The sequence below is a fragment of the Pseudomonas sp. 102515 genome, assembly GCF_031085165.1.
GTDB lineage: Bacteria > Pseudomonadota > Gammaproteobacteria > Pseudomonadales > Pseudomonadaceae > Chryseomonas.
The window spans coordinates 838,886-895,783 of record NZ_JAVHTY010000003.1; the positions used below are offsets into that span (position 1 = coordinate 838,886).

Annotated in this window: 49 protein-coding genes, 1 tRNA gene and 1 pseudogene (2 of these 51 only partly in view); 20 read left to right on the plus strand and 31 right to left on the minus strand. The window is 65.6% G+C overall.

The window, feature by feature from the left end:
• Nucleotides 1-186: the 3' end of an acyltransferase gene (locus RCF34_RS15285; RefSeq protein ID WP_308708908.1), read on the plus strand. 1,074 nt of this gene lie to the left of the window's left edge; 186 of the gene's 1,260 nt are visible here — the last part of the coding sequence; its start codon lies beyond the left edge, outside the window; it ends in the stop codon at nt 184-186.
• Between the two features lie 58 nt (nt 187-244).
• The gene (locus tag RCF34_RS15290; RefSeq protein ID WP_308708909.1) at nt 245-826 is read left to right on the plus strand and encodes a DUF4337 domain-containing protein; all 582 of its coding nucleotides are present in this window, start codon (nt 245-247) and stop codon (nt 824-826) included.
• Nucleotides 827-892: 66 nt separating this feature from the next.
• Here RCF34_RS15290 and RCF34_RS15295 read toward each other — a convergent pair.
• The 4 genes from RCF34_RS15295 to rpsU form a co-directional block, all read right to left on the minus strand.
• Nucleotides 893-969, minus strand: a tRNA-Ile gene (locus RCF34_RS15295).
• A gap of 104 nt (nt 970-1,073) precedes the next feature.
• Entirely contained in the window at nt 1,074-2,927 is a 1,854-nt protein-coding gene (gene rpoD / locus RCF34_RS15300; protein WP_187980515.1) for an RNA polymerase sigma factor RpoD, read from the minus strand.
• A 76-nt stretch (nt 2,928-3,003) separates the two neighbouring features.
• Nucleotides 3,004-4,938 (minus strand): DNA primase, encoded by a 1,935-nt coding sequence (gene dnaG, locus RCF34_RS15305; protein WP_308708910.1) that lies wholly within the window; start codon nt 4,936-4,938, stop codon nt 3,004-3,006.
• A 156-nt stretch (nt 4,939-5,094) separates the two neighbouring features.
• A complete protein-coding gene (gene rpsU, locus RCF34_RS15310) occupies nt 5,095-5,316 on the minus strand; it encodes a 30S ribosomal protein S21 (RefSeq protein WP_308708911.1) in 222 nt (73 codons plus the stop codon).
• Nucleotides 5,317-5,521: 205 nt separating this feature from the next.
• Here rpsU and tsaD point away from each other — a divergent pair, with 205 nt between their 5' ends.
• On the plus strand, nt 5,522-6,547 hold the full coding sequence (gene tsaD, locus RCF34_RS15315) for a tRNA (adenosine(37)-N6)-threonylcarbamoyltransferase complex transferase subunit TsaD (protein WP_308708912.1): 1,026 nt from the start codon (nt 5,522-5,524) through the stop codon (nt 6,545-6,547).
• A gap of 45 nt (nt 6,548-6,592) precedes the next feature.
• Here tsaD and plsY read toward each other — a convergent pair whose 3' ends face one another.
• Nucleotides 6,593-7,162 carry a glycerol-3-phosphate 1-O-acyltransferase PlsY gene (gene plsY / locus RCF34_RS15320; RefSeq protein WP_308708913.1) on the minus strand — a complete coding sequence of 190 codons (570 nt, stop codon included), beginning with the start codon at nt 7,160-7,162 and terminating at the stop codon, nt 6,593-6,595.
• A gap of 110 nt (nt 7,163-7,272) precedes the next feature.
• Between plsY and folB the strand changes: the two genes are divergently transcribed.
• Both folB and folK (RCF34_RS15330) read left to right on the plus strand, forming a co-directional pair.
• Nucleotides 7,273-7,626, plus strand: coding sequence for a dihydroneopterin aldolase (gene folB / locus RCF34_RS15325; protein ID WP_308708914.1), 354 nt, complete (start codon nt 7,273-7,275; stop codon nt 7,624-7,626).
• A complete protein-coding gene (gene folK, locus RCF34_RS15330) occupies nt 7,623-8,156 on the plus strand; it encodes a 2-amino-4-hydroxy-6-hydroxymethyldihydropteridine diphosphokinase (RefSeq protein ID WP_308708915.1) in 534 nt (177 codons plus the stop codon). Before folB ends, folK (RCF34_RS15330) begins: the two co-directional genes overlap by 4 nt.
• A gap of 157 nt (nt 8,157-8,313) precedes the next feature.
• Here folK (RCF34_RS15330) and RCF34_RS15335 read toward each other — a convergent pair whose 3' ends face one another.
• The 11 genes from RCF34_RS15335 to RCF34_RS15385 form a co-directional block, all read right to left on the minus strand.
• Nucleotides 8,314-9,441, minus strand: coding sequence for a multifunctional CCA addition/repair protein (locus RCF34_RS15335; RefSeq protein ID WP_308708916.1), 1,128 nt, complete (start codon nt 9,439-9,441; stop codon nt 8,314-8,316).
• Between the two features lie 52 nt (nt 9,442-9,493).
• Nucleotides 9,494-11,035 (minus strand): SpoVR family protein, encoded by a 1,542-nt coding sequence (locus RCF34_RS15340; RefSeq protein WP_308708917.1) that lies wholly within the window; start codon nt 11,033-11,035, stop codon nt 9,494-9,496.
• Nucleotides 11,032-12,303 carry a YeaH/YhbH family protein gene (locus tag RCF34_RS15345; protein WP_308708919.1) on the minus strand — a complete coding sequence of 424 codons (1,272 nt, stop codon included), beginning with the start codon at nt 12,301-12,303 and terminating at the stop codon, nt 11,032-11,034. The genes RCF34_RS15340 and RCF34_RS15345 overlap by 4 nt, the downstream gene beginning before the upstream one ends.
• A 76-nt stretch (nt 12,304-12,379) precedes the next feature.
• Nucleotides 12,380-14,302 (minus strand): PrkA family serine protein kinase, encoded by a 1,923-nt coding sequence (locus RCF34_RS15350; protein ID WP_158891495.1) that lies wholly within the window; start codon nt 14,300-14,302, stop codon nt 12,380-12,382.
• Between the two features lie 360 nt (nt 14,303-14,662).
• On the minus strand, nt 14,663-14,992 hold the full coding sequence (gene glpE, locus RCF34_RS15355) for a thiosulfate sulfurtransferase GlpE (RefSeq protein ID WP_308708920.1): 330 nt from the start codon (nt 14,990-14,992) through the stop codon (nt 14,663-14,665).
• Entirely contained in the window at nt 14,989-15,810 is an 822-nt protein-coding gene (locus tag RCF34_RS15360; protein WP_308708921.1) for a symmetrical bis(5'-nucleosyl)-tetraphosphatase, read from the minus strand. Before RCF34_RS15360 ends, glpE begins: the two co-directional genes overlap by 4 nt.
• A gap of 171 nt (nt 15,811-15,981) precedes the next feature.
• Nucleotides 15,982-16,368 (minus strand): Co2+/Mg2+ efflux protein ApaG, encoded by a 387-nt coding sequence (gene apaG, locus RCF34_RS15365; RefSeq protein ID WP_308708922.1) that lies wholly within the window; start codon nt 16,366-16,368, stop codon nt 15,982-15,984.
• A gap of 34 nt (nt 16,369-16,402) precedes the next feature.
• Nucleotides 16,403-17,194, minus strand: coding sequence for a 16S rRNA (adenine(1518)-N(6)/adenine(1519)-N(6))-dimethyltransferase RsmA (gene rsmA / locus RCF34_RS15370; RefSeq protein ID WP_017640354.1), 792 nt, complete (start codon nt 17,192-17,194; stop codon nt 16,403-16,405).
• Nucleotides 17,195-17,425: 231 nt separating this feature from the next.
• Nucleotides 17,426-18,421, minus strand: coding sequence for a 4-hydroxythreonine-4-phosphate dehydrogenase PdxA (gene pdxA / locus RCF34_RS15375; RefSeq protein ID WP_308708923.1), 996 nt, complete (start codon nt 18,419-18,421; stop codon nt 17,426-17,428).
• Between the two features lie 50 nt (nt 18,422-18,471).
• Nucleotides 18,472-19,767 (minus strand): peptidylprolyl isomerase, encoded by a 1,296-nt coding sequence (locus RCF34_RS15380; protein ID WP_308708989.1) that lies wholly within the window; start codon nt 19,765-19,767, stop codon nt 18,472-18,474.
• Nucleotides 19,748-22,552, minus strand: coding sequence for an LPS-assembly protein LptD (locus tag RCF34_RS15385; RefSeq protein WP_308708924.1), 2,805 nt, complete (start codon nt 22,550-22,552; stop codon nt 19,748-19,750). Before RCF34_RS15385 ends, RCF34_RS15380 begins: the two co-directional genes overlap by 20 nt.
• Before the next feature lie 119 nt (nt 22,553-22,671).
• Here RCF34_RS15385 and RCF34_RS15390 point away from each other — a divergent pair, with 119 nt between their 5' ends.
• The 3 genes from RCF34_RS15390 to RCF34_RS15400 are packed head-to-tail and all read left to right on the plus strand — an operon-like array spanning nt 22,672 to nt 25,117.
• Nucleotides 22,672-23,694 (plus strand): phosphotransferase, encoded by a 1,023-nt coding sequence (locus RCF34_RS15390; protein WP_308708925.1) that lies wholly within the window; start codon nt 22,672-22,674, stop codon nt 23,692-23,694.
• Entirely contained in the window at nt 23,691-24,356 is a 666-nt protein-coding gene (gene murU, locus RCF34_RS15395) for an N-acetylmuramate alpha-1-phosphate uridylyltransferase MurU (protein ID WP_308708926.1), read from the plus strand. Before RCF34_RS15390 ends, murU begins: the two co-directional genes overlap by 4 nt.
• Entirely contained in the window at nt 24,353-25,117 is a 765-nt protein-coding gene (locus tag RCF34_RS15400) for a DnaJ domain-containing protein (RefSeq protein ID WP_308708927.1), read from the plus strand. Before murU ends, RCF34_RS15400 begins: the two co-directional genes overlap by 4 nt.
• Here RCF34_RS15400 and RCF34_RS15405 read toward each other — a convergent pair.
• Nucleotides 25,092-26,102 carry a DUF3530 family protein gene (locus RCF34_RS15405; protein ID WP_308708928.1) on the minus strand — a complete coding sequence of 337 codons (1,011 nt, stop codon included), beginning with the start codon at nt 26,100-26,102 and terminating at the stop codon, nt 25,092-25,094. The genes RCF34_RS15400 and RCF34_RS15405 overlap by 26 nt on opposite strands.
• A 138-nt stretch (nt 26,103-26,240) precedes the next feature.
• On the opposite strand from RCF34_RS15405, the gene rpe reads away from it, so the two are divergent.
• From rpe to RCF34_RS15440, 7 genes and pseudogenes are all read left to right on the plus strand, one after another.
• Nucleotides 26,241-26,918: a ribulose-phosphate 3-epimerase gene (gene rpe, locus RCF34_RS15410; RefSeq protein WP_308708929.1), complete on the plus strand. Its 678-nt coding sequence runs from the start codon at nt 26,241-26,243 to the stop codon at nt 26,916-26,918.
• Nucleotides 26,915-27,765: pseudogene (locus RCF34_RS15415) on the plus strand (phosphoglycolate phosphatase). The gene rpe and the pseudogene RCF34_RS15415 overlap by 4 nt, the downstream one beginning before the upstream one ends.
• A 72-nt stretch (nt 27,766-27,837) precedes the next feature.
• On the plus strand, nt 27,838-29,316 hold the full coding sequence (gene trpE / locus RCF34_RS15420; RefSeq protein WP_308708931.1) for an anthranilate synthase component I: 1,479 nt from the start codon (nt 27,838-27,840) through the stop codon (nt 29,314-29,316).
• A 10-nt stretch (nt 29,317-29,326) separates the two neighbouring features.
• Nucleotides 29,327-29,920: an aminodeoxychorismate/anthranilate synthase component II gene (locus tag RCF34_RS15425; protein WP_308708932.1), complete on the plus strand. Its 594-nt coding sequence runs from the start codon at nt 29,327-29,329 to the stop codon at nt 29,918-29,920.
• Complete coding sequence (gene trpD, locus RCF34_RS15430) at nt 29,921-30,970, plus strand: anthranilate phosphoribosyltransferase (protein ID WP_145154087.1); 1,050 nt, start codon at nt 29,921-29,923, stop codon at nt 30,968-30,970.
• Nucleotides 30,967-31,794 (plus strand): indole-3-glycerol phosphate synthase TrpC, encoded by an 828-nt coding sequence (gene trpC / locus RCF34_RS15435; RefSeq protein ID WP_308708933.1) that lies wholly within the window; start codon nt 30,967-30,969, stop codon nt 31,792-31,794. Before trpD ends, trpC begins: the two co-directional genes overlap by 4 nt.
• A gap of 269 nt (nt 31,795-32,063) precedes the next feature.
• A complete protein-coding gene (locus tag RCF34_RS15440) occupies nt 32,064-33,845 on the plus strand; it encodes a BCCT family transporter (RefSeq protein ID WP_308708934.1) in 1,782 nt (593 codons plus the stop codon).
• Nucleotides 33,846-33,902: 57 nt separating this feature from the next.
• Here the strand turns inward: RCF34_RS15440 and crp are convergent, their stop codons facing one another.
• Nucleotides 33,903-34,547, minus strand: coding sequence for a cAMP-activated global transcriptional regulator CRP (crp, locus tag RCF34_RS15445; protein ID WP_308708935.1), 645 nt, complete (start codon nt 34,545-34,547; stop codon nt 33,903-33,905).
• A gap of 209 nt (nt 34,548-34,756) precedes the next feature.
• Here crp and RCF34_RS15450 point away from each other — a divergent pair, with 209 nt between their 5' ends.
• The gene (locus RCF34_RS15450; RefSeq protein ID WP_308708936.1) at nt 34,757-35,179 is read left to right on the plus strand and encodes an OsmC family protein; all 423 of its coding nucleotides are present in this window, start codon (nt 34,757-34,759) and stop codon (nt 35,177-35,179) included.
• Nucleotides 35,180-35,444: 265 nt separating this feature from the next.
• Nucleotides 35,445-36,239 (plus strand): adenosylmethionine decarboxylase, encoded by a 795-nt coding sequence (gene speD, locus RCF34_RS15455; RefSeq protein WP_007159721.1) that lies wholly within the window; start codon nt 35,445-35,447, stop codon nt 36,237-36,239.
• Between the two features lie 56 nt (nt 36,240-36,295).
• Here speD and RCF34_RS15460 read toward each other — a convergent pair whose 3' ends face one another.
• From RCF34_RS15460 to RCF34_RS15470, 3 genes are all read right to left on the minus strand, one after another.
• Entirely contained in the window at nt 36,296-37,555 is a 1,260-nt protein-coding gene (locus RCF34_RS15460; protein WP_308708937.1) for a sodium:proton antiporter, read from the minus strand.
• A gap of 201 nt (nt 37,556-37,756) precedes the next feature.
• Nucleotides 37,757-37,948, minus strand: coding sequence for a hypothetical protein (locus tag RCF34_RS15465; protein ID WP_308708938.1), 192 nt, complete (start codon nt 37,946-37,948; stop codon nt 37,757-37,759).
• An 87-nt stretch (nt 37,949-38,035) separates the two neighbouring features.
• Nucleotides 38,036-41,542, minus strand: a complete 3,507-nt coding sequence (locus tag RCF34_RS15470) for an EAL domain-containing protein (protein WP_308708939.1) — start codon at nt 41,540-41,542, stop codon at nt 38,036-38,038.
• Nucleotides 41,543-41,910: 368 nt separating this feature from the next.
• On the opposite strand from RCF34_RS15470, the gene RCF34_RS15475 reads away from it, so the two are divergent.
• Both RCF34_RS15475 and RCF34_RS15480 read left to right on the plus strand, forming a co-directional pair.
• On the plus strand, nt 41,911-42,270 hold the full coding sequence (locus tag RCF34_RS15475) for a BON domain-containing protein (protein ID WP_308708940.1): 360 nt from the start codon (nt 41,911-41,913) through the stop codon (nt 42,268-42,270).
• Nucleotides 42,271-42,349: 79 nt separating this feature from the next.
• Complete coding sequence (locus RCF34_RS15480; RefSeq protein ID WP_308708941.1) at nt 42,350-42,802, plus strand: PA2169 family four-helix-bundle protein; 453 nt, start codon at nt 42,350-42,352, stop codon at nt 42,800-42,802.
• A 53-nt stretch (nt 42,803-42,855) separates the two neighbouring features.
• Here RCF34_RS15480 and acs read toward each other — a convergent pair whose 3' ends face one another.
• The 9 genes from acs to RCF34_RS15525 all read right to left on the minus strand — a co-directional run bounded on the left by acs (nt 42,856) and on the right by RCF34_RS15525 (nt 55,783).
• Nucleotides 42,856-44,799 (minus strand): acetate--CoA ligase, encoded by a 1,944-nt coding sequence (gene acs, locus RCF34_RS15485; RefSeq protein WP_308708942.1) that lies wholly within the window; start codon nt 44,797-44,799, stop codon nt 42,856-42,858.
• A gap of 125 nt (nt 44,800-44,924) precedes the next feature.
• Nucleotides 44,925-46,589, minus strand: coding sequence for a glucose-6-phosphate isomerase (gene pgi / locus RCF34_RS15490; protein WP_007159714.1), 1,665 nt, complete (start codon nt 46,587-46,589; stop codon nt 44,925-44,927).
• A 181-nt stretch (nt 46,590-46,770) separates the two neighbouring features.
• Entirely contained in the window at nt 46,771-47,628 is an 858-nt protein-coding gene (gene panC / locus RCF34_RS15495; RefSeq protein ID WP_308708943.1) for a pantoate--beta-alanine ligase, read from the minus strand.
• A complete protein-coding gene (panB, locus tag RCF34_RS15500; protein WP_308708944.1) occupies nt 47,625-48,425 on the minus strand; it encodes a 3-methyl-2-oxobutanoate hydroxymethyltransferase in 801 nt (266 codons plus the stop codon). The genes panC and panB overlap by 4 nt, the downstream gene beginning before the upstream one ends.
• Before the next feature lie 129 nt (nt 48,426-48,554).
• The gene (folK, locus tag RCF34_RS15505; protein ID WP_308708945.1) at nt 48,555-49,058 is read right to left on the minus strand and encodes a 2-amino-4-hydroxy-6-hydroxymethyldihydropteridine diphosphokinase; all 504 of its coding nucleotides are present in this window, start codon (nt 49,056-49,058) and stop codon (nt 48,555-48,557) included.
• Nucleotides 49,055-50,446, minus strand: coding sequence for a polynucleotide adenylyltransferase PcnB (locus RCF34_RS15510; protein ID WP_308708946.1), 1,392 nt, complete (start codon nt 50,444-50,446; stop codon nt 49,055-49,057). The genes folK (RCF34_RS15505) and RCF34_RS15510 overlap by 4 nt, the downstream gene beginning before the upstream one ends.
• 697 nt (nt 50,447-51,143) lie before the next feature.
• The gene (locus RCF34_RS15515) at nt 51,144-52,559 is read right to left on the minus strand and encodes a sigma-54 dependent transcriptional regulator (protein ID WP_308708947.1); all 1,416 of its coding nucleotides are present in this window, start codon (nt 52,557-52,559) and stop codon (nt 51,144-51,146) included.
• A gap of 115 nt (nt 52,560-52,674) precedes the next feature.
• Nucleotides 52,675-55,623 carry an ATP-binding protein gene (locus RCF34_RS15520; RefSeq protein WP_308708948.1) on the minus strand — a complete coding sequence of 983 codons (2,949 nt, stop codon included), beginning with the start codon at nt 55,621-55,623 and terminating at the stop codon, nt 52,675-52,677.
• On the minus strand, nt 55,607-55,783 hold the full coding sequence (locus RCF34_RS15525) for a hypothetical protein (RefSeq protein WP_007159707.1): 177 nt from the start codon (nt 55,781-55,783) through the stop codon (nt 55,607-55,609). Before RCF34_RS15525 ends, RCF34_RS15520 begins: the two co-directional genes overlap by 17 nt.
• Nucleotides 55,784-55,887: 104 nt before the next feature.
• Here RCF34_RS15525 and RCF34_RS15530 point away from each other — a divergent pair, with 104 nt between their 5' ends.
• A complete protein-coding gene (locus RCF34_RS15530) occupies nt 55,888-56,304 on the plus strand; it encodes a VOC family protein (protein WP_308708949.1) in 417 nt (138 codons plus the stop codon).
• Here the strand turns inward: RCF34_RS15530 and gluQRS are convergent.
• Nucleotides 56,301-56,898 carry the 3' portion of a tRNA glutamyl-Q(34) synthetase GluQRS gene (gluQRS, locus tag RCF34_RS15535; protein WP_308708950.1) on the minus strand. 293 nt of this gene lie beyond the right edge of the window, so 598 of the gene's 891 nt are visible here — the last part of the coding sequence; the start codon falls outside the window, past its right edge — the gene reads right to left on this strand; it ends in the stop codon at nt 56,301-56,303. The genes RCF34_RS15530 and gluQRS overlap by 4 nt on opposite strands.

Here is a 56,898-nt window from a genome sequence, read left to right on the forward strand (position 1 = left end):
CTGGCCGGCGATAGCCTCGAAGACCTGGCCGAGGACGTCAGCGAGGCACTGGCGCTGCCCATCCCCATCCCCGGCTGGATGCTGCCGCTGCACCTGGCGCTCATCGTCCTGCTCGGCCTGGCCATGCAGCGCTGGGTGGCCGGTCCGTTGCGCCGCTGGCTGCAGGCGCGCTTGCCCAACTCTTAAGAAGGCCTTAAGCCAGCCCGGCTAGCCTCGCCGCAGGAATCCGCAGCGGAGCTGAGCCTTGTCCAGCGAATACGAAGTCCACGGCCCCCACGACCACGAAGTGGAGCACGCCGCCCACGGCGCCCATCGCCGCGATAGCCTTACCGGCCGCATCGCCGTCACCACCGCCATTCTCGCGACGCTAGGCGCCCTCTGCGCCTACCAGGGCGGCAACGCCGAGAGCCTGGCGCTCTACTACAAGAACGAAGAAGCCATCGCCAAGACCGAAGCCGCCAACCAGTGGGGCTACTACCAGGCCAAGGGCGAAAAGCAGAACCTTGCCGACTTGGGCGCCGCGCTCGCGACCAACCCCGACACCGCCCAGCGCTTCACCCAGGACAGCCAGCGCTACGCCCAGCAAAAGGCCGAGATCCGCATCAAGGCGGAAGCGCTGGAAGCCAAGGTCGATGCCAACGAAGCCCTGAGCGAAACCCAGCTCCACCGCCACCACCGCTGGGCCCAGGCCACCATGCTCATGCAGGTCGCCATCTCCCTGGCCGCCATCACTCTGCTGACCCGGCGGCGTTGGTTGCAGGCGGCGGTGTATGGGGTGGCGGGGGGAGGGGTGGTTGTTGGGGTATTGGCGCTTTTGCATGTATGAGCGCCAGAGGCATGAACGGCGAGGTGCAGGCACAAAAAAGCCGCGCAACGCGCGGCTCCTGAAAGCTGGTGGGCCCACACGGACTCGAACCGTGGACCAAAGGATTATGAGTCCTCTGCTCTAACCAACTGAGCTATAGGCCCTATAGCGCGGTGGAGTATACCGGGGGTGGCGGGGATCGCCAAACCCTTGTCGGGCATAAAAAAACCGGAGCCTGGGCTCCGGTTTCTGGTGCAGCGTGGGCGCCTTACTCGTCGAGGAAGGAGCGCAGGTGTTCGCTGCGGGACGGGTGGCGCAGCTTGCGCAGGGCCTTGGCTTCGATCTGGCGGATACGCTCGCGGGTGACGTCGAACTGCTTGCCCACTTCCTCGAGGGTGTGGTCGGTGTTCATGTCGATGCCGAAACGCATGCGCAGGACCTTGGCTTCACGGGCGGTGAGGCCGGAGAGCACGTCGCGGGTGGCTTCCTTGAGGCTTTCGCTAGTGGCCACTTCGATCGGGGACTGCATGGAGCTGTCCTCGATGAAATCGCCCAGGTGCGAATCCTCGTCGTCGCCGATGGGCGTCTCCATGGAGATCGGCTCCTTGGCGATCTTGAGCACCTTGCGGATCTTGTCCTCGGGCATCTCCATGCGCTCGCCCAGCTCTTCCGGGGTCGGCTCGCGACCCATCTCCTGCAGCATCTGGCGGGAGATCCGGTTCAGCTTGTTGATCGTCTCGATCATGTGCACCGGAATCCGGATGGTGCGCGCCTGGTCGGCGATGGAGCGGGTGATGGCCTGGCGAATCCACCAGGTGGCATAGGTGGAGAACTTGTAGCCACGGCGGTATTCGAACTTGTCCACCGCCTTCATCAGGCCGATGTTGCCTTCCTGGATCAGGTCGAGGAATTGCAGACCGCGGTTGGTGTACTTCTTGGCGATGGAGATCACCAGGCGCAGGTTCGCCTCGACCATTTCCTTCTTGGCGCGGCGGGCCTTGGCCTCGCCGATGGACATGGCGCGGTTGATGTCCTTGATCTGCGAGACTTTCAGCTCGTAGTCACGCTCCAGCTCGGCCAGCTGGGCCTGCTTGGCCTTGATGTCGGCCTGGAAGCGCTCGAGACCTTCGGCGTACTTGGGCTTGCCCTTGAGCAGGCCGGCGGTCCATTCGGTGTTGGTCTCGTTGCCGGGGAAGTGGCGCAGGAAATCGGCACGCGGCATGCGCGCATCGCGCACGGCGAGCTGCATGATGGCGCGCTCGAGGCCACGCACCCGCTCCAGGGATTCGCGCACGCGGATCACCAGGGCTTCGTACTGCTTGGGCACCAGCTTGATCGGCGAGAACAGCAGGGCCAGGGCGACGAATTCTTCCACGGCGTGGTCGTTGTCGCGGCCGTGCTTCTTCAGCACCTTCTTGGTCTTTTCCAGCTGCTCGGCGACTGCGCCGAAACGCAGGCGAGCCTCTTCCGGATCCGGACCGCCGTCGCCTTCTTCCTCGTCGGCGTCGTCGCTCTCTTCCTCGTCGTCCTTCTCGTCGTCCACGGCCTTGGCATCGGTGGCCTTGTTCGGGACGGGCAGGACCTCGCTCTCGTTCGGCAGGCTGCCGTCGTCGGGATCGATGTAACCGGCGAGGACGTCGGACAGGCGACCGCCTTCGGTGGTGACGCGGGTGTATTCGCTGAGGATGTAGTCGACGGTGCCCGGGAACTGGGCGATGGCGCCCATGACTTCGCGGATGCCTTCCTCGATGCGCTTGGCGATCTCGATCTCGCCTTCGCGGGTCAGCAGTTCCACGGTACCCATTTCACGCATGTACATGCGCACCGGGTCGGTGGTGCGGCCGACATCGCTTTCCACTGCGGCCAGGGCGGCGGCGGCTTCTTCGGCAGCGGCTTCGTCGGTATCGGTTTCCGCCAGCAGCAGGGCATCAGCGTCCGGCGCGGTCTCGAATACGTTGATCCCCATGTCATTGATCATGCGGATGATGTCTTCCACCTGTTCCGGATCTGAAATATCCTCCGGTAGGTGGTCATTGACCTCCGCGTAAGTCAGGTAACCCTGCTCACGACCGCGGGCGATCAATTCTTTCAGACGGGATTGCTGTTGCGCTTTTCCGGACATAGGTACCCTTCCACTGAAGGCTTAGGCGGGCAAAAATAGCTGAACATTATAGCCGGTTAGACGGTGGTCGTGCCAGTTAGGTCACGGACCCCGCCGGACGGCTGAGGAGTTCGCGTAGGCGGTCCTTGTCTTCGGAGCTCAGTTCGCTCTGTCGCGCCTTGCGTAGGAGTTGCTCCAGCGAGCGATCACGCTGGCTGGCGGCTAACCTCGTTATGGTGTCGAAAAACTGTTGTTCAAGGTTGTCGCCGGCAATCAGCCACTCTTTTTCCGCCAGGGCGCGCAGCAGTCGGCCCTGTTCGGTGCCGTGCCAGCGGGCGATGAGCGCCAGGGTGCTCTGTCCCGGTTTCTTCTGCAGCGCCTCGACCAGGGCGACCAGCAGCTGGGCGTACTGATCGCTTTCCTCGGCCAGGTTGCGGGCGTCCTGCACCGCCTGGGCCAGGTTCGGGTGATGCAGCAGGCTGCGTAGCGCGGCCAGCACCGGGGTCTCCACCTTGACCGGTGGCTGGCGCGGGATGCGCTCGCCGCCCCCCTTGCCGTTGAAATCCTTTTTCCAGCCCTTGCCGTCGCGCCCGCCCTTGCTCTCGCGGCGTGGCGTCCACTGCGGCTGCGCCGGCGCCTCTTCGGCGTGGGCGTAGGCGTAGTCGCCATAGTCCATGGGTGGCACATCCTGCGCCGGTGCGGCCGGTGCGGCCGGTGCGGCCGGTGCGGCCGGTGCCAGCTGGCTCAGGGCGTCGTTGCCGAGACCGGTGAGTTCGCTCAGGCGCTGGCGCATCAGCAGGCGCAGGTTGTTGCCGGGAATCTTCTCGATCAGCGGCGCTGCCAGGGTGGCCAGGTGCGCCTTGCCTTCCAGGGTGGCCGGATCCGCTTCGATCATCAGTTGCTGGAAGAAGTACTCGGCCAGGGGCTGGGCCTGCTGGACGAAGCGCGCCTGGAAGGCATCCGCGCCCTCGGCGCGGACCAGGGTGTCGGGGTCCTCGCCTTCGGGCAGGAACAGGAAGCGCACCCGGAAGCCGTCCTTGAGCACCGGCAGGGCCGATTCCAGGGCGCGCCAGGCGGCGCTGCGGCCGGCCTGGTCGCCGTCGAAGCAGAACAGGATGCTCGGCACGATGCGGAACAGCCGCTTGATGTGTTCTTCGCTGGTGGCGGTGCCCAGGGTGGCCACGGCATTGCGGATGCCTTGCTGGGCCAGGGCGATGACGTCCATGTAGCCTTCCACGACGAGGATCTCGTCCAGGTCGCGGTTGTGCTTGCGTGCCTCGAACAGGCCGTAGAGTTCCTGGCCCTTGTGGAACACCGGGGTTTCCGGCGAGTTGAGGTACTTGGGCTTGTCGTCGCCCAGCACCCGGCCACCAAAGGCGATCACCCGGCCACGGCTGTCGCGGATCGGGAAGATCACCCGGTCGCGAAAGCGATCGTAGCGCTTGCCGCTCTCGGCGTTCTCCACCAGCAGGCCGGCGTCGAGCATGGCCTTCTGCTGCAGGTCATCGCCGCCCAGGTGCTTGCCCAGGTTGTCCCAGCCGGGCGGGGCGAAGCCCAGGCCGAAGTCCCGGGCGATCTCGCCGGTGAGGCCGCGCTTCTTCAGGTAGTCCACCGCCGCCTGGCGCTTGGGATGGTTGCGCAGCGCCAGGCGATAGAATTCGGCGGCCGCGGCCAGCAGCGGATAGAGCGGCGAGTCGGTGGGTTGCCGTGGCTTGCGCCGGCCACCGCTCTCTTCGCGCGGCACGTCCACGCCGGCCTTCTTGGCCAGTTCCTCGACCGCCTCGGGGAATTCGAGGTTGTCGTGGTCCATGATGAAGCCCAGGGCGTTGCCGCCGGCGCCGCAGCCGAAGCAGTAGTAGAACTGCTTGTCGGGGCTGACGCTGAAGGAGGGCGTCTTCTCGTTATGGAAGGGGCAGCAGGCCATCCAGTTCTTGCCGGCCTTCTTGAGCTTCACCCGTGCGCCCACCACCTCGACGATGTCGGTGCGATTGAGCAGGTCGTCGATGAAGCCTTGCGGGATGAGTCCGGCCATGGTCAGCGTCTGGATGGAAGGGCGAAGAGCGGGGCAGGCCAAATGGCCAGGAGGAGAGTCTAGCGCCAGCGGGCGCCTGGGCGAAGCGGGAAGGCCAGAAACAGACAACCCGACCAGAGGTCGGGTTGTTTGATGACGCCAGAGAAGCGCTGTAACTCAGTACAGACGCTCGCGACGGCGCTGCTCGCGCTGTACTTTCTTGGCGTGGCGCTTGACCGCGGCGGCAGCTTTACGCTTGCGCTCGGCGGTGGGCTTTTCGTAGAACTCGCGGCTACGAACTTCGGCCAGTACACCGGCCTTCTCGCAGGAACGCTTGAAACGACGCAGCGCTACGTCGAAGGGTTCGTTTTCTTTGACTTTGACTTTGACGTTGGGCATCCAGGTCGTACCTTCAAATTTACCGAGGTTTAATCCAACGCTAGCGGCAAAAGGGCACGGGAAGCGTCGGTTTTTAAGGGTTGCGGATAGTAACGCTTCAACTGCCCCGCTGCCAAGCCCCGGCGGACGAAAAGCGCTGGCCGGTGCCAGAAGCGGCGCTTATCATGCGCAGCCTGACATTCTATACCCTCGAAGGCTTATCTCCATGCGTGTTCTGGGACTGGAAACGTCCTGCGATGAAACCGGCGTCGCCCTCTACGACAGCGAGCGCGGCCTGCTGGCCGATGCGCTGTTCAGCCAGATCGATCTGCATCGCGTCTACGGTGGCGTGGTGCCGGAGCTGGCCTCGCGCGATCACGTCAAGCGCATGCTGCCGCTGATCCGCGAAGTGCTGGACGAGGCGGGCAGCCGCCCTGAAGAGGTGGACGCCATCGCCTACACCGCCGGCCCCGGCCTGGTCGGGGCGCTGCTGGTGGGCGCGGCCTGTGCCCAGGCGCTGGCGCTGGCCTGGGGCGTGCCCGCCCTGGGCGTTCACCATATGGAAGGTCATCTGCTGGCGCCCATGCTCGAAGAGCAGCCGCCGCAATTCCCCTTCGTCGCCCTGCTGGTGTCCGGCGGCCATACCCAGCTGGTGCAGGTCGATGGCATCGGCCGCTACACCGTGCTGGGCGAGTCCCTGGACGATGCCGCCGGCGAGGCCTTCGACAAGACCGCCAAGCTGCTGGGCCTGAGCTATCCCGGTGGACCGGAGATCGCCCGCCTGGCCGAACGTGGTGCCGTGGGGCGGTTCGTCTTTCCGCGACCCATGACCGATCGGCCCGGTCTGGAATTCAGCTTCAGTGGCCTCAAGACCTTCACCCTCACCACCTGGCAGCGTTGCAAGGCCGCTGGTGACGATGGCGAGCAGACCCGGTGCGACATCGCCCTGGCCTTCCAGACCGCGGTGGTCGAGACCCTGGCGATCAAGTGCAAGCGCGCGCTGAAGCAAGCCGGGCTCAAGTCGCTGGTGATCGCCGGTGGCGTCAGTGCCAACCGGGCGCTGCGGCAGAACCTGGAGCAGATGCTCGGCGAGCTGGGCGGCCAGGTCTTCTATGCGCGGCCGCGCTTCTGTACCGACAACGGCGCCATGATCGCCTACGCCGGTTGCCAGCGCCTGCTGGCCGGCCAGCAGGAAGGTCCGGCCATCGCCGTCAAGGCACGCTGGCCCATGGAGCAGCTGGCGGCGCTCTGAGACGGGCGGAGGGCGTCGCCGGGTAATCCCCGGGCGGCGCCAGGGTCAAAAATGACGCTCGGTCCCCTGGCGCAGGGCGCGCAGGTTGTGTCTATGGCGAATCAGGATGAGCAGGGCGAGCAGCAGCATCGGCGGCAGCAAATCCGGACGTTGCCAGGCGAACAGCGGCAGGATGCCCAGCACGGCGACCAGCGATGCCAGGGAGGCGATCCTCAGGCTGGCGAACACCACAGCCCAGAGCACCAGCCCCAGCAGGGCCGCCGGCGGATAGAGGCCGAGCAGCAGCCCGGCCGCGGTGGCGACGCCCTTGCCACCGCGGAAATGGAAGTACAGCGGATAGAGATGGCCGACCACGGCGGCCAGCCCGATCCAGGCCTGCTGCAGGGGCGAAAGTCCCAGGTGCTGGGCGATGAGCACGGGGATCAGGCTCTTGCTCAGGTCGCCGGCCAGGGTCAGCAGCGCCAGCTTGCGCCCGGCCAGGCGCAGCATGTTGCTGGCGCCGGGGTTGCCGGAGCCGTCGTGCCGCGGGTCGCGGGTGCCGAACAGGCGACTGAGCAGCACGGCGAAGGACAGCGAGCCCAGCAGATAGGCCAGCAGGAGCAGCAGCCAGAACATGGTAGGGTTCCGCGCCAGGAGAAGGCTCGATTCTACCGACAGCCCGCCGTCCGACGATAGGCCGGTGGTGACGATCAAACAGAGCACGGCAAAGGTGCGAGGCAAAGGCAGTGGACAAGGTTTTCATCGAGGGACTCGAGGTCGACACCGTGATAGGGGTGTATGACTGGGAGCGTGACATCCGCCAGTGCCTGCGTATCGATCTCACCATGGGCTGGGACATCCGCGCGGCGGCCGCGAACGACGCACTCGACCACACCCTGAACTATGCGGCGGTGGCCGAGCGCATCACCGCCTTCGCCCACGAGACCGCCTTCGAACTGGTGGAGACCTTTGCCGAGCGCCTGGCTGCCCAGTTGCAGGCAGAATTCAAGCTGCCCTGGCTGCGCCTGCGCATCACCAAGCCCGGCGCGGTGCCGACCGCCCGAGGCGTGGGCGTGGAGATCGAGCGGGGGCAGGCGTGACCCGGGTCTATCTGGGGCTAGGCAGCAATATCCAGCGCGAGCAGCACCTGGGCATGGCCCTAGACGAGCTCGCAACGCTGCTGACCGACATGCAGTGCTCGCCGGTCTTCGAAAGCGAGGCGGTGGGTATCCGCAGTGCGCCCTTCTTCAATCTGGTGGTGGCAGGTGACACCGACCTCGATCCGGCGGCCCTGAGTCAGAGACTCAAGGCCATCGAAACCCGCAGCGGTCGCTATGCACCGGATCGCCAGGGCCTGCCGCTGGACATCGACATCCTGCTGCATGGCGACCTGGCCGGCGCGTTCGCCGGCCTGACCCTGCCGCGCACCGAGATCCTGCGCAACGCCTTCGTGCTCTGGCCGCTGGCCCTGCTGGCCGGCGAGCGGCGGCATCCGGACAACGGTCGCCGGCTCGATGAGCTGTGGCAAGAGATGCGCGGCCAGACCACCCAGGTGTTGCGGCCGGTGGCTTTTCGCTGGAAGGGTGTCGAGCTGACGCCAGACGCGTTGCTCAACGCCGATCTGGTGTAACGCGGCGGTCGTTGGGCTTCGCTGCGCTCGACCCAGCTTACGGAAATTCCGCTTGCGCTTGCCCCCCTGCCGTAGGTTGGGTCTAGACGGCTCCATCGTCGAAACCCAACGGTGCTCCGTGGTTGGGTTGTTGGGCTTCGCTGCGCTCAGCGCCAACCTACGACAGCTGCGCCAGGGCGTCGATGCGGGCCTGTTTGAGTGCCTCGCCGAGGGCTGCACCCTTGAAGCCCTGGGCGACCAGGGGCTGGACCTCGACCTCGCGCAATACCTCGGCCGCCTGGCGCAGCAGGGCCAGCGGTAGTTCGCCCTCGTCGGTCCTGACCGCCGCCGCACAGGCGCAGGCCTGGAGGAATTCCTCGAAGCGCGCCGGACGGCGTAGCACATCGAAACCCTGCAGCAGCTCGAACCAGGCTGCTGGCGTCAGCTGCCGCGCTTGCAGGGCCGTGGGCCAATGACGTGCCAGCAGCAATGCCAGCTCGGCCGGGTCACGCGGGACCTTGAGGCGGGCGCTGATAGCCGCGTGTTGCTCTTCCGGTACGTCCAGCAACAGGCAGGCCCAGCGCACGTTCAGCGAGGCCTGGGCCTCGGCGCTCTGGCGCAGGATGGCATGGACCCGGGCGCCCGGCTCGGGCTGCTCGCCGGCGAATCCGGCAGCCACCTCCGGCAGGAGCGCGGTCAGGGCGCCGCAGTCGTGCAGCACCCGAATGAAGACATCGGGCCGCTCTTCGAGCAGGGCGCGCGAGATTTCCTTCCACAACCGCTCGGCGGTCAGCGCATCCAGCTCGCCGCTGGCGACCATCTCCTGCATCAGCAGCAGCGTCTCGGGCGCCACTTGGAAACCCAGGGTGCAATAGCGGGCGGCGAAGCGGGCCACGCGCAGCACACGCAGGGGGTCTTCGGCGAAGGCGGGGGAGACGTGGCGCAACAGACGTGCCTGGAGATCGGCGCGCCCGCCATAGGGGTCTATGACCTGTCCCTCGTCGTCTTCGGCCATGGCATTGACGGTCAGGTCGCGGCGGATCAGATCCTGTTCGAGGGTGACGTCGGGCGCGGCATGAAAGGTAAAGCCGCCATAGCCGCGCCCGCTCTTGCGTTCGGTACGGGCCAGGGCGTACTCCTCACCCGTCTCGGGGTGCAGGAAGACCGGAAAGTCGGCTCCTACCGGGCGAAAGCCCTGGGCGGCGAGGGCTTCGGCGGTGGCGCCCACCACGACCCAGTCGACTTCGGTCACCGGTCGACCGAGCAGGCGATCGCGTACGGCGCCACCCACCTTGTAGATTTGCATAGAAAAAGACCTCCTTGCGGAGGTCTAGGATAGCCCGAAAGACCGGCTCCGCTCAGATCGGCGAAGCCAGATCCAGCCGCCGGTCATGGTCGCGACTCTCGTGGCGGGGCGGAACCTGGAAACTCTGCGCAACGTCTTCGCCCCTCATGCTTTCCAGGCGAATGTCGAACCCCCAGAGCCGGTGCAGGTGCTTGAGCACCTCGTCCGTGGAGTTGCCCAGCGGCTTGCGATCGTGCTGGAAATGGCGAAGGGTGAGCGAACGATCGCCGCGCCGGTCCACGTTCCAGATCTGCACATTGGGCTCGCGATTGCCCAGGTTGTACTGGGCGGCGAGTTGCTCCCGGATCAGGCGATAGCCGCCGTCGTCGTGGATGGCCGCCACTTCCAGTTCGTCGCGCTGGTCATCATCGAGGATGCTGAACAGCTTGAGGTCGCGGATCACCTTGGGCGAGAGGTATTGCAGGATGAAGCTTTCGTCCTTGAAGCTCTTCATGGCGAAGGTGACGGTGGCCAGCCAGTCGCTGCCGGCGATGTCGGGGAACCAGCGGCGGTCTTCTTCCGTAGGGTCTTCGCAGATGCGGCGGATGTCGCGGAACATGGCGAAGCCCAGGGTGTAGGGGTTGATGCCGCTGTAGTAGGGACTGTCGAAGCCCGGCTGGTAGATCACCCCGGCGTGGGATTGCAGGAATTCGAACATGAAGCCTTCGGTGACCAGGCCCTCGTCGTAGAGATCGTTGAGCAAAGTGTAGTGCCAGAAGGTGGCCCAGCCTTCGTTCATCACCTGGGTCTGGCGCTGGGGATAGAAGTACTGGGCGATCTTGCGCACGATGCGGATCACCTCGCGCTGCCAGGGCTCCAGCAGCGGCGCGTGCTTTTCCACGAAATAGAGGATGTTTTCCTGGGGTTCGCTGGGAAAGCGCGCGCCTTCGTCATGCAGCTCCTTGCCGGCCATCTTGGGAATGGTCCGCCAGAGGTCGTTGACCTGGCGCTGCAACTGCTCCTCGCGCTCCTTCTGCCGCTGGCGTTCCTCGGCAGCGGAGATGGGGTAGGGCCGCTTGTAGCGATCCACCCCGTAGTTCATCAGCGCATGGCAGGAATCCAGCAGTTCTTCCACGGCATCGATGCCATGGCGTTCCTCGCACTGGGTGATGTACTGCTTGGCGAACACCAGGTAGTCGATGATGGAGCTGGCATCGGTCCAGGTGCGGAACAGGTAGTTGCCCTTGAAGAAGCTGTTGTGGCCATAACAGGCGTGGGCGATCACCAGCGCCTGCATGGTCATGGTGTTCTCTTCCATGAGGTAGGCGATGCAGGGATCGGAATTGATCACGATCTCGTAGGCCAGGCCCATCTGACCCCGGCTGTAGTGCTTCTCGGTGTGCAGGAAGTGCTTGCCGTAGGACCAGTGGTTGTAGCCGATGGGCATGCCGACGGAGGCATAGGCATCCATCATCTGCTCGGCGGTGATCACCTCGATCTGGTTGGGGTAAGTGTCCAGCGCATAGCGCTTGGCAATCCGGGCGATCTCCCGGTCGTAGGTCTGGATCAGCTCGAAGGTCCATTCCGAGCCGGTGGAGATGGGCTCACGTTTCATGACACGAGTCTCCGCTGGAACAGTTCGCGGAACACGGGATAGATATCACCCGCTGAGACGATCTGCTGCTGCGAGAAGGAATCCGGGAAGCTGCCACGCACGTTCTCGTATTCGTACCACAGCGCCTGGTGCTCGCGCGGGGTGATCTCCACATAGGTGTAGTACTGCATGAACGGCAGGATCTGCTTGGTCAGGATCTCCCGGCAGAGGGGCGAGTCGTCGTTCCAGTTGTCGCCGTCGGAGGCCTGGGCGGCATAGAGATTCCACTCGTTGACCGGATAACGCGCGGCCATGACCTCCTGCATCAGCTTTAGGGCGCTGGAGACGATGGTGCCGCCGGTTTCCCGGGAGTAGAAGAACTCTTCCTCGTCCACTTCCTTGGCGCTGGTGTGGTGACGGATGAACACCACCTCGATGCGCTCGTAGTTCCGCTTGAGAAACAGGTAGAGCAGGATGTAGAAGCGCTTGGCGATGTCCTTGGTGGCCTGGGTCATGGAGCCGGAGACGTCCATCAGGCAGAACATCACCGCCTTGGAGCTGGGGCTGGGCTGCTTGGACAGCAGGTTGTACTTGAGGTCGAAGGTGTCGAGGAAAGGCACCTTGTCGATGCGCGCGCGCAGCCGCTCGATCTCGGCTTCCAGCGTCTGGATGTCGCCCAGGTTATCCGGCTCTTCGATCCGCAGGCGAGCCAGTTCGGCCTTGGCTTCGCGCAGCTTGTTGCGACTGCCGCCGGAGAGGGCGATGCGCCGCGCATGGGAGGCGCGCAGGGTACGGATGATGTTGATGCGGGCGGGGTTGCCCTCGTTGCTGATGCCGGCGCGTACCGTCTTGAAGGTGTCGGTGCCGGTCAGCTGCTTCTTGACCAGGTTGGGCAGCTCCAGGTCCTCGAACATGAAGTCGAGGAATTCGTCCTGGGTGATCTGGAAGGCGAATTCGTCCATGCCCTCGCCGCTGTTGCTGGCCTTGCCCTGGCCCTGGCCACCGCCGCCACCCTGGGGGCGCGGGATGCGTTCGCCGCTGACGAATTCCTTGTTGCCCGGATGGACGATGGTCTGGCGTCCGCCCTTGCCCTGGTACAGCGCGGGCTCGTCGATGTCGCGGGCAGGAATGCTGATCTGTTCGCCGTGCTCCATGTCGGTGATAGAGCGCCGGCTCACGGCTTCCTCGACCGCCTTCTTGATGTGCTCACGATAACGCCGCAGAAAACGCGTGCGGTTCACCGTGCTCTTGTTCTTGCCGTTTAGACGCCGGTCGATGACATAGCTCATACAGGCCCTCCGGGCTATTGCAGGACACCGCGACGACGCGGCTGGCGCGTCGTCGCGGGTTCAGCCTCAGGCTGCCTTACTGCGACTTGCGTACCCGTGAATACCACTCGGACAGCAGTCGTACCTGCTTCTCGGTGTAGCCGCGCTGGACCATGCGGGTCACGAAATCGCTGTGCTTCTGCTGATCTTCCTTGCTGGCCTTGGCATTGAAGCTGATGACCGGCAGGAGCTCCTCGGTGTTGGAGAACATCTTCTTCTCGATCACCGCGCGCAGCTTCTCGTAGGACAGCCAGCTCGGATTCTTGCCGTTATTGTTGGCACGGGCGCGCAACACGAAGTTGACGATTTCGTTGCGGAAATCCTTCGGATTGCTGATGCCGGCCGGTTTCTCGATCTTCTCCAGTTCCTCGTTGAGCGAGGCGCGGTTGAGGATCTCGCCGGTTTCCGGATCGCGGTATTCCTGATCCTGGATCCAGAAGTCCGCGTAGAGCACGTAGCGGTCGAAGATGTTCTGGCCGTATTCACTGTAGGACTCGAGGTAGGCGGTCTGGATCTCCTTGCCGATGAATTCCACGTAGCGCGGCGCCAGGTATTCCTTGATGAATCTCATGTAGCGCTCGCGGGTCTCGGCCGGGAACTGCTCGGCTTCGATCTGCTGCTCCAGGACATAGAGCAGGTGCACCGGGTTGGCCGCGATCTCGTTGGCGTCGAAGTTGAACACCCGCGAGAGGATCTTGAAGGCGAAGCGGGTGGAGAGGCCGTTCATGCCCTCGTCGACGCCGGCGCTGTCGCGGTATTCCTGGATCGACTTGGCCTTGGGGTCGGTGTCCTTGAGGTTTTCGCCGTCGTAGACGCGCATCTTCGAGTAGATGTTGGAGTTTTCCGGTTCCTTGAGGCGGGAGAGCACCGAGAACTGGGCCAGCATCTTCAGGGTGTCCGGCGCGCAATGGGCGTTGGCCAGGGAGCTGTTGACCAGCAGCTTGTCGTAGATGTGGATCTCGTCGGAGACGCGCAGGCAGTAGGGCACCTTGACGATGTAGATCCGGTCGATGAAGGCCTCGTTGTTCTTGTTGTTGCGGAAGGTGTGCCACTCGGATTCGTTGGAGTGGGCCAGGATGATGCCGCTGTAGGGCAGGGCGCCGAGGCCTTCGGTGCTGTTGTAGTTGCCTTCCTGGGTGGCGGTCAGCAGGGGGTGGAGGACCTTGATCGGGGCCTTGAACATCTCCACGAATTCCATCAGGCCCTGGTTCGCGCGGCACAGGGCGCCGGAGTAGCTGTAGGCGTCCGCGTCGTTCTGCGGGTATTCCTCCAGCTTGCGGATGTCCACCTTGCCCACCAGGGCGGAGATGTCCTGGTTGTTCTCGTCACCCGGTTCGGTCTTGGCGATGGCGATCTGGTTGAGGATGGAGGGGTAGAGCTTGACCACCCGGAATTTGCTGATGTCGCCGCCGAATTCCTGCAGGCGCTTGGCCGCCCAGGGCGACATGATGCTGCGCAGGTAGTGGCGGGGGATGCCGTAGTCCTCTTCGAGGATCTGGCCGTCTTCGTCGGGATTGAACAGCCCCAGGGGCGATTCGAACACCGGCGAGCCCTTGATGGCGTAGAAGGGGACCTTCTCGATCAGGTGCTTGAGTTTTTCCGCGAGGGACGATTTGCCGCCACCCACCGGGCCGAGCAGATAGAGGATCTGCTTCTTCTCTTCCAGGCCCTGCGCCGCATGGCGGAAGTAGGACACGATCTGCTCGATGCAGTCTTCCATGCCATGGAAGTCGGCAAAGGCGGGGTAGCGGCGGATGACCTTGTTGGAAAAGATGCGGGACAGGCGTGAATCACTGGTGGTGTCCACCAGTTCGGGTTCGCCGATGGCCATGAGCATGCGCTCGGCGGCACTGGCAAAGGCGGTACGATCCTTCTTGCAGATCTCAAGGTATTCCTGAAGGGAATACTCTTCCTGGCGAGTCGCTTCAAAACGCCCCTGGAAGTGACTGAAAATGCTCATGACGTCTCCTCGCTGGATACCCTGGACCAGCTTGGCATCGATGCCTGGAGCCTTGCCTTGCTGCCGGTGGGGAGCGGTCATGCCGGGCGACGAAAGATAACGTCTCTACTACCTTCGTTGTCGTCTTGCCTAATCGATCCGCCTGCAGAAGTAGGGTTGGGTTTCGAGAGACGCACGAAGGAGACCGATGGAAACGGTCCCCCTGGAATTCCCCCGAATCTCCAGTGGTTACACCGATGGTCCAAAGCCGGTTATCGAACCCGCCGTTTCCGGAGGGCCTGATTCCAGAATAGTCCTATCTGCGAGATGTGGAAGAGCCAATTCGGTTTATTCTTGTAACCACAGCGTCAAGCCGCTGTGTTAAACGGTCGCGCCACTTTCGGTCTGCTCGGGATAGCGGGTGCGCCAGTTTTCGAAGCCGCCGTCGACGCTGTAGACCTGGCTGAAGCCCTGGCCGGCCAGAAAGGCCGCCGCGCTCTGGCTGGAGTGGCCGTGGTAGCAGAACACCAGCAGCGGCGCGTCGAGATCGGCGGCGGCGATGAAGTCGTGGATGTTCTGGTTGTCGAGGCGTTGGGCGCCGGCGACGTGCAGGGTGGCGTAGCTGTGCGGATCGCGGATGTCGACGATCCGCGCACCCTCGCTGCGCAGTTCCAGCGCCTGTTCGGGGGAGATACAGGTGAATTCGCTCATTTCTTCTCCTTGCAACTGCAGAGATGACGGCGGTTGCCGTCGACGTCGAGCAGGGTCATGTCGCCGCCCCAGACGCAGCCGCTGTCGAGCGCCTCGACATTGGGCGCCGCGCAGCGACCCTTGAGCGCGGCCCAGTGGCCGAACAGGATGCGCACGTCGCGGGTCAGCCGATGATCGTGGCTGAACCAGGGGGCGAAACCGGCCGGCGCGCTGTCCAGGCCTTCCTTGCTCTTGAATTCCAGACGACCTTCCGGGCTGCAGAATCTCATGCGCGTCAGGTAGTTGGTGATCAGGCGCAGGCGCTCCTGGCCCTGCAGCTCATCTTGCCAGAGTGCCGGCTCGTTGCCATACATCTGCTCGAGAAAGGGCACATGGGCCTGATCATCGCGCAACACGGCTTCCACTTCGCCCGCCAGGCTCATGGCCTGGGCCAGCGTCCATTGCGGCGGCAGGCCGGCGTGGACCAGTACGCAGTTGCGCCCGGCATCGTGCTGGATCAGCGGCAGGTGGCGCAGCCAGTGCAGCAACTCGTCGCGGTCGGGCGCGGCGAGGATGTCGCTCAGGGTGTCCTGCTTCTTCAGCCTGGCGCCGCCGAAGGCCACCGCCAGCAGGTGCAGGTCGTGGTTGCCCAGGACGCTGACCAGCGAATCGCGCATCCCGTACAGGTATCTCAGGGTTTCCAGGGACTGCGGTCCGCGGTTGACCAGATCACCCACCAGCCAGAGGCGGTCCTGCGCGGGATCGAAGCGGACCTCGTCGAGGAGGCATTTGAGCGGGTCGAGGCAACCTTGCAGGTCGCCAACGGCGTACAGCGTCATCGGGACTCCTGGTGTGGGGTTTTAGAAGTTCGCGCAAGTTTTGGCGAGTGATTTTTTGGTCTGGGCCAGGCGCTGCGACGAGTCATAGCAGGGCTATGGCGAGGAGTAGCAACGCTGCCCAGGGCGAAAAAGCGCCGCCAAAATTGTGTAGATAATTTCTGAAACACCACACTAGTGCAGCGAGCCGGGTACGGCCAGGCGGAAGGTGGGGATGATGGCCTCGAAGGTATGGCCATCGCTGGCGACCATCTGGTAGCTGCCCCTCATGCTGCCCACCTGGGTCGGCATCAGGGTGCCACTGGAATAGCTGTGGGTTTCGCCCGGAGCGATCAGCGGCTGCTCGCCCACCACGCCCGGGCCGCGCACTTCCTGCACCTCGCCATTGCCGTCGGTGATGATCCAGTGGCGGCTGAGCAGCTGCGCCGGCAGCCGGCCATCATTGCGGATGCTCACGTCGTAGGCGAAGGCGTAGCGCTCCTGGCTGGCGCTGGATTGTTCGGGCAGGTAGCGGGTGGTGACCTGCACGGTGATGAGGTAGCGCGGATCGGGCTCGGTCACGAAAGGATTCTCGGCAGATACGGATGGAAGGGCTTCAACTGGACGCCAGCTGGTTGGCCAGGCGCACATAGGCGGCCAGGTCCAACTGCTCCGGACGCAGCCCCGGGTCGACGTCGGCGGCTTCGATGGCGGCGCTGTCCAGGGTGCCCTTGAGGGTGTTCCTGAGGGTCTTGCGCCGCTGGCCGAAAGCCTCGCGGACGACGCGCTCGAGCAGAACTGGGTCGCGCGCCACATGGGGGCGCTCGGTGTGGGGCACCAGGCGCACGATGGCCGAATCCACCTTGGGCGGCGGATTGAAGGCGCCCGGACCGACATTGAACAGGTGCTCCACGCGGCAGTGGTACTGCACCATGATCGACAGCCGACCCCAGTCGCCATTGCCGGGCACCGCGGCCAGGCGTTCCACCACTTCCTTCTGCAGCATGAAGTGCATGTCGGCGATGATGTCGGCGAAGCTGAGCAGGTGGAAGATCAGCGGTGTGGAAATGTTGTAGGGCAGGTTGCCCACCACCCGCAGTCGATCGCCGGCGGCGATGCTGGAGAGGTCGTACTTCATGGCGTCACCCTGGTGCAGGGTGAACAGCGGATTGAGGCCGAACTTGAGTCGGAGCAGGGGAATCAGGTCCTGGTCCAGCTCGATGACGTCGAGCCGGGCGCCACTGCCGAGCAGGCCTTCGGTCAGGGCGCCCTGGCCCGGACCGATTTCCAGCAGGCGCTCGCCGGGTCGACCGTGGATGGCGCGCAGGATGCGATGGATCACCCCGGCGTCGTGCAGGAAATTCTGGCCGAACCTCTTGCGGGCGCGGTGTTGGTAGAGCTCGGTCATCAGGTGCTCCGGCGCAGGCAGCGGGCCTGCGATTTCAAGACGGCAAAGACCTACCAGTTTAGCAGACCCTTTACCGTCACCGGAGCGCTCAGACCCTGTTCATAACCTGCTGCACGTCGGCCAAACTGCGTTGAAAAGACCTTCGGAATGCTCATTTACCATTTGTAAACTCCGCTTCCTCAGGACTTTTCGCCTGGTTTGACTCTAGCTCGCGAGGTTATGTATAGCCTCTTAGGTCACCGAACGACGATGGGCCGCCATGCTGTAGGCGGTCTCCAGGGCAACCTTCAGACTGCCGGTATCGATGCGTCCGCTGCCAGCCAGGTCGAGGGCGGTGCCATGGTCGACCGAGGTGCGGATGATCGGCAGGCCCAGGGTCACGTTGACCGCGGCGCCGAAACCCTTGTGCTTGAGCACTGGCAGGCCCTGGTCGTGGTACATGGCCAGGACCGCGTCGCAGTGCTCGAGGTGCTTGGGCGTGAAGAGGGTATCGGCGGGCAGCGGCCCGACGAGGTCGAGGCCTTCGGCGCGCAGGCTGTCCAGCGCCGGCTCGATGATCTCGATCTCTTCACGGCCCAGGTGACCGCCTTCGCCGGCATGGGGATTGAGACCGCAGACCAGGATGCGTGGCCGGGCCACACCGAAGTAGCGCTGCAGATCACCATGCAGGATGCGGGTCACGTCCAGCAGCGTCTGGCGATCGATGGCATCGGCCACCTCGCGCAGTGGCAGATGGGTGGTGACCAGGGCCACTCTCAGGCCGGCGGTCGCCAGCAGCATCACCACCTGGGGGGTGTGGGTCAGCTCGGCGAGAAATTCGGTGTGGCCGGAAAAGGCCACGCCGCCTTCATTGATCACGCCCTTGTGCACCGGCGCGGTGATCATCCCGGCGAAGGTGCCGTCGAGGCAGCTTTGGCCGGCGCGGGTCAGGGTTTCCAGGACATAGGCTGCATTGGCGGTGTCGAGCTGGCCGGTCACCACGGAGGCGCCTAGAGGGGTGTCCCAGACATAGAGGGCACCGGCTGGTGCCGGACGGTCGGGCCAGGCCGCGGGGGTGACGTCGATGAGGTCGATGGCGAGTCCCAGCTCGATCGCGCGAGCGGCCAGGAGGTCACGGCTGGCGATGGCGATCAGGGCGTGGGGCTGGGTCACGCAGGCCAGCAGCAGGCAGAGGTCGGGACCGATACCGGCGGGCTCACCGGGGGTCAGGGCGAAGCGCAGGGCCATGGCGGGCTCCGGAAACAAGAAGGCCGCAGGGGGTGCCCGCGGCCTTGGGGTTACTGCTTGATCTCGACGTAGGCTTCGTCGCGGATCTGGCGCAACCAGGTCTGCAGTTCCTGGTCGTACTTGCGGCTACGCAGGAGATTCAACGCCTGCTGCTCGCGCGCCTGCTGGGTATTGTCGGTGGCCCGACGGCCCAGGACTTCCAGAATGTGCCAGCCGAAGGCGGTGCGGAACGGCTGCGACAGCTGGTTGACCGGCGAGTTGTTCATCACCTCGCGGAATTCCGGGACCAGGGATTCCGGGTTGATCCAGCCCAGGTCGCCGCCATTGAGCGCCGAGCCCGGGTCTTCCGAGAAGCTCTTGGCCAGGGTGGCGAAGCTCTCGCCGTTCTGGATGCGCTCGCGCAGGCGCGCGGCCAGGCGCTGGGTCTCGGCATCGCTGCGCACGGCATTGGGCTTGAGCAGGATGTGCCGGACGTGCACCTCGTCGACGATGCTGGCCTCGCCTCCGCGCTTCTCTTCCACCTTGAGGATCACGAAGCCGCCGGGCACGCGCACCGGCTGCGTGATGCCGCCGACGCCGACACTGCCGATCAGGCGATCGAAGGGCGGGGGCAGCTGGGCGGCCTTGCGCCAGCCGATCTCGCCACCGTCGAGGGCGTTGTCACCGGCCGAACGGGCGATGGCCAGCTGGTTGAAGTCGGCGCCCTGGCGCAGCTGGTTGTAGGTGTCCTGGGCCTGGCGCGCGGCGGCGTCGAGACCGGCGGTGCCGGCGTTGTCCGCCGCGGGGATCAGGATGTTGGCCAGGCGATACTCTTCGGACAGCTGCAGCTTGCCCAGGTCCGAGGCGAGGAAGTTCTGCACCTCCTGCTGGGTGACCTGCACGCGCTGACCGACCTGACGCTGACGCACCCGGCTGATCATCATCTCGCGCCGGACCTGCTCGCGGGCGGCGTCGTAGGAGAGACCGTCGCGGGCCAGGGCCTGGCGGAATTCGGCCACGCTCAGGCCATTGCGCTGGGCGATGGTGGCCACGGCCTGGTTGAGCTCCTCGTCGGAGATCTTCACGCCCATGCGCCCGGCCAGCTGCATCTGGATGTCTTCCAGGATCAGCCGTTCGAGCACCTGCTGGCGCAGCTCGCTTTCCGGCGGCGCTGCGGCGCCGCGGCGGGTGATGTTCTGCTTGACCTCGTTGAGTCGCTGATCGAGCTGGCTCTGCATGACCACGTCGTTGTCGACGATGGCCACGACCTTGTCCAGCGGAACCACGGCAGCCTGAGCCAGAGGGGAGAGAGCGAGCGCCGCGCCCAGGGCGAGCGGGCGCAGGGCGTTACATAGCTTGGTCTTCACGTTCACGATAGCCTTGAATGCCTCTGTCCAGGAAGCCTTCGGTCTTGCCGCCGAAGACGTTGCCGAGTCCCTTGAGCACGATCTGCAGGAAGATCCCGCGATCGGCTTCGGAGCTCTGGGCGGTGTAGAAGACGTCGTCTTCGCTCTTGAGCCAGTAGCGGCTGATCAGGCGCAGCTTCCAGCAGCAGTTGTCGTATTCGAAGCCACCGAAGGCCTCCAGGGTGCGGCTCTTGTTGTAGTCGAACTGCCAGCGGGCAATCGCGGACCACTGGGGCACGATCGGCCAGATGAAGGAGATGTCGTGCTGGTCGACCTTGTAGTCGTCGCTGTTGTAGGTGAAGCGGCCGAAGTTCGGATCGAACACCCGGACGTTGTCACGATAGCGATAGCCGACGTTGAGGATCTTGCCCGGCTCGGCTTCCGGCTGGTAGTGGAACATGACGCTGCCGGAGTCGGTCTGGTGCAGGGTCGGATCCCAGTTGAATTCGCCGTTCACGCGCCAGTCGCGGTTGAAGCGATACATGCCGGCCAGGGCATAGGGCGAGCGCGAGGTGGTGGCCTGGGGATTGTCGATGTTCTGGCCCAGGCTGCGGGCGTAGGCCAGGTCGTCCTTGGTCAGGCCGGGCAGTTGCACTTCCCGGTCGCGGAAGTAGAACAGCTGACCGAAGCTCACGTTGGCGCGCTCGAAGCCATTGGGCTCGATGAAGCGGCTGGTGGCACCCAGGGCCAGCTGGTTGGCGTCGCCGATGCGGTCGCGACCGGTGAAGCGGTTGTCGCGCCACAGCGAGCTGTAGCTGAAGGTGTATTCGCCGGTATCGAACACCGGCAGATCGTCCTGGTCGCGGTCGGGTACGTAGAGGTACTTGGCGCGGGGTTCCAGGGTCTGCTTGCCGCCTTCGCCGAACAGATTCGAGGTGCGGTCGAAGTAGAGGCCGCTGTCGAGGCTGAAGATCGGCACCGAACGGGTCGGGCTGTCGTTGAAGCTGGTCACGCTGGAGCCGGCCGAGGCACGACGGCCACCACCGACCAGCGGCGAGTTCAGGTCGTTCTGGCCGGTGCTGTCCAGATCCAGGTCGTAGCGGGTGTAGGCATAGCGCAGCGACGGCGTCAGGAAGCCCCAGGACGCGGTCATCGGGCGGGCGATGCCCGGCTCGACATGATAGCGATTGCCTTCGGCGCGGGTCAGGCCGAACAGGTTGACGTCCGGGCGGTTGCGCACGTTGGTGCGATTGCCGTTGTCGTCCAGGTCGAAGTAGGTGTTGTCGTCGAAGCTGCGGGTGAAGCGCACCGCCTCGGTGTCGTAGGTGAAGTCCAGGCCGCCCGGGTTGTAGGGCAGGGCGCCGGTCAGGGTCAGCTGCGGCAGGCGGTTGTAGGGCGTCACGTCGGACACCGTGGCCAGCTGGTAGGCCTGGGCGTTGAGGCCGGCGACGAAGGTGTCGCCGCGGTAGGTCAGGCGACCCTGCTGGTTGACGTAGGTCGGCTTGTTGATGCCGAGGTCGGTGTCCAGGTCCTGGAAGTAGTAGGGATCGCTGATGCGGGTGTAGTCCACCTCGGCCATCAGGCGCGAATCCAGACCGCTGCGGTTCTTCCAGCCGTACAGCCAGCGGTTGTCGGTGGCTTCCGGTTCGCCCTCGTGCTCCGGGTCGGTGTCCTTGAGGTAGGAGCCGTAGACCTCGCCTTCGCTGCTGCGGGTCAGGTAGCGGAAGTCGCCCTCGGTCTGCAGGCCGTGCTTGGCCATGTAGCGCGGATAGAGGGTGGCGTCGTAGTTGGGCGCCAGGTTGAAGTAGTAGGGCGTGGTGATCGCGAAGCCGGTGTCGCTGGAGGTGCTGATCGAGGGCGCCAGGAAGCCGGACTGCCGACGGTCGTCGATCGGGAAATAGATGAACGGTGTATAGAGGACCGGGATGTCCTTGACCCGCAGCGTGGCGTTGGTCGCGTAGCCGAGGCCCGTGGCCGGGTTCAGGGTGACGGTGTTGCCCTTGACCTGCCAGGCGTTGCTGCCCGGTTCGCAGGTGGTGTAGGTGCCATCCTTGAGGCGGATGATGGCGTCGTCGCCGCGCTTGGCGTAGAGCGCGCTGCCGCGGGCCCGGCTCTGGTGCATGACAAATTCGGCGTTGTCGACCTGGACCTGGCCGTTGTCCAGCTGCAGATCGGCCTTGTCGCCGACCATCAGCAGGCCGTTGTCGCGGAATTTGACGTTGCCCTTGAGCTCGCCGCGATTTTCCAGCTGGTGCAGGTTGGCTTCCTGGGATTCCACCTGCATGCCGCCCTGGCGCAGCACCACGTCACCGGCCAGGGTGGCGACCTGCTGCTCCTGCTCGTAGCGCGAGGCCTTGGCGGAGATGTAGGTCGGGGCCTTGGCGGTCGGGGTGTCGTCGTACATGCCCGGACGCTGCGGCTCGACGTAGGCACCGCTGCAGTAGGGACCCGTCTCGGCCAGCTGGGCCGGGGTCAACTGATCGCGCGGGACCCAGTCCAGGTGGCTGTAGTCGGCGCTGCGGGACTTGAGGGCGCGGCCCTTGCTCTCGGTCACCAGCACGGCAGCGTCGCCCTCGCGCGTGGCGGGTTCCGCCGCGACGCCCTGGGTCTCGCCCTTGCTGGGGCGGGGCGGAATGGCCGTGGTCGGTGCCTGGGTATTGCACGACCAGCCACCGCCGGCTCCGGCGCTACAGCTGAACTGCTCGGCGGGGGCGGCGATAAGGGCGGTGACGGGCTGCATGGCGAGCAGGCTGCCGGTTACCAAGAGGGGAAATTTTCTGCGAAACGCGGGGGTTTTCACGGCCATCCTTAAAGTCGTCCTGCACGCCGGCCATTAAGGGGCCGCGGCCTCTCGATGGGCTCAAAAAGATAGCGGATAATAAAACATGACCTGCGCATCGGCTAGGGCCGAGGGATCCGCTGTAAATGACTGAAGATGTTCGCTTAAACCAGATAGAAGACTGGCTGACCACCGTTCTACCGGAAATTTTCCGGGAGCAGGCCTGGGGCGAGGTGCCTAAGGGTAGCCTGACCGCGGCCAGCAGCGATGCCAGCTTTCGCCGTTATTTCCGCTGGGCGGGCGAGGGCCGCAGCCTGATCGTGATGGACGCGCCGCCGCCGCAGGAGGACTGCCGTCCGTTCGTCCAGGTGGCCGCGCTGCTGGCCGAGGCCGGGGTCCATGTACCGCGCATCCTGGCTCAGGATCTGGAGCGGGGATTCCTGCTGCTGAGCGATCTCGGCACCCTGACCTATCTGGAGGTGATCAATGCGGCCAATGCCGACGATTATTTCCAGGCGGCCATCGATGCCCTGCTGGCTTTCCAGGGCAGGCAGCCGACGAACGGCAGCCTGCCGCTCTACGACAGGACTCTGCTCGCCCGCGAGTTGAGTCTGTTTCCGGAGTGGTACGTGGGGCGCGAACTGGACACGACCTTCAGCACCGGTCAGCTCGAACGCTGGCAGGCCGTCTGCGAGGTGCTGATCGACAGCGCCCTGGCGCAACCCCAGGTGCTGGTCCACCGGGACTTCATGCCGCGCAACCTGATGCTCAGTACGCCCAGTCCGGGCGTGCTGGACTTCCAGGATGCGGTCATCGGGCCAGTGACCTACGACATCACCAGCCTGTTCAAGGATGCCTTCCTCAGTTGGCCCGAGCCGCTGGTGCAGCGCTGGCTGCTGGGTTACTGGGAGCAGGCGCGTGCCGCCGGCATCCCGGTGCAGGTCGACTTCGCCGATTTCCAAAGGGCCTCGGATCTGATGGGCGTGCAGCGCCATCTCAAGGTGATGGGCATCTTCGCCCGCATCTGGCACCGCGACGGCAAGCCGCGCTACGTCGCGGATACCCCGCGCTTTCTTGCCTATATCCGGACCGTGGTGGCGCGGCGACCGGAGCTCGCCGATCTCGGCGCCTTGCTCGACGAGCTGCACGCGGAGCGGGTCGAGGCATGAAGGCCATGATCCTGGCGGCGGGCAAGGGCGAGCGGATGCGACCGCTGACGCTGAGCCTGCCCAAGCCACTGATCGAGGTGAACGGCCGGCCGCTGATCGAGCATCACATCCAGGCACTGGCGGCGGCAGGCATCACCGAACTGGTGATCAATCACGCCTGGCTGGGCGCCCAGCTGGAAGCGGCCCTCGGCGATGGCAGCCAACTAGGTGTCACCATCCGCTTCTCTGCCGAAGGCGAGCCGCTGGAGACCGGGGGCGGCATCTTTCGCGCATTGCCGCTGCTGGGCAGCGCACCCTTCGTGCTGGTCAATGGCGATATCCGCACCGATTTTGCCTTCGGCACCCTGGCCTTGCCAGCCGGTTGCCTGGCGCACCTGGTGCTGGTCGACAATCCGCTGCATCACCCGGACGGCGACTTCGGCCTGGTGGACGGGCGGATCACCCTGGATGCCCCGGAGCGGCTCACCTACAGCGGCATCGCCGTGCTGCATCCGCAGCTGTTCGCCGAGCGCACGGCCGGGGCCTTCAAGCTGGTGGACGTGTTGCGACCCGCCATTGCCGCCGGACAGGTCTCGGGCCAGTGGCTGGACGGTCGCTGGGTGGACGTGGGCACCCTGGAGCGCCTGGCGGAAGCGGAGCGGCTGTTCGGGACGGCTTCTTGAAGGTCTGGTTCTGGCCGCTGACGGTGCTGGGCTTCCTGGCCGGCTGGGCCGTGGCCAGCATTCCCGGCGCACTGCTGGTGGCGCTGCTCGCCCATGCCGGCGAGCGTCAGCTGGGGCTGACCTCCCTGGCGGGTTGGAAGGCGCGCTGGCAAGGACGCCCCGGACGCTTCGAGCACCAGGCGCAATTCCAGATGCTCGGCCGGCTGGCCAAGCGCGGCGGGCGGGTGCTGACCGCCCATATCCGCCAGGCCGAAGGCGAGATCGAGCGGCTGGGGCTCGGCGCCGACGACCGCAAGAAGGCCATCGCTGCCTTCGAGCAGGGCAAGGGCGGCACCCTGCCGTCGGCGGCCGACCTGCAGCGTCTCAGCGAGCGCAGCGAGGGCATCCTCCGCGCCTGCTGGCGCATGGTCTGGATCAGCGGCAGCGTGCGTCCCGGGGATCGCGACGAGATCCTCGGCTGGGGGCAGGCGATGGGTCTGGCCGAAGCCCAGGTGCTGGCCCTGCAGCCGCCGGTGCAGGCAGCTCCGCGCCAGCCGAGCAGCGAGGAGAAGTATCGCAAGGCGCTGCAATTGCTCGGCGTTACCGATGACGCCGACGCCGTCACGGTCAAGCAGGCCTATCGGCGGCTGCTCTCTCGCCATCACCCCGACAAGAAGGCCGGTGCCGGGGCGGGCCAGTCGGCGGTCTATGCCGCTGCCCAGCGTACCGCCGAACTGCATGCCGCCTACCAGGTGATCAAGACGCGGCGGGGCTTCCGCTAGCGGCCGGTGGTAGCCGATCCAGCCAGGCGCGCAGACGGCGGACGGTCTGCTCCTGCTCCGCGGCCCGGTCGCCGGGAATCACCGGCAGGTCGATCTGCCGATAGCCCTTGTTGGCCTTTTGCGTCGCGCGCTCCTTGCGCCGTTGGGCGGCCGGTCCGGGTGCATGCACCAGGTCGGCGATCTGCAGATCGGTCTTGCCCATGGTGGCGTCCAGCCGTGGTGGCAGGCCCTGGGGCTCGCGACCGTCGATGAGCACCAGTTGCTTGACCTCGGCCGGTTCCTTTTCCGCCAGATAGCGCGCGGCCCAATAGGCGCCGGTGCCGTGGCCGACCAGCACGATGGGGTTGGCGCCCTGTTGCAGTGCCAGGTCGATGCCAGCGGCGATGCGGGCCAGCACCCGGGTGGCCTGGGCATTGGCCGCGGCTTCGGGATCGACCGGCGCGACCGCCGCCTGGGCCGGTTCGCCGCTGCCGGCTTCGGCCTGGGTCGGGGCGGCGGGCGCCGTGCCGCTGCCACCGGTGACCGGCGGTGCCGTCTGCTCGCTGTTGGCCTGAGCGTCGGTGTCCGCCGGGGCGGTATCCCGCTCGATCGCCACCACCGGGTCATAGGGGTCGGGCAGGCTCAGGCTGATGGTCTGCCAGCCGTAAGTGGGCAGCTCTTGGCGCACTGGGGCTATCACGTTGGGCCAGTCGGCCGATTCGCCAGCGCCCGGCACCAGCACCACCGTTCCGGCGGCCTTGGCACGAGCGGCAGGCACCAGCAAGGCGAGAAAGGACTCGTCGCCGGCCTGTAGGGTCTTTTGCTGCTCGGCGGGCAGTTGCCGCATCAGCGCCTGCTGCTGCTCCTGGCTGCGCTCCAGCGCCGGGGCCAGGGCTGCCGGAGCCGCAGGCGTTTCTGGGACCGGGGTGGGCGGTTCTTCGGCGAGCGCCGGGGCGGCAAGGCCGAGCAGGAGGAGGCACAGCGGCAGCAGGGCGGGTGACGACATCGACGGGAATCCTCGACAAGGGCACGGTTGACCCTGGCGAGCCTACCGCCGTTCGCCCCGCCGGGGCAGCGGGAATGCCCGAGCCGTGGACGGATCTCCGTTACAATGCCGCTCCTCAACCTTCGCCGAGGCTATCCCATGCAACCCTTCGCCATCGCCCCCTCGATCCTGTCCGCCGATTTCGCCCGCCTGGGCGAGGAAGTCGACAAGGTCCTCGCCGCCGGTGCCGACATGGTCCATTTCGACGTGATGGACAACCACTATGTGCCGAATCTCACCATCGGCCCCATGGTCTGCAAGGCGCTGCGCAACTACGGGGTGACCGCGCCCATCGACGTGCACCTGATGGTCAAGCCGGTCGATCGCATCATCGGCGACTTCATCGAAGCCGGCGCCACCGACATCACCTTCCACCCCGAGGCCTCCGAGCATATCGATCGCTCGCTGCAGCTGATCAAGGATGGCGGTTGCCGGGCCGGCCTGGTGTTCAATCCGGCCACCTCGCTGGATGTCCTCAAGTACGTCCTGGACAAGATCGACATGGTGCTGCTGATGAGCGTCAACCCTGGCTTCGGCGGCCAGACGTTCATTCCCGGCACCCTCGACAAGTTGCGCGAGGCGCGCGCCCTGATCGATGCCTCCGGCCGGTCGATCCGGCTGGAGATCGATGGCGGGGTCAACGTCAAGAACATCGGCGAGATCGCTCGCGCCGGGGCCGACACCTTCGTCGCCGGCTCGGCCATCTTCGGCCAGCCCGACTATGCCGCGGTGATCCAGGCGATGCGCGCCGAACTGGCCAAGGCCCGCTCGGTATGAGCGCCCTGGTACGCCTCGGCCGCGGGCATCCGCCCGCCCTGGTGATGTTCGACCTCGACGGCACTCTGCTGGACTCGGCACCGGACCTGGCCGCTGCGGTGGACGCCATGCTCGCACGCCTGGGCCGCGCGCCGGCGGGGCTGGACAAGGTGCGCCTGTGGATCGGCAACGGCGCCCGGGTGCTGGTGCGTCGCGCCCTGGCCGATGACATGGAGCACGGCGCCGTGGACGATGCCGCTGCCGATAGCGCCCTGGCCTTGTTCATGGAACTCTACGGCGGCAGCCATGCCCTGACCCGCGTCTATCCCGGCGTGCTGGACAGCCTGGCGTTGCTGCGTACCCTGGGCGTGCGCCTGGCGGTGATCACCAACAAGCCGGAGCGCTTCGTCGCGCCGCTGCTGGCCGACATGGGCCTTGGTGACTTCGACTGGATCGTCGGCGGGGATACCCTGCCGCAGCAGAAGCCGGACCCGGCCGGCTTGCTGTGGGTCATGCAGCAGGCGGGCGTGACGGCCGGCCAGGCCCTGTTCATCGGCGATTCGCGCAACGACATCCGTGCCGCCCGCACCGCCGGGGTGCGCTGCGTGGCCCTGAGCTATGGCTACAACCATGGCGAGCCCATCGCCAGCGAGCAGCCGGATCTGGTCGTCGACGATCTGCGCGAGCTGTTCATCTAGCACGCCGAGGTGGCCGGCCGGTTGCCATGCCGCGCCGGCTAGGCTAACGTGGCCCTTCAACCCCCGCCTCAAGAGCAAGAGATCGCATCGTGGTGGTCACCCGCACAGGCTCCTCGCGAGCATGGATGAAAGTCATCAAGGCCCTGGCCCGTTGGCGCTGGCGCGCCTGATTTCGTCCCTGCCGGTATCTGACCGGCGCGCTGTGCACCCGACCTTTCGTTTTCCTCGCCACGAGGCTGATCATGACCCGCGACGACTTCCTGCGCCTGGCCGCTCAAGGCTATAACCGCATTCCCCTGGCCTTCGAAACCCTGGCCGACTTCGACACGCCCCTGTCCATCTACCTGAAGCTGGCCGACGGCCCCAATTCCTATCTCCTGGAATCGGTGCAGGGCGGCGAGAAATGGGGGCGTTATTCCATCATCGGCCTGCCCTGCAGCCGTGTACTGCGCGTCCATGGTCATCGCGTGGTGGTCAGCGATGCCGGTCGCGAGGTCGAGGTGATCGAGCAGTGCGACGATCCCCTGGCCTTCGTCGAAGCCTTCAAGGCGCGCTATCGCGTGCCGACGCTGGATGGCCTGCCACGCTTCAACGGCGGCCTGGTGGGCTACTTCGGCTACGACAGCGTGCGCTACGTGGAGCGGCGCCTGGCGGCCTGCCCCAATCCCGATCCGCTGGGTACGCCCGACATCCTGCTGATGGTGTCCGACGCCGTGGTGGTGTTCGACAACCTGGCCGGCAAGATCCATGCGATCGTACTGGCCGATCCGGACGAGGCCGACGCCTTCGACGCCGCCCAGGCGCGCTTGGCCGACATCCTCGACCGCCTGCGCCAGCCCATCGTGCCGCGCCGCGGCCTGGATCTTTCCGCCCCGGCCGGCCCGGAGCCGAGCTTCCGGTCCAGCTTCAGTCGCGAGGATTTCGAAGGCGCGGTGCAGCGCATCAAGGACTACATCCTGGCCGGCGACTGCATGCAGGTAGTGCCCTCGCAGCGCATGTCCATCGCCTTCCAGGCGGCGCCCATCGACCTCTATCGGGCGCTGCGCTGCTTCAACCCCACGCCCTACATGTATTTCTTCAACTTCGGCGCCTTCCATGTGGTGGGCAGTTCGCCGGAGGTCCTGGTGCGGGTGGAGGACGGCGAGATCACCGTGCGCCCCATCGCCGGGACCCGTCCGCGCGGCGCCACCGAAGAAGCCGATCTGGCGCTGGAGCGCGACCTGCTGGCCGATGCCAAGGAGCTGGCCGAGCACCTGATGCTGATCGACCTGGGACGCAACGACGTGGGTCGGGTCTCCAGCACCGGCAGCGTGACCCTGACCGAGAAGATGGTCATCGAGCGTTATTCCAACGTGATGCACATCGTCAGCAACGTGACCGGCCGCCTCAAGCCCGAGCTGAGCGCCATGGACGCCCTGCGCGCCATCCTGCCGGCCGGAACCCTGTCCGGGGCGCCGAAGATCCGCGCCATGGAGATCATCGACGAACTGGAGCCGGTCAAGCGGGGCATCTACGGCGGCGCCGTGGGCTACCTGGCCTGGAACGGCAACATGGACACCGCCATCGCCATCCGCACCGCGGTGATCAAGGACGGCGAGCTGCACGTGCAGGCCGGGGCAGGCATCGTCGCCGACTCGGTGCCGGCGCTGGAGTGGGAAGAGACCCTCAACAAGCGTCGTGCCATGTTCCGCGCCGTCACCCTTGCCGAACAGTCCGTCTGAGGAATCCACCATGTTGCTGATGCTCGATAACTACGATTCCTTCACCTATAACCTGGTGCAGTACCTGGGCGAGCTGGGCGCCGAGGTCAAGGTTGTCCGTAACGACGAGGTCCCGGTCGAGGCGCTCGAGGAGCTGGCGCCGGAGCGCATCGTCGTCTCCCCCGGTCCCTGCACGCCCAACGAGGCGGGCATCTCCCTGGCCACCCTGGAGCGCTTCGCCGGCAAGCTGCCGGTGCTGGGCGTCTGCCTGGGTCACCAGAGCCTGGGCCAGGCTTTCGGCGGCGAGGTGGTCCGGGCCCGCGAGCCGATGCACGGCAAGACCAGCCCGGTCTACCACAACGGCGAAGGCGTCTTCGCCGGCCTGCCCAATCCCGTCACCGTGACCCGCTATCACTCGCTGGTGGTTAAGCGCGAGACCCTACCCGAGTGCCTGGAGATCACCGCCTGGACCCAGCATCCGGACGGCAGCATGGACGAGATCATGGGCCTGCGGCACCGCGAGTTCATGATCGAGGGGGTGCAGTTCCACCCCGAGTCCATCCTCACCGAGCATGGCCATGACCTCTTGGCCAACTTTCTCCAGCAGCAGGGAGGGCGGCGCTAGATGGACATCAAGCAGGCCCTGAATCGCATCAGCGGACAACTCGACCTCAACGTGGCCGAGATGCAGGCGGTGATGCGCCAGATCATGACCGGTGGCGCCGACGAGGCGCAGATCGGTGCCTTCCTCATGGGCATGCGCATCAAGAGCGAGACCATCGACGAGATCTGCGGCGCGGTCAGCGTGATGCGCGAACTGGCCACCCCGGTGGTGCTGCCGACCCTCGATCACGTGGTCGACGTGGTGGGCACCGGCGGCGATGGCGCCAATATCTTCAACGTTTCCTCGGCCTCGGTGTTCGTGGTCGCGGCGGCGGGCGGCAAGGTCGCCAAGCACGGCAATCGCGCGGTGTCCGGCAAGAGCGGCAGCGCCGATCTGCTGGAGGCCGCCGGCATCTACCTGGAGCTGACGCCCGCGCAGATCGCGCGGTGCGTCGAGCAGGTGGGCGTCGGCTTCATGTTCGCCCAGTCGCACCACAGCGCCATGCGTCACGCCGCCGGGCCGCGCCGCTCCCTGGGGCTGCGCACCCTGTTCAACATGCTCGGTCCCCTGACCAACCCGGCCGGTGTCCGGCACCAGGTGGTCGGGGTGTTCAGCGCCGCGCTCTGCCGACCGCTGGCCGAGGTGCTGCAGCGGCTGGGCAGCCACCACGTGCTGGTGGTGCACTCCCGCGACGGCCTGGACGAATTCAGCCTGGCCGCGGCGACCCAGGTCGCCGAGCTCAAGGACGGCAGCATCAGCGAATACCAGGTGCTGCCGGAGGATCTGGGCATCAAGAGCCAGACCCTCGTCGGCCTCACCGTGGACGGCCCCGAGGCCTCCCTGGCGCTGATCCGCGACGCCCTCGGCCGGCGCAAGACCGAAGCCGGGCAAAAGGCCGCCGACATGATCGTGCTCAACGCCGGCGCGGCGCTCTATGCCGCGGATCTCGCCCACAGCCTGCACGAGGGGGTACTCTTGGCCCACGACGCGCTCTACAGCGGCCTGGCCCGGGAAAAGCTGGACGAGCTCGCCCATTTCACATCCGTCTATCGCGAGGAGGGTCGCCCGTGAGTGTGCCAACCGTGTTGCAGAAGATCCTGGCCCGCAAGGCCGAGGAGATCGCCGAGCTCAAGGCCCGGACCAGCCTGGCCGAACTCGAGGCCCAGGCCCGTGCCGCCGACGCCCCGCGCGGCTTCGCCCGCGCCCTGCAGGCCCAGGTGGCGCGCAAGGAGGCGGCGATCATCGCCGAGGTGAAGAAGGCTTCGCCGAGCAAGGGGGTGATCCGCGAGCACTTCGTGCCGGCGGAGATCGCCCACAGCTACGCCCTGGGCGGGGCCACCTGCCTGAGCGTGCTCACCGACGTGGACTTCTTCCAGGGCGGCAACGCCTATCTGCAGCAGGCGCGCGCCGCCTGCCAGCTGCCGGTGATTCGCAAGGACTTCCTCATCGATCCTTTCCAGGTGGTGGAAGCCCGGGCCATCGGCGCCGACTGCATCCTGCTGATCGTCGCCGCGCTGGACGACGGCCTGATGGGCGAACTGGCCGCCACGGCCAAGGACGTCGGCCTGGACGTATTGGTCGAGGTGCATGACGGCGCCGAGCTGGAGCGGGCGCTCAAGGTGCTGGACACCCCGCTGGTGGGGGTCAACAACCGCAACCTGCATACCTTCGAGGTCAGCCTGGAAGCCACCCTCGATCTCTTGCCGCGCATCCCCCAGGATCGCCTGGTGATCACCGAGAGCGGCATTCTCAATCGCGCCGACGTGGAGCTGATGGAAACCAACGAGGTGCGCGCCTTCCTGGTCGGCGAAGCCTTCATGCGCGCCGACGAACCGGGTCAGGAGCTGCAGCGGCTGTTCTTCCCGGATCGCCGGTTCCCGCTCAGAGACGCCTAAGGCGTCGGTCGTTCGCACAAGGCCCCGGGATGACCTCGGGGCTTTTTTCTTTCCGCAGGGTGATCCAGGTCGACTCGCGCCCACCCCGGGCGGCGGGAACGACCTCCGTGTGCCCGCTGCCGACGCAGGGCTTTGTTTCCATGGGAATAAACCCGGTTAATGGCCTCCGACTCGCTGAACCGTGGCGAGGCGCGGAGATGGCCGGCTGTCGCAGGACGAGTCAGCGCTCCGCCGCACCAGGCCATCCATAACCAGGGCAAGCAAGCACCATGGCAACGGAAGAAAAAAGCGAAACACTTGATATCAGCGTCACCGATCCCTCCCGGACCGAGGAGTCGCGACGGGATCGGCGACTCGCCGGCACCACCGACTGGGTAGTCTTCGGCGTCACCAGCATCGCCGCGCTGGCCTTCGTGATCTGGGGCTTCGTCAGCCAGGCCAGCCTGGCCAGCAGCGCCTCGACCGCCCAGGGTTGGGTGATCACCCACTTCGGCTGGCTGTTCGTGCTCACCTCCACCGGCTTCGTGGTCTTCGTCATCTGGCTGGCCGCCAGTCGCTATGGGCGGATCCCCCTGGGGCGCGACGACGAGCAACCGGAATTCCGCACCCTTTCCTGGGTGGCGATGATGTTCAGTGCCGGCATGGGCATCGGCCTGATGTTCTTTGGCGTCGCCGAGCCGCTGTCGCACTATCTCAATCCGCCGCCCGGTGGCGCCGCGGGGCAGAGCAGCGCTGCCCTGCAGGTGGCCATGGCCACCACGCTGTTCCACTGGACCCTGCATCCCTGGGCGATCTATGCCGTGGTCGGGCTGGCCATCGCCTATGGCACCTATCGGCGCGGTCGCAGCCAACTGATCTCGGTGGCCTTTCGCCCCCTGATCGGCGAGCACGCCAACGGGCCCCTCGGCCGCGTCATCGACATGATGGCGATCTTCGCCACCCTGTTCGGCTCGGCGGCCTCCCTCGGTCTGGGCGCCCTGCAGATCGCCGGCGGACTCGAACACAACGGCTGGATCGAGCAACCCGGAAAAATGCTCTACATCGGCATCATCACGGTGCTGACGGTGGCTTTCGTCATCTCCGCGGTGTCCGGTGTCGAGAAGGGCATCCAGTGGCTGTCCAACACCAACATGGTGCTGGCGGTGGCCCTGGCCCTGTTCGTCTTCGTCGCCGGTCCGACCCTGCTGATGCTCAATCTGCTGCCCACCGCCATTGGCGACTACATCGACCTCCTGCCGGAAATGATGGCGCGCACCAGCGCCAGCGGGGGCGAGGCCATGGGCAACTGGCTGTCCAGCTGGACGGTGTTCTACTGGGCCTGGTGGATTTCCTGGACGCCCTTCGTCGGCATGTTCATCGCCCGCATCAGTCGCGGCCGTACCATCCGTCAGTTCGTCACCGGGGTGCTGCTGGTGCCGAGTCTGGTCAGCGTGGTCTGGTTCGTGATCTTCGGTGGCGCGGCCATCGACGCCATGCGCCTGGGCGCCTTCACCCTGGTCGACGGCGCGGTGAACAGCAACTTCGCCCTCTATGACCTGTTGACCAGCTATCCCTGGGTCTCGGTGACCTCGGTGCTGGTGATGGTGCTGGTGGCGATCTTCTTCGTGTCCGGCGCCGACGCCGCGTCTCTGGTGATGGGCACCCTGTCCGAGCGCGGCACCACCGAGCCTTCGCGGCGCACAGTGATCTTCTGGGGTGCCCTCACCGGCGCGGTGGCGGCGATCATGCTGGCCATCGGTGACCCGAGCAACCCGGGTGCGGCGCTCAACGGCCTGCAGAATCTGACTATTGTGGTCGCGCTGCCCTTCGTGGTGGTGATGGCGCTGCTGTGCCTGGCGCTCTATCGCGATCTGCGTTGCGATCCGCTGATGCTGCGGCATCTGCGCGGTACCGAGCTGATCGAGAAGGCGGTGCTCTATGGCGCGGTCAAGCACGGCGAAGAATTCCACTTCGTCGTGGGCGAGCCCAAGGCCAAGGGGAATGGCGAGAAGACCGTCGACGAGAGCGCCACGGTGCGGGTAGCGAAGGTCCAGCCGAGGGTCGAGAGCTGAAGCCCTGACGGGCGGGGGGAGCGGCCCCCGCCTGCCGGCAGGGGCCGCTGGGCGGGCTCAGCGGGTGCCGAACACCACCATGGTCTTGCCCTTGACGTGGACCAGGCCCTGTTCTTCGAGGGACTTCAGGACGCGGCCGACCATCTCGCGGGAGCAACCGACGATGCGGCCGATCTCCTGGCGGGTGATCTTGATCTGCATGCCGTCCGGGTGGGTCATGGCATCGGGCTGCTTGCACAGGTCGAGCAGGGTGCGGGCCACACGACCGGTGACGTCGAGGAAGGCCAGGTCGCCGACCTTGCGGGTGGTCTGGCGCAGGCGCTCGGCCATCTGGCGACCGAGGGAAAACAGCATGTCCGGGTCCTGCTGGCTCAGTTCGCGGAACTGGCCGTAGCTGATCTCGGCGACTTCGCACTCGGTACGGGCACGGACCCAGGCGCTGCGCTCGGGCTCGTTGCCTTCCTTGGAGAACAGCCCCATCTCGCCGAAGAAGTCCCCGGCATTGAGATAGGCGATGATCATTTCGCGGCCTTCATCGTCTTCGATGAGGATGGTCACCGAACCCTTGAGGATGAAGAACAGGCTTTCGCTGTTGTCGCCAGCGTAGATGATGGTGGTTTTTGCCGTGTAGCGGCGACGCGAGCAGTGCGCTAGCAGCTTGTCGATGTGCTGTAACTTCGCGGGTGGGATGATAGCGGCCATGCTGATTCCTGAGGTTGAAAGCTAACCTGAGTCGGGGGCACCGATGTCCGAACCGGTGCATGCACAGGCTGCGCCGGTTCCAATTCAAAGACCGGATAAGAACATGCGCAGCTTAAATGCGAGCTGAATAACCCTTCACTGCGCACCAGTTTACGTCATCCAGCATGTTAAGCTGATCACCATTTGTATATATAAGTAGGACGAAAGCGATGAAAGCGCGCATCCAGTGGACAGGCGAGGCCATGTTCCTCGGTGAATCCGGCAGCGGCCACGTGGTGGTCATGGACGGCCCGCCGGAAAGCGGTGGTCGCAACCTCGGCGTGCGGCCGATGGAAACCGTGCTGATCGGCCTGGGCGGTTGCGCCAGCTACGACGTGGTCAGCATCCTGCGCAAGGCGCGGCAACCGGTGGAAAGCTGCGAGGCCTTCCTCGAGGCCGACCGCGCCGACACCGAGCCCAAGGTGTTCACCCGTATCCACCTGAAGTTCGTGGTCAAGGGCCGCGGTCTCAAGGAAGCTCAGGTCAAGCGCGCCATCGAGCTGTCGGCGGAAAAATACTGCTCGGCGTCCATCATGCTCGGTCGGGCCGGCGTCGAGATCACGCACAGCTACGAACTCGTCGAACTCGCCTGACGCCGCCTGCAGGCGACGCCCTTTCGGGCGTCGCCCTCTGCTTCATCCCTTCCCGCCGACATCAATTCATCACCTGGGCCGGGCAGACTCTGGCCCCAGCCGCTGCCGATCTGCATAATGCGCCGCTCTTAAGGGGCATGCCCCGACAAGTACAGCCAATCGCCATCGCGAAGAGGTGTTCGCCGCCCTACGCAGCTTGCGCAATCCGCAGCTGACGGGCACTCAGGACCGCGGTCAGAGACCGCACGACGGGAGCTTTACCACCGTGAAAAGCAAACTCAGGCTTCATGGTTTCAACAACCTGACCAAGACCTTGAGCTTCAACATCTACGACATCTGCTACGCCGAGACGTCGGAAGATCAACAGGCCTATGTCCAGTACATCGACGAGGAATACGACGCCGAGCGTCTGACCCAGATCCTGACCGACGTGGTCGATATCATCGGGGCCAACATCCTCAATATCGCCCGCCAGGATTACGATCCCCAGGGCGCCAGCGTGACCATCCTGATCTCCGAGCAGCCGGTCGAGCCGACCGAGAGCCAGATCGAGGAGTCGCCCGGTCCGCTGCGCGAGACCATTCTCGGCCACCTGGACAAGAGCCACATCACGGTGCACACCTATCCGGAGATCCATCCGGACGACGGCATCGCCACCTTCCGCGTCGACATCGACGTCTCCACCTGTGGCGTGATCTCCCCGCTCAAGGCCCTGAACTACCTGATCCACCAGTTCGACTCGGATATCGTCACCGTGGACTACCGGGTGCGCGGCTTCACCCGCGACATCGAAGGGCGCAAGCACTTCATCGACCACGAGATCAATTCGATCCAGAACTACCTGTCCGAGGACACCCGCGCGGCCTACCAGATGACCGACGTGAACGTGTACCAGGACAACCTGTTCCACACCAAGATGCTGCTCAAGGAGTTCGAACTGGACAACTACCTGTTCGGCGACGCCTCCCGCAGCCTCTCGTCCGAACAGCGCCAGCAGATCACCCAGCGTCTCAAGCACGAGATGCGCGAGATCTTCTCCGGCCGCAATCTGCCGCGCTGATCGTTCGGCTTTGCCCAGAGAACCCCGCCACGGCGGGGTTCTTGCTTTTCTGGGACTCAGTGGTGCTCGTCGCGCGCGACCGGGGTACCACCGGTGACGCTCTTGACCACCCGGCCGATGGTCAGGCCCTGGCCAAGGATGGAGACCAGCACCACGATGTAGGTTAGGGCCAGGATCAGATCCCGTTCCGGACCGGCCGGCAGACTCAGCGCCAGGGCCACGGAGACACCGCCGCGCAGGGCGCCCCAGGTGAGGATGCGCGCCGTACCACGGGTCATGTTGCGCCAGTGCGGGCTGAGCAGCACCACCGGTGCCACGCTGATCCAGCGGGCGAAGAGGATCGCCAGGGTCACCAGCAGCGCGGCGCTCAGGTGCGTCCAGCTGAACGGCAGAACCAGCAGCTCCATGCCGATCAGGGCGAACAGCAGGGCGTTGAGGATCTCGTCGATCAACTCCCAGAAACCGTCCAGATAACGCCGGGTGAAGTCGTTCATCGCCTTGGCTCGCCCCAGGTTGCCGATGATCAGACCGGCCACCACCATGGCGATGGGACCCGAGACGTGCAGGTGGCTGGCCAGGGTCGAGCCGCCGATCACCAGGGCCAGCGACAGCATCACCTCGATCTGGTGCTGCTCGATGCTCAGCATCAGCCAGTAGCAGACGAAGCCGATCAGCAGGCCGAACAGGATGCCGCCACCGGCTTCCTCGAGGAACAGCCAGAGCGCCGCGTTGACCGTGGGCGTCTCGCCCAGCTGGATCACTCCCAGCAGCACCGAATAGACCACTACGGCCACGCCGTCGTTGAACAGCGCCTCGCCGACGATGGTGGTTTCCAGCGACTTGGGCGCTCCGGCCGAGCGCAGGATGCCGAGTACGGCGATGGGATCGGTCGGAGAGATCAGGGCACCGAAGATCAGGCAGTAGAGAATGTCGACGTGCCAGCCCAGCCAGCCGAAGATCCAATGGCTGAGATAGCCGATCAGCACCGTCGAGATGATCACCCCGAGGGTCGCCAGGCCGCCGATGGCCCATTTGTAGTCGCGCAGGTCCTTGAGATTGACGTGCAGGGCGCCGGCGAACAGCAGGAAACCGAGCATCCAGTTCATCAGCAGGTCGTTGAAGTCGATCTGCCCGAGCAATTCGCCGATGCGGTGTTCCAGGCCGGGAAAGCCGAGCCAGGAAAGACTCTGCAGGCCGACCGAGAAGATCAGCGCGATGACCATGACGCCGATGGTGGGGGGCAGGCCGACGAAGCGGTAATTGAGGTAGGTGAGCAGCGAGGTGAAGCAGATGAAGGCAGCAGCGAGTTCGAGCATGGGCGTTCCAGATCCATCAGACAGCGAGCCCCTGCGAACGCAGGGCCTAGGGGTAGGATGGGGCGGACGCCGCAAAAGTTACATTTTCGATAGCTGGCTAGCCAATTACCTACGAAGGAACAGCCGTTGACCGCCCTGGGCCGCCGCTGAGCGGGCGGTGCCAGGGTGATCCAGAGGACGGACGGTCAGGGTGCTGACGGCCTAGCGTGGCGCGGCCATTCCCGTGGTCGCCTCGGGCAGCGGCAACGGATGGGGTGCGGCGATGCGTGCCTCCAGAGTGGCCACGTAGCTGCGGGCGTCGGCTTCGCTGAGAAAGGTGATGGCCTGCTTGTCGATGCAGACCTGCCAGGCACTGGTGGTGGACTTGCGCAGGGGACGAACCACGATCTTCATGCTGAAACCCTCGGGGACAGACGAAAAGTGGAAACCCGAGTCTAGAGCGGTTTTGATTGCAGAACAGTGACATTCGTCGGTCGGTCGCTAGGCGCGCGCCTTCTGCCGTTCGGCATACCAGGCCTCGAACTCTTGCGGCGGCAGCGGCGGACTGAACAGGAAGCCCTGGCATTGCTGGCAGCCCAGCTTGCGCAGGATGTCCCACTGCTCGGTGGTCTCCACCCCCTCGGCCAGGACGTCCAGGTCCAGCCCCTGGCCCAAGGCGACGATGGCCGCGGCGATGGCCTGGCTGCTGTGGGTACCGCTGTCGCTGCGCAGTTCGTGCATGAAGCTCTGGTCGATCTTGAGCTTGTCCAGGGGAAAGCGGCGCAGGTAGGCCAGCGAGGAATAGCCGGTGCCGAAGTCGTCCACCGCGATGCGCACCCCCAGGGTCTTGAGGGTGGCCAGGGACAGCAGCGCCTCCTCGACATTGTTCATCAGGGTGCCTTCGGTGATCTCCAGTTCCAGATTCTCCGCCGGCAGGCGACTGCGCGCCAGGGCGCGGGAAATGGTGCTGGCCAGGTCGCGCTTGGCGAATTGCCGGGGCGAGATGTTGATCGCCAGGGTTTCCAGTTCCAGTCCCTGGGCGAGCCAGCTGTGCATCTGCTGGCAGGCGCTTTCGATGATCCAGTCGCCCAGGGGCACGATGAGTCCGGTTTCCTCGGCCAGCGGAATGAATTCGGTGGGCGGGATGAGCCCCAGCTCCGGATCCCGCCAGCGCACCAGAGCTTCCACGCCAATGGTCTGGGCCGTGCTGACGCTCATCAACGGCTGGTAGTAGAGGACGAAATCACCGCGCTTGAGCGCCGTGCGCAGCCGCGATTCCAGATTCAGCCGCCGCCGCGACTGCTCGGTGAGGGCCTGGGTATAGAAGCGGAAGGTATCGCGACCCTGGTCCTTGGCCTGGTGCATGGCGGTGTCGGCATTGCGAATGAGGTCATCGGCGGTGACGCCATCGTCAGGAAAGAGGCTGATGCCGATGCTGGCGTTGAGATAGATGTCGTGCTCGCCGAGCTGGAAGGGCTGCTCCAGCTTGCCGAGCATGGCCTGGGCGATCTGGGCGGCGAATTCAGGCCGGTCTATCCGCTCGAGGATGACCAGGTACTCGTCGCCCCCGATGCGGGCCAGGGTGATGTCTTCGCTGAGCAGGGCGCGCAGGCGAGCGGCGAACTCCACCAGCAGTTCGTCACCCAGGGCATGGCCGTGGCTTTCGTTGACCGTGCGGAAATGATCGAAATCGAGGATCAGCACGGCGACCAGGTATTCCTGGGGCTCGGCAAGGGCCAGGGCGTGTTCCAGATGGGTGCGCGCCAGCAGGCGATTGGGCAGGTCGGTCAGGGGGTCGTGATTCGCCAGGTGACTCAGGCGTGCCTCGCTCTCCCGCAGGTGGGTGGTATCGCTGACGGTGACCGTGTACTGACGGGTTTCCCGGGGGTAGAGGGTGTCGATGGTGGTCCAGGCCGGAAAGGTGCTGCCATCGAGTCGCGGCCAGAGCAGTTCGCCTTCCCAGCGGCCCTCGCGGCGCACCGTGCGCCAGAGTTCGCGATAGAAGCGCTGGTCCTGGCGTCCCCCGCCGGGCAGTCCCAGCCGCTGGCCGAGCAGGATACCTTCCTGGGTGCCGAGCAGCCGGGCAAGGGCCGGATTCACCGCCAGGATCCAGCGGCGCTCGTCGAGCAGCAGCAGGCCGTCGCGGCTGTTCTGGAACATCGCCGCGGCCTGGCGCAGGCTTTCTTCCTGCTGCTTGCGCAGGGTGATGTCCTGGGCGGTACTGATGAAATACTGGGGAACCCCCTGGTCGTCGCGGATCAGGCGCGTGGTGACGTTGGCCCAGACCGGCTGGCCACTGCGATGCAGATAGCGTTTTTCCAGGGTGTAGCGGTCCTGGCCGGTGTCGACCAGTTGCTTCCGCAGGGTGGCGCCCAGGGCGCGCTCGTCCGGATGGGTCACCGAGGCGGTGTCCTTCTGCAGCAATTCCGGTTGCGAATAGCCCAGCATCTGACAGAAGTGGTGGTTGGCGCTCAGCCAGCGACCCTCCAGGTCGCTGAGCATGATGCCGGTGTAGGCCTGCTCGAAGATGCCCCGGTAACGCGCCTCGCTCGCGCGTTGGGCCTGGACCACGTGCTGTTGCCGGATGGCCAGCACCGCCAGGCGGGTGAATTCGGTGATCAGCGCCTGGGTTTCCGTTTCGGGCAGCCGCGCCTCTCCATAGTAGATGCCCAGGGCGCCCACGGCGCGCTGCTGCTCGTCCTGCAGGGGCAGGGCCCAGGCACCGCGAATGCCTGCCGCTTGGGCGGCCGGTAGCAGCGTCTGCCAGGCCGGATCCAGTTCGATATCAATGGTGAACACGGGGGCATTGGTGGTGACGGCACTGCAGCAGCCCTGGTCGTGGCGGCTGCGCGGCACGCTTTCCAACGCCGCCTGGAAGGCGGGTGGCAGACTGGGCGCAGCGGCGACCCGCAGATGCTCGCCCTGATCGTCCAGCAGCAGGGCGACGCGCATCTCCGGATAGATCCGTTCCAGCCGCAGGGCGATGCCCTGCTGGATCTCCGCCAGCGGCAGGCCGGTGAGCAGATCGTCGAGGACGTCGCTGCGGGCCTGTTGCAGCTGCTGCGCCTGGTAGTCGTGATGGATGTCGGTGAGAGTACCCTGGATCTCGCCATCGAGACCGGCGCGCAGCTCCATCTGCATCCAGCGATGGCTTTCCACCGACAGGTGCAGCCGTACCACGCCATTCCAGTGCAGGCGCTGACCGGCGGCGAAATCGGCCACCAGCTGGCGCAGGCGAGCCCCATCCTGGGGATGGAAGGCCTGGTCCAAGGGGTGGTTGAGTTGCTGGGCGGCGGGTTGGCCGGTCAGGGCTTCCCAAGCCGGATTGAGAAATTGCCAGCGGCCGCGATGATCGCTGGCGAAGACCACCAGCGGCAGGTGCTGGACCAGTTCGCGATAGCGTCTCTGACTGTCCTGCAGCGCCTGCTCGGCCAGCTTGTGGCTGGTGATGTCGACCAGGGCGCCGCGGGTGATGCCGGCTTCGTCGAAGTCGCTTTGCCAGTTGAGCCAGCGCCAGCCGCCCTGGCCGTCGGCGAAATGCGCGGAAAAATTCAGCGGGCCCTGCATGTGCTGCAGGCGTTCGAGCATGCTGTGCACATGATCGCGGTCATCGACGCGGGCGCAGGCCGCGATGGTGGCGAAATCCAGCGGGTCGCTGCCCTTTGGCTGGTGCAGCATTACCAGGGTGCGTTCGGAGCAGAGCAGACGGCCATCGGGCGTCAGCTGCCAGTCGCCGGTATTGGTCAGGCGCTGGACGAAATCTTGGGTGGCGCGCTGGTTCTGCAGCTCTTCGATGATGCCTTCGCGATAGTTGGCCTGGCGCCGCAGCAATCCATAGAGCACCAGCGACAGCAGGCTCATGAAGGCCAGGCCCTTCAGGGTGTGCCACGGATAGACACTGTCCTGATCGCTGAGCAGCAGATACAGCAGCCCGTCGCTGCCGAGCACCCAGAGGGCGCTCAACAGCAGATAAACCAGGGCAATGCGCGCAGGAGAAAGAGGCCGCATGCCGGATCCTCAAGGCCCGATCGCAGGTGTCGGGTTCAACTGATTTTTGACCGGATAAAGGTACGGCAGTTCTGGTCGGGTCACCTGGAAATCTTCTTTTCTCGTCCGGCTTCATTGGCTTTGAAGCCCTGGAAGACAGCTCGTCCAGGCTCTGGCTCAAGAGTCGTCTGACCTCGTGCAAATTACCAGACCTATTCACCTCGCAATTGCATTTTGCCCACCCGTTATCTACGTCGTATTTATATAAGTCATTGATTTTTAACGTCTTCAATCATCTTCGGAATTCGGCGCGGCCGTTGCGCTCTACATCTAGGTCGCTGCTGCCAGGACCTGAGCGCAGTACAACCAAGGAAAACAGGAGTCATCTCATGAAAAAGACTTTCGGTACTTTCGCCCTCGCTGCCGTCACCGCTTCCGTACTGAGCCTGCCGCTGGCCGGCGGTGCCTTCGCTGCCAACAGCCAGAACATGACCCTGGCCGCCAACAACACCATGGACAAGACCGAAGAAGCCGCGTCCGATACCTGGATCACCAGCAAGGTGAAGGCGTCTTTCCTGGCAGACGAACACATCAAGGGTACCTCGATCAAGGTCGAGACCAACAAGGGCGTCGTCTCCCTGTCCGGCACCGTGGCTACCGAAGCCCAGCGCGACCTGGCGATCAAGGAAGCCAAGGCCATCAAGGGCGTCAAGGCCGTATCGGCTGACGCGCTGAAAGCCGCTCAGTAAGAACGTCCGGCACCACCTGGTACGATGGCAGCAACCCTCGCTGCCATCACCCCTTGTCCCTTCGCCCCGGAGAACCGCCATGACCAGCACGACCGAAACCCTCAACGATCTGATCGAGATCGCCCGTGACGGCAAGAATTTCTACGAGCACGCCCTCACCGAAGTGAAGAACCCCGAATTGAAGGCCCTGTTCACCGAGATCGCCCAGAGCAAGGCCGAGATCATCAGCGCCCTGAGCGGCCAGGTATCCGCCGCGGGTGAAAAGCCCGCTGAGCAAGGTACCTTCGCCGGTAGCTTCCGCAAGTACTACACCGACGTCAAAACGTCCTTCGCCAGCAAGGAAAAGGAAGAAGTCACCTACGTCAGCGAGCTGGAAGAGCAGGAAGACCGCCTGCTGCACGCCCTGGAGCGTGCCGTCAATGAACACGCCACGCCGGATGCCCAGGCCAACCTGCGCAGCCAGCTAGACAAGGCCCGTGCGACCCATGATCGCATGCGTGACCTTAAGCACCGTATGCAAGCTGCCCACTAAGGCTGCCCGCAAAGAAAAGCCCCGCCTAGGCGGGGCTTTTCTTTGGACCGGGGCTAGGCCTGCGGGGCGCGATTGAGCCGGGCATCGATCAGGCTGTCGACCACCGAGGGGTCCGCCAGGGTGGAGGTATCGCCCAGGCTGTCCAGTTCGTCGCAGGCAATCTTGCGCAGGATTCGTCTCATGATCTTGCCGGAACGGGTCTTGGGCAGGGCCGGTGCCCACTGCAGGAATTCGGGCTTGGCGAAGCTGCCGATCTCGTCGGCTACCTGCTGACGCAGGCGCGCCTTGAGTTCGTCGCTCGGGGTCACTCCGCCCTTGGTGGTGACGAAGGCATAGACCGCCTGGCCCTTGACCTCGTGCGGACAGCCCACCACGGCGGCTTCGGCCACGTCCGCATGCTCGGTGAGCACGCTTTCCACCTCGGCGGTGCCGATGCGGTGGCCGGAGACGTTGAGCACGTCGTCCACCCGCCCGGTGATCCAGTAGTAGCCGTCTTCGTCACGGCGGGCGCCGTCGCCGGTGAAGTAGTAGCCCGGATAGGCGCTGAAGTAGGTATCGATCAACCGCTGGTGGTCGCCATAGACGGTACGGATCTGGCTTGGCCAACTGGCCTTGATCGCCAGTACGCCACTGCCGGGTCCTTCGATTTCCTGGCCCTGTTCGTCCAGCAGTACCGGCTGGACGCCAAAGAAGGGCAGGGTGGCCGAGCCCGGTTTCAGCGCCAGGGCGCCGGGTGGCGGGGCGATGAGGATGCTGCCGGTCTCGGTCTGCCACCAGGTGTCGACGATGGGGCAACGCCCTTCGCCCACCACCCGGTGATACCACTCCCAGGCCTCGGGATTGATCGGCTCGCCGACGCTGCCCAGCAGCTGCAGGCTCTTGCGCGAGGTGCGCCGTACCGGGCCGTCGCCTTCGCGCATCAGGGCGCGCAGGGCGGTCGGGGCGGTATAGAAGATGTTGACCTGGTGCTTGTCCACCACCTGCCAGAGGCGACTGGCATCGGGATAGCTCGGTACCCCTTCGAACATCAGGGTGGTGGCACCATTGGCCAGGGGGCCGTAGACGATGTAGCTGTGGCCGGTGACCCAGCCAACGTCGGCGGTGCACCAGAAGACCTGACCCTCGTGGTAGTCGAAGAGGTACTTGAAGCTCAGGGTGGCGCCCAGCAGATAGCCCCCGGTGGTGTGCAGCACGCCCTTGGGTTTGCCGGTGGAGCCTGAGGTGTAGAGGATGAACAGCGGGTCCTCGGCGTCCATGGGCTCCGCCGGGCAGTCGGGCGAAGCGGCGGCCACCGCCTGGGCGTAGGGCAGGTCGCGTCCCTCCTGGCGGGCCACGGCGGCGCCGGTGCGTTCGACCATGACCACGGTGTGGACCTCCGGGCATTTGGCAAGGGCCTTGTCGACATTGGCCTTGAGCGGGACACGCTTGCCGCCGCGCACACCCTCGTCGGCAGTGATCACCACCCGGCAGTCGGCATCGAGGATGCGGTCGCGCAGCGCCTCGGGCGAGAAGCCGCCGAATACCACCGAATGCACCGCGCCGATGCGCGCGCAGGCGAGCATGGCGTAGGCCGCCTCGGGAATCATCGGCATATAGAGACAGACGCGGTCGCCTTTCCCGACCCCGCGATCCTTGAGCACATTGGCCAGGCGGCTGACGTGCTCGTGCAACTGGCGATAGCTGATGGCCTGACTGTCGGCGGGGTCGTCGCCTTCCCAGAGGATGGCAGTCTGATCGCCGCGTGCGGCGAGGTGGCGATCGATGCAGTTGTAGGCGACGTTGAGCTGGCCGCCGCTGAACCAGCGGGTCTGGCCCTGGCGCATGTCGCCGCTATGGACTTCGTCCCAGGTGCGCGACCAGTCGAGCAGCGCGCTGGCCTGTTCGCTCCAGAAGCGCTCCGGCTGTTCCACCGAGCGCTGGTAGAGCTCGCGATAACGGGCTTCGTCGAGGTGGGTGCGGGCAGTCAGGCTCTCGGGCACGGGATAGCGTTGGCTCATGGCCGGCTCCTTCTTGGTGTTTTTGTGCTCCTAGTTTAGGCCGCGGATGCCCTGCCGGGGTTCAGCGAGGCGACAAAACGAAAAAGCGCCGCAGAGCGGCGCCTTTCGGAACGGACCGGAGACGATCAGCCGCGATGACGACCGCGGAAGTAGTCGATCAGGCCCTGGGTGGAACCATCGTCGGCCTTGCCTTCGCTGCGGCCGATGATGTGCTGGTAGACGTCCTTGCCCAGCTCCTTGCCCAGCTCGACGCCCCACTGGTCGAAGCAGTTGATGCCCCAGATGACGCTCTGCACGAACACCTTGTGCTCGTACAGGGCCACCAGCGCACCCAGGCGCCGCGGCGAGATGCGCTCCAGCACCAGGGTGTTGCTCGGGCGGTTGCCCGGGATCACCTTGTGTGGCGCCAGCTTGGCGATCTCGGCTTCGCCCAGGCCCTTCTCGCGCAGCTCGGCCTCGGCTTCTTCGCGGGTCTTGCCCAGCATCAGCGCCTGGCTCTGCGACAGGCAGTTGGCATAGAGCCACTGCTGGTGATCGGCCACCGGGTTGTGGCTCACCACCGGCACGATGAAGTCGCCGGGGATCAGCTGGGTGCCTTGGTGCAGCAACTGGTGGTAGGCGTGCTGACCGTTGCAGCCGACGCCGCCCCAGATCACCGGACCGGTCTCCACGCTCACCGGCGAGCCGTCCTGACGCACGCTCTTGCCGTTGGACTCCATGTCCAGCTGCTGCAGGTGCTTCACGAAGTTACGCAGGTGGTGGTCGTAGGGCAGGATGGCGTGACTGGTCGCGCCCCAGAAGTTGCCGTACCAGACCCCGAGCAGGCCCAGCAGCACCGGCATGTTCTCTTCGAAGGGGGCGCTGGTGAAGTGCTGGTCCATGGCGTAGGCGCCGGCCAGCAGGTCCTTGAAGTTGGACATGCCGATGGCCAGGGCGATGGGCAGGCCGATGGCCGACCACAGCGAATAGCGGCCGCCGACCCAATCCCACATGGGGAAGATGTTCTCTTCGGCGATGCCGAATTCCACCGCCACCTTGACGTTGCTGGAGACGGCGATGAAGTGCTTGTGCAACTCCGGCTCCGGGCAGCCCTGGGCCAGGCACCAGGCGCGGGCGGCCTGGGCGTTCTTCAGGGTCTCCAGGGTGCCGAAGGACTTGGAGGAGACGATGAACAGGGTGGTGTCGGCGGCGAGCTTGGAGGTCACCTCGCGGAATTCGCTGCCGTCGATGTTGGCCAGGTAGTGGCAACGCACGCCACGCTGGGTGAAGGGCACCAGCGCCTCGGAGACCAGCTGCGGACCGAGGAAGGAGCCACCGATGCCGATGTTGACCACGTCGGTGATCGGCTTCTCGGTGTAGCCGCGCCAGAGACCGTTGTGGATACGGGTGACCAGCTGGGTCATCTGGTTCAGGACCCGGTGCACCTCGGGCATGATGTCCTGGCCGTCGATCCGGACGCTGTCGCCCACCGGGCGGCGCAGGGCGGTGTGCAGGGCGGGGCGGTGCTCGGACGAGTTGACGTAGGCGCCGTCGAACAGGGTGTGGATGGCCCCTTCCAGGCCCGCCTCACGGGCCAGATTCACCAGCAGGTCGCGGGTCTGCTCGGTGATGAGGTTCTTGGAGTAGTCGAGGAACAGACCGCTGCTGCTCAGGGAGAATTGCGAGAAGCGCTGCGGATCGGCGGCGAAGGCATCGCGCATGCGAAAGTTCTGCATGGCCTTGCGGTGTTCCTGCAGGGCTTTCCAGGAGGCGAGCTGGGTCACGTCGAGGGGGTGTTGATAGTACTCCATGGCTAGGCTTTTCCTTGGTGGCTCTTGTTTGCTGTTGTGCCCCACAAGCCGCTGGCTTGCAAGAGAAAGTCGGTGACCGCGAGACGCCGGTCGTGGCGCCGCGCTTCGAGCATGAAAAAGCCCGGTATGTTCCGGGCTTCCAGGGTTCAGGCAGGTTCGGGTGAGCTAACCTTCGGTTGCGTCACACTCGGGCCCTGCGGCGAAAGCTCAGATTGTCGATCAGGCGGGTCTGGCCGAGGTAGGCCGCCACCAGCAGGACCAGCGCGGCGGTGTCCGGGCCGGCCGGTTGCAGACTCAGCTGCTCACGCAATTCCAGATAGTCGACCTTGAGTCCCTGAGCTTGCAATTCGGCGACACCGGCGGCGAGGGTCGGCTCGACCGCCGCACCGGCCGCGAGCTGATCGGCGAGCCGCCTGAGCAGGCTGTACAGGCAGGGCGCACTGGCCCGCTGGTGGTCGTCGAGATAGCCATTGCGCGACGACAGCGCCAGGCCGTCGGTGGCCCGCACCGTGGGCTGGGCGACGATCTCGATGGGCATGTCCAGGTCCTGGACCAGCTTGCGGATCACCGCCAGCTGCTGATAGTCCTTTTCGCCAAAGACCGCCACGTCCGGTTGCGCCATCTGGAACAGCTTGGTGACCACCGTCGCCACGCCTTCGAAATGACCGGGCCGGCGTGCGCCGCAGAGGCCTTCCGATACCAGGGGGACGTTCACCCGGGTCAGGCCGTCCATGCCGCTGGGATACATCTCGGCCACCGCCGGTGCGAACAGCAGGTCGCAATGGGCTTCGCTCAGCTGGCGGCTGTCTTCCGCCAGGGTGCGGGGGTAGGTATCGAGATCCTCGGCGGGGCCGAATTGCAATGGATTGACGAAGACGCTCGCCACCACGAAGTCGGCGTGACGCCGCGCGGTGTCGACCAGGGCGATATGGCCGGCGTGCAGATTGCCCATGGTGGGCACCAGGCCGATGCGCAGGCCCTGGCGGCGCGCGGCGGCGACGGCGGCGCGCAGTTCGCGGACGCTATGGACCGTTTTCATGCGGAGAATCCATGTTCGGGAGCGGGAAAGCTGCCGTCCTTGACGGCGGCGACGTAGGCCGCCAGGGCAGCCTGGATACTGTCCTGGCCGGCCATGAAGTTGCGGACGAATTTCGGCGTGCGCCCGCGCAGGGCCAGGCCGAGCATGTCGTGCAGCACCAGCACCTGGCCATCGGTGGCGGCCCCGGCGCCGATGCCGATCACCGGCACCCGGGCGGCCCGGGTGATTTCTTCGGCCAGCGCCGAGGGCACGCACTCCAGCAGCAGCATGGCCGCGCCGGCTTCCTCCAGCTCGCGTGCCGCGTCGCGCAGTTGCTGCGCCCGGACTGGATCGCGACCCTGCACCTTGAAGCCGCCGAAGACATTGACCGACTGGGGCGTCAGGCCCAGGTGGGCGCAGACCGGCACGCCATTGGCGGCCAGGCGGCGGATCGGCTCGGCCAGCCAGGCGTCGCCCTCGAGCTTGACCATCTGCGCGCCCGCCTGCATCAGGCGACCGGCGCTGGTCAGGGTCTGCTCCAGGGTGGCATAGGTCATGAACGACAGGTCGGCGACGATGAAGGCTCCCGCGTGGCCACGCTTGACGCAGGCGGTATGGTAGACCATGTCGTCGAGGGTCACCGGCAGGGTGCTGTCGTGACCCTGCAGCACCATGCCGAGGGAATCGCCGATGAGCAGCATCTCCACGCCGGCCTGACTGGCGGCCTGGGCGAAGGTGGCATCGTAGGCGGTCAGCATGGCGATCTTTTCGCCGCGCTGCTTGAGCCCCTGAAGGGTCGTGAGGCTGATATCAGGCATGCAAGGGGTCCTCGTGGGACGGCGCTATGGTTGTTGTCTGGGCGCCGCGGGCGCGGGGTGGCCGCGCGCAAACGGCTGCTATAGTCCCGGCGCGTCCGGCACAAGTCAATGCTCGGTGTTACGGCTGTGTTACCGGCTGGGTGACGACGGTAGCAGCCGTTCCAGGCCTTCGAAAGGACAGGCGGACAGCAGGTCCGGCAAGCGGCGGCCGTCGGGCAGGTGCAGCGCGGGGGCGAGATCGGCCAGCGGATAGAGCACGAAGGCGCGGGCCTGGAGGTGATAGTGCGGCACCTGCAGGCGTGGCTCGTCGATCAGCCGTTCGCCGAACAGCAGGATGTCGATGTCCAGGGTGCGCGGACCCCAGCGTTCGTCCTTGCGCACGCGGCCCTGCTGCTGCTCGATGGCCTGGGTGGCGTCGAGCAGCGCCAGGGGGGCGAGGGCGGTGTCCAGCACGGCGACGGCGTTGACGTAGCGCGGCTGGTCGGGCGGACCCAGGGGGTCGCTGGCATAGAAGGCGGAGACCGCCACCAGCTGACTCTCGGGCAGGCTGGCCAGGGCCTCCAGGGCCGCGTCCAGCTGCTGCCGCGGCTCGGCCAGGTTGCTACCCAGGCCGAGATAGACTCTTTCCATCATTCGTCGCCGGCGGTGGGCGCATCCGAGGTGCGCCGCTTGCGATTGCTGCCGCCCCGGCGGCGTCGCTTGGCCGGCGCGCCTTCGTCCCGGCTGAGATTCTTGATCATCTCGCGCCGCTGGCTGTCACCGACCTCCTGGTAACGCGTCCACCAGTCGCCCAGGCCACCGGTCTCCTCGCCCGCGCTCTCGCGCAGCAGCAGGAAATCGTAGCCGGCGCGGAAGCGCGGATTTTCCAGCAGTTGATCGGCGCGCTTGCCCTGACGGCGCGGCAGGCGTTCCTGCATGTCCCAGATCTCGCGCATCGGCATGGTGAAGCGCTTGGGGACGGCGGTGCGTTGGCACTGCTGCAGGGTCAGGTCGTGGGCGGCTTCCTGCATGGCCGGAATCGGCGCCAGCCCGAGGTCCTGATGATGACGCACGCGCTCGGGCAGCGCCGGCCAGAGCAGAGCGGCGAACAGGAAGGCCGGAGTGACCGGCTTGCCTTCACGGATGCGGGTATCGGTATTGGCCAGGGCCTGGCGAATCAGGCTGCCGGCGTATTCCGGGTCGCGTTCCAGGGCTTCGCCGCTGGCCGGGAACAGCGGGGCGAACAGGCCGTACTGGCAGAGCAGCTCGAAGGTACGTTCGGCCTTGCCGCCGAGCAGCAGCTTGATGACCTCGTCGAACAGTCGCGGTGCGGGAATGTCACGTAGCAGCGGGGCCAGGCGACTGATGGGTTCGGCGGTAGCGGTCTCGATCTGGAAGTCCAGCTTGGCGGCGAAGCGCACGGCGCGCAGCATCCGCACTGGGTCTTCCAGGTAGCGCTGCTCCGGATCGCCGATCAGGCGGATCTGCCGCAGGCGGATGTCCTGGGTGCCATTGGCGTAGTCGAGGATGCGTTCGCCGCTGGCATCGTAGTAGAGCGCGTTGATGGTGAAGTCGCGCCGCTGGGCATCCTGTTCCTGGTTGCCATAGATGTTGTCGCGCAGGATCCGGCCGCTTTCATGGCGCGAGCCCTGGGTTTCATCTTCGGCATCCCCGGTGGGGTGATTGGCGCGAAAGGTCGCGACCTCGATGATCTCGCGGCCGAAATGCACGTGGACCAGCTTGAAACGCCGACCGATGACCCGTGCATTGCGGAATTCGGCCCGCACCTGTTCGGGCGTGGCACTGGTAGCGACATCGAAGTCCTTGGGCTCGAAGCCCAACAGCAGGTCCCGGACGCAACCGCCCACCAGGTAGGCCTGATAACCCGCCTTTTCCAGCCGCTCGACGACGCTCAGGGCGTAGCGGCTGATGCGCTCTCGTTCCAGAGCATGCTGACTGCGGGGCAGTTCGATGGGCAAGGCAGGCGCGGGCGGAGTACGCCGCAGGGGCGAGCGCAGAGTCTGGATCAGCTTCTTCAGCATGCGAATTTCTGTTCGGAGAGACGGCTATACGCAATCTGGCCCACGGCGGGAACCGTTGCGCAATAGATAAGGAGGGGATCTTGAACGAGGGAGGGAAGGCTGTCAAAGGCACTGGGGGAGCCGAAGCTCCCCCCCAAAGTGGTACGTGCTTTGTTTTTATTGTTTATCCAGACCTCTTGTTTTTCTTGTGTGGTCTGTTCCGTGCGGTTACCTGCCGCCGGAAAGGCTCTGAAGTCTAGAGCCAAGAGCAAACGGATTACTTTGGAAGCTGATGCCGTCAGGATCATTCCTGCTCTGCCTGGTACGGGTGCTGCCTCGGGGCAGTTTTGTTGTTCTCTGGCCTGACATCGCGCGGACCGTCCCGCTAGACGACTCTTCTCCAAAATGATCAGTTAGCTACGCCTCCGCCTGCTTGTTCTTGTTGTGCTGGAGTCGCTACGTCTTGTTTTTGTTATGGAGTGGGTACGTTCTTATTGTTTTTGTACGAAGACATAAAGCAGATGCCGTGCCAGTTTTATAAAATCCTTTGTTTTCAATGGGTTACGAAAAATGTAGCCTTTTCGCTCAGGGGCTACAGGCAAGTTTTCGTTACCGCTGAACCCGCCGGCTGTTACGGCGGTAACACATTGCAAAGGATGGGGAGGGACGAGGGGAGTGTTACCGCGGGACGTGCGGGGCCGTCACCTCCCGGCGCGGATCAGGAGGCGTCGCTGCTGGCGCTGGCCTTGCGCCGCGGGATACCCAGGCGCTGACGACGTTCCCACAGGCATTTGCGGCTGACGCCAAGCTTGCGCGCCAGCTCGGTCTCGGTCATGTGGTCCTGGTGTTCGAGCACGAAGTGCTGGAAGTAGTCCTCCAGCGACAGGTCCTCGGTGGGCTCGTGGGCGCCATTGCCGTTACCCAGTCCCGTGCTCGGCAGCGGATCCAGGTAGCTGTCGGCCAGCTCCAGCTCGCCGAGCTCGACGTCGATGCCCAGCTGATCGGCATTGATCTCCTGGCCTTCGCTGAGAATCACCGAGCGCTCGATGGCGTTTTCCAGTTCGCGCACGTTGCCCGGCCAGCTGTAGTGGCGAATGGCGGCTTCGGCTTCGGCGCCGAGCTTCAGGCCTGGACGACTCATGCGCGCCGACTGGCGAGCGAGGAACACCCGGGCGATCTCCATGACGTCGCCGCCGCGCTCGCGCAGGGCGGGCAGGCGCAGGGAGATGACATTGAGGCGATAGAAAAGGTCTTCGCGAAACTGGCCGATCTTGGCCAGGCCCTTGAGATCCCGGTGGGTCGCGGCGATCAGGCGCACATCGACCTTTTGCGATTGCACCGAGCCGACCCGGCGAATCTCGCCTTCCTGCAGCACGCGCAAGAGGCGCGCCTGGGCTTCCAGCGGCAATTCGCCGATCTCGTCGAGAAACAGGGTGCCGCCGTCGGCCGCTTCCACCAGGCCGGTACGGCTGGCGCTGGCGCCGGTGAAGGCGCCCTTCTCGTGGCCGAAGAGTTCGGATTCGATCAGGGTCTCGGGAATGGCCGCGCAGTTGACGGAGATCAGCGGTGCCTTGGCCCGGCGCGACAGATTGTGCAGTGCCCGCGCCACCAGCTCCTTGCCGGTACCCGACTCGCCCTGGATCAGCACGGTGGAATCGGTGGGCGCGACCTTGCGGATCTTGCCGAAGAGATCCTGCATCGGCGCGCAGTTGCCGATGATGCCGATCTCGCCGGTGGCCGGTGCCGGCGAGACGCTTTCCTCGGCGGGCGTCGGCGGGCGCTGCTCGCGTTCCACCAGGATGCGCGCCACGGCCTGCAGCATCTCGTCGTGATCGAAAGGCTTGGCGATGTAGTCCACCGCGCCCTGCTTCATGGAGTCGACCGCCGAGCGAAGGCTGGCGTAGCTGGTCATGATCAGCACCGGTTTGCCCTTGGCGAGATCGATCATCTCGGTACCCGGGGCGCCGGGCAGGCGCAGATCGCTGATGACGAGATCGAAGTTGGGAACGTCGTAGAGATCCTGGGCTTCCTGGACGGAGCCGGCTTCGCTGACACGGAACTGGTTGCGCTCGAGCAGGCGGCGCAGCGCCGAACGGATGATCTTCTCGTCTTCGACAATCAGGATATGGGCCATCAAGTGCGCTCTCTTACGGGAAGGCAAGGCGACCCACGCCAGGCAGCGTGTCTTCTCGTGGTCGTCTGGACTTCCGAATGCTTTAGCAGATCCATCCAGCAGGCGGATGGGTCCGTCACGGCGCCTCCGGCAACCCGAGATAGCGCGGCAGCAGTACCCGAATGCGGGTGCCCTGGCCAGTCACGGGGTCGGTAGGACTATCGATCATTATCTGACCATAATGCTCTTCTACGATGGAATAGACCAGCGCCAAGCCAAGCCCCGTCCCCTTGCCCGGGTCCTTGGTGGTGAAGAAGGGTTCGAACAGCCGACTGACGATGGCCTTGGGAATGCCGCTGCCCTCGTCTTCGACGCTCAGGGTCACGGTCTGGCCATGGGCCTCGCTGCGCACCCGGATCGGCGCGCCGGCCGGCGAGGCGTCGCGGGCGTTGGACAGCAGGTTGATCATCACCTGCACCAGCCGCTGGGGATCGCCCTGCACCAGGTGTTCGGGATCGCAGAGATTGAAGAAGTCGACGTCCACGCTCTGGCGATTGAGCGAGAGCAGGGCGATGGCCTCCTGGGCCGCCTCGGCCACGCACACCGGTTCGTGGGCCTGCTGGCGGCCGCCGGCATGGGCGAAACTCATCAGCGACTGGACGATGCGGGTGATGCGGCGGGTCTGCTCGATGATCTGGCTGCTGATCTCGTCGATCTCTTCGTCCGCCTCGCGCTCCTCGCGCAGATTCTGCGCCAGGCAGGCGATGCCGGTGACCGGGTTGCCGATCTCGTGGGCGACGCCCGCGGCCAGTCGGCCGATGGAAGCCAGGCGCTCGGAGTGGATCAGGCGGTCTTCCAGCAGCTGGGTCTCGCTGATGTCTTCCACCACCAGTACCGTGCCGTTGCTGCCGACCGCCAGGGGTTCGTCGATGGTCGCCTTGTGCAGGTTGAGCCAGCGCTGCTCGTGTTCCTGGGGCAGGCGCTGCTTGTAGAGGTGCTGCTGCGCCGGCTCGGCGAGAAAGCGCTCGAACAGGTCCTGCCAGGGATCGGGCAGGGCGCTCAGGCGCGAGCCCACCACCCGGGCGCCGTCGATGCCGGTGAGCTCTTCCATGGCGCGGTTCCACATGAGGATCTCGCGGTCGCGGGCCAGGGAGCAGACGCCCATGGGCAACTCCTGCAGGGTCTGCCGGTGATAGCGGCGCAGGGCGTCCAGCTCGGCCGCCAGGCCGGTCAGGCGCGACTGGTAGTCTTCCAGGCGATTCTCGATGAAGTGGATGTCTTCGGTGGCATAGGCCTCGCTTTCCGCCTTGAACGGCAGAAAGGTCTCGACGATGTCCTGGGCGACCCGCGGGCCCATCGGCCCGGAGAGGTTGGCCTCGATGCGATCGCGCAACCGGCGCAGGGCATAGGGACGGCGTTCGTCATAGGGCAGCAGCAGGTCGGCCAGGGCGCGTTCGACTTCCTTCTGCGCGGTCTTGGCGCCCAGTGGCTTGGCCAGCTGGGCCGCGAAGTCCTGGGGCGAGCTGGCCGCCAGTTCGCGGCGTTGCGGGCGGCGGACGTTGTCCACCGCGCAGGCCTCGGCAGCGCTCTTCTCTTCTTCGCTGGCTTCGGTGAAGAGCGAGACCAGGGCGAACACCAGCACGTTGACGGTGAGCGAGGCCACGGCGGCGAGGTGCCAGTTGCTGGCACTGATGCGATAGCTGAAGACGCCGATGTGCAGCGGATTGATGTCGGCCACCAGCGGCATGAGCATGCTCAGGAACCACAGGCCCAGGCCGCACAGCAGGCCGGCGATGAAGCCCTTGCGATTGGCCGTCTGCCAGTAGAGCACCGACAGCGCGCCGGGCAGGAATTGCACGGTAGCGACGAAGGAAACGATGCCCAGGCTGGAGAGATCGCCATGGCCCTGCAGCAGGCGATAGAAGCCATAGCTGCCGAGGATGATGGCGGCGATCAGCATGCGCCGGGTCATGCGCAGCCAGCGATAGATGTTGCCATCGGTGGGCGGCTGGTAGAGCGGCAGCACGATGTGGTTGAGCAGCATGCCCGACAGCGCCATGGTCACCACGATGATCAGGCCGCTGGCCGCCGACAGGCCGCCGACGAAGGCCACCAGCGCCAGCAGCGGATTGTCCAGCGCCAGGCCCACGCCCAGGGTGAAGTACTCCGGCGGCGTCGGCGAACCCAGCGCCAGGCCACCCCAGAGAATCGGCGGCACCGCCAGGCTGATCAGCAGCAGGAACAGCGGCAGGCCCCAGCTGGCGCTGACCAGCGCCTGGGGACTGAGATTCTCGGTGAAGGCCATGTGGTACATGTGCGGGGTGACGATGGCCGCGGCGAAGAACACCAGCAGCAGGATCCGCCAGGGGCCTTCCTGCAGCGGGGTGTGCAGGGTGGAGAGAGCGCTCTGGTTCTGCTGCAGCCAGGTCTCCAGGCCGTTGGGGCCGCCGAACACTGTATAGAGGGTGACGCCGCCGACGATGCCCAGGGCCAGCAGCTTGACCAGGGATTCGAAGGCGATGGCCACCACCAGGCCCTCGTGGCGTTCCTTGGAGTTGATCTGGCGCGCGCCGAAGAGCATGGCGAACAGGGTGATCAGCAGGCAGAAGCCCAGCGCTGGGGCGTCCTGGGCGCGGGCCTGCACCAGGATGCCGGTGCTGGTGGCCACCGCCTGGATCTGCAGCGCCAGCAGTGGCAGCACGGCGATCAGCATGCCCAGGCTGGTCAGGGCGCCGGCCCAGGTGCTGCGGAAACGGAAGGCGAAGAGATCGGCCAGGGACGCCAGCTGGTAGGCGCGGGTCAGGCGCAGGATGGGATAGAGCAATACCGGCGCTAGTAGAAAGGCGCCGCACAGCCCCAGGTAATAGGCGAGAAAGCCGTAGCCGTAGTCGTAGGCCAGGCCCACGGTGCCATAGAAGGCCCAGGCGCTGGCATAGACGCCCAGCGACAGGGTGTAGATCAGCGGATGGCGCACCAGCCGGCGCGGCACCCAGCCCTTCTCGGTCATCCAGGCGACGCCAAAGAAGATCAGCAGGTAACCGGCGCTGATCAGGACCAGTTGGGACAGACTAAAGCTCGTCGGCATCGCGCTGGCTCTGCAGGATGAAGGTCACCACGATGAGGATGAGCCACAGCAGGTAGGGGCGATACCAGGCGCCGCTGGGAGCGATCCACCAATCCATGATGGCGGGGGAGAACAGATAGATGCCTACCACGAGGAGCAGGACCAGCCGGTAGATGTACATGCGCGGTTCCCGAACGGCGATGGCGCCATGGTAAAGCAAAAGCGCTGTACCCCGGAGAGAGAGGCTTCTACCGTGAAGGCTTCCTTGCCCGCTGGAGATCGATGATGATCAGACCCCGCCTCGCCGCCGTGCTGGAAACCGCGCTCTACGCCGCCGATCTACCCAGGGCGCAGCGCTTCTACGAGGAGGTGCTGGGGCTGGCTCCGATGTTCGCCGATGAACGCCTGGCCGCCTACGCTGTGGGTGCGAGTGTCTTGTTGCTGTTCCAGCAGGGCACTACCGAACAACCGGTCCGGCTGCCAGGCGGCTGCATTCCGCCCCATGGCGCCCAGGGCTGCCAGCACCTGGCCCTGGCGATCACGGCCGCCGAGCTGGAGGCCTGGGTCGCGCACCTGGCCGCCGCCGAGATCGCCATCGAGGAACGTACCCAGTGGCCACGCGGCGCGATCAGCCTGTATTTCCGCGATCCGGACGGGCACCTGCTGGAGCTGGTCACGCCCGGACTCTGGCCCAACTATTAGTCCGGCAGCTGGGCTTCGGCCAGGTGGGGCGCCCCTGGGATCAGCGTGGCGTCCCAATGAGTGACGCCCCAGGCCAGCACCTCGGTCGGGGGCTCCTCGGCCAGCGCCGGGTGCGTCGGCTGGCCCAGGGCGCGCAGGGCGCGTACCAGCAGGGCGCCGGCCTGTTCGGGGGGCAGCGGCGGCGAGCGGTAACTTTTGCCCAGCTTGTGGCCGTCGGGCTGGATCAGCAGCGGCACGTGCAGATAGCGCGGCGCCGGATGGCCGAGCAATTCCTGCAGATAGAGCTGGCGCGGCGTGGAATCCAGCAGGTCGGCGCCACGCACCACGTCGGTGATGCCCTGCAGGGCATCGTCCATCACCACCGCCAGCTGGTAGGCGATCAAGCCATCGCGACGCTGGATGACGAAGTCACCCACCTCGCGCCCCAGATGCTGGCGGAACTCGCCCTGCACCCGGTCGACGAAGCGGTAGTCCAGCTCAGGGACGCGGATGCGGATGGCGGCGTCCGTCTCCGGCAGGCCGCGATTGCGGCAGTATCCGGGGTAGCGTCCGCCACTGCCTTCGAGCTGCTTGCGCGAGCAGTCGCAGGCATAG

Bases quoted from the DNA above. Each gene is read 5' to 3' on its own strand.
- RCF34_RS15350 (WP_158891495.1), bottom strand. From the start codon at position 14,302: ATGAGCATTTTCAGTCACTTCCAGGGGCGTTTTGAAGCGACTCGCCAG.
- RCF34_RS15530 (WP_308708949.1), top strand. From the start codon at position 55,888: ATGATCAGACCCCGCCTCGCCGCCGTGCTGGAAACCGCGCTCTACGCC.
- RCF34_RS15340 (WP_308708917.1), bottom strand. From the start codon at position 11,035: ATGAAACGTGAGCCCATCTCCACCGGCTCGGAATGGACCTTCGAGCTG.
- folK (WP_308708945.1), bottom strand. From the start codon at position 49,058: ATGATGGAAAGAGTCTATCTCGGCCTGGGTAGCAACCTGGCCGAGCCG.
- RCF34_RS15345 (WP_308708919.1), bottom strand. From the start codon at position 12,303: ATGAGCTATGTCATCGACCGGCGTCTAAACGGCAAGAACAAGAGCACG.
- acs (WP_308708942.1), bottom strand. From the start codon at position 44,799: ATGAGCCAACGCTATCCCGTGCCCGAGAGCCTGACTGCCCGCACCCAC.
- RCF34_RS15385 (WP_308708924.1), bottom strand. From the start codon at position 22,552: ATGGCCGTGAAAACCCCCGCGTTTCGCAGAAAATTTCCCCTCTTGGTA.
- glpE (WP_308708920.1), bottom strand. From the start codon at position 14,992: ATGAGCGAATTCACCTGTATCTCCCCCGAACAGGCGCTGGAACTGCGC.
- RCF34_RS15480 (WP_308708941.1), top strand. From the start codon at position 42,350: ATGACCAGCACGACCGAAACCCTCAACGATCTGATCGAGATCGCCCGT.
- crp (WP_308708935.1), bottom strand. From the start codon at position 34,547: ATGGCCGCTATCATCCCACCCGCGAAGTTACAGCACATCGACAAGCTG.
- RCF34_RS15470 (WP_308708939.1), bottom strand. From the start codon at position 41,542: ATGCGGCCTCTTTCTCCTGCGCGCATTGCCCTGGTTTATCTGCTGTTG.
- RCF34_RS15440 (WP_308708934.1), top strand. From the start codon at position 32,064: ATGGCAACGGAAGAAAAAAGCGAAACACTTGATATCAGCGTCACCGAT.
- RCF34_RS15520 (WP_308708948.1), bottom strand. From the start codon at position 55,623: ATGCCGACGAGCTTTAGTCTGTCCCAACTGGTCCTGATCAGCGCCGGT.
- RCF34_RS15405 (WP_308708928.1), bottom strand. From the start codon at position 26,102: ATGTCGTCACCCGCCCTGCTGCCGCTGTGCCTCCTCCTGCTCGGCCTT.
- RCF34_RS15425 (WP_308708932.1), top strand. From the start codon at position 29,327: ATGTTGCTGATGCTCGATAACTACGATTCCTTCACCTATAACCTGGTG.
- rsmA (WP_017640354.1), bottom strand. From the start codon at position 17,194: ATGACCGAGCTCTACCAACACCGCGCCCGCAAGAGGTTCGGCCAGAAT.
- panB (WP_308708944.1), bottom strand. From the start codon at position 48,425: ATGCCTGATATCAGCCTCACGACCCTTCAGGGGCTCAAGCAGCGCGGC.
- RCF34_RS15390 (WP_308708925.1), top strand. From the start codon at position 22,672: ATGACTGAAGATGTTCGCTTAAACCAGATAGAAGACTGGCTGACCACC.
- panC (WP_308708943.1), bottom strand. From the start codon at position 47,628: ATGAAAACGGTCCATAGCGTCCGCGAACTGCGCGCCGCCGTCGCCGCC.
- RCF34_RS15525 (WP_007159707.1), bottom strand. From the start codon at position 55,783: ATGTACATCTACCGGCTGGTCCTGCTCCTCGTGGTAGGCATCTATCTG.
- pdxA (WP_308708923.1), bottom strand. From the start codon at position 18,421: ATGGCCCTGCGCTTCGCCCTGACCCCCGGTGAGCCCGCCGGTATCGGT.
- RCF34_RS15450 (WP_308708936.1), top strand. From the start codon at position 34,757: ATGAAAGCGCGCATCCAGTGGACAGGCGAGGCCATGTTCCTCGGTGAA.
- RCF34_RS15510 (WP_308708946.1), bottom strand. From the start codon at position 50,446: ATGCTGAAGAAGCTGATCCAGACTCTGCGCTCGCCCCTGCGGCGTACT.
- dnaG (WP_308708910.1), bottom strand. From the start codon at position 4,938: ATGGCCGGACTCATCCCGCAAGGCTTCATCGACGACCTGCTCAATCGC.
- RCF34_RS15515 (WP_308708947.1), bottom strand. From the start codon at position 52,559: ATGGCCCATATCCTGATTGTCGAAGACGAGAAGATCATCCGTTCGGCG.
- trpD (WP_145154087.1), top strand. From the start codon at position 29,921: ATGGACATCAAGCAGGCCCTGAATCGCATCAGCGGACAACTCGACCTC.
- trpE (WP_308708931.1), top strand. From the start codon at position 27,838: ATGACCCGCGACGACTTCCTGCGCCTGGCCGCTCAAGGCTATAACCGC.
- rpe (WP_308708929.1), top strand. From the start codon at position 26,241: ATGCAACCCTTCGCCATCGCCCCCTCGATCCTGTCCGCCGATTTCGCC.
- rpsU (WP_308708911.1), bottom strand. From the start codon at position 5,316: ATGCCCAACGTCAAAGTCAAAGTCAAAGAAAACGAACCCTTCGACGTA.
- RCF34_RS15475 (WP_308708940.1), top strand. From the start codon at position 41,911: ATGAAAAAGACTTTCGGTACTTTCGCCCTCGCTGCCGTCACCGCTTCC.
- RCF34_RS15360 (WP_308708921.1), bottom strand. From the start codon at position 15,810: ATGACGCTGTACGCCGTTGGCGACCTGCAAGGTTGCCTCGACCCGCTC.
- RCF34_RS15460 (WP_308708937.1), bottom strand. From the start codon at position 37,555: ATGCTCGAACTCGCTGCTGCCTTCATCTGCTTCACCTCGCTGCTCACC.
- murU (WP_308708926.1), top strand. From the start codon at position 23,691: ATGAAGGCCATGATCCTGGCGGCGGGCAAGGGCGAGCGGATGCGACCG.
- tsaD (WP_308708912.1), top strand. From the start codon at position 5,522: ATGCGTGTTCTGGGACTGGAAACGTCCTGCGATGAAACCGGCGTCGCC.
- RCF34_RS15335 (WP_308708916.1), bottom strand. From the start codon at position 9,441: ATGCAAATCTACAAGGTGGGTGGCGCCGTACGCGATCGCCTGCTCGGT.
- rpoD (WP_187980515.1), bottom strand. From the start codon at position 2,927: ATGTCCGGAAAAGCGCAACAGCAATCCCGTCTGAAAGAATTGATCGCC.
- RCF34_RS15465 (WP_308708938.1), bottom strand. From the start codon at position 37,948: ATGAAGATCGTGGTTCGTCCCCTGCGCAAGTCCACCACCAGTGCCTGG.
- pgi (WP_007159714.1), bottom strand. From the start codon at position 46,589: ATGGAGTACTATCAACACCCCCTCGACGTGACCCAGCTCGCCTCCTGG.
- plsY (WP_308708913.1), bottom strand. From the start codon at position 7,162: ATGTTCTGGCTGCTGCTCCTGCTGGCCTATCTGCTGGGCTCGCTGTCC.